Below are 57,671 nucleotides of genomic sequence, written 5' to 3'. Positions count from 1 at the left end.
GTCGGTACCGATCTTGTGCGCATTGCGCCGGTAATCCGACGGCGTTCGCCCACAGATCTTGAAGAACTGCCTGTTGAAATTGGCGATGTTGTTGAACCCGACTTCGAAGCAGATATCGGTGATCGGCCGGTAGGTCTGGGTCAGCAGCGAGCAGGCGGCATAGACGCGCGCCAGGATGACATAACGCGCGAAGGTATGACCTGTCTGACGCTTGAAGAACCGCGAGAACGCCTGAGGTTCCAGGCCGCAGCGCTTCGCCACGGATGCGAAGTCGATATCCTCGCTGTAGTTCTCCAGCACATAGCGCATGGCGACATCGAGTTCCGGCGGCAATTCCACCCGCGCGGAGGTTGGCGCGAGGCGCGACAGCTTGCGCCGCTCCTTGGGATTTTGCGCCAGCGTGATCATCAATTGCAGGAAAAGCACGACGCGTTCGGCCCCATGGGCGGCCCCCATCTGGGCGAGCAGCCGCTGCCCCGCGAGCGCCGTGGCGCCGGTGAATTCCACCCCGAACACCGCGTCCTCGAAAAGCGGCTTTATGGTTCCGAGTTCCGGGCAAAAGGCGGTGACGCGATCGGCCCATTCAGGGCTGAACTGAATGAGCATGTCGCGGTTGCGGATGAGCTTGCCCGGTTCTATGTCGCTGACCCAATTGTGCGGCACATTGGGGCCGGTCAACACTAGGCATCCCGGCGCGAACTCCCCGATATGATCGCCGACCATCATCACGCCGGATGTCGTCCGCGTCAGGTGCAGCTCGTATTCCGGATGATAATGCCATTTGGCGCCGAAATATGGATAGTCATGCATGTTCCAGCGGAAGGATTCCGCAGGCGGACAAATGATCATTTCGAAGTCCGGAACGATCTTCAGATCGGCCTTCATTGAATGACTCCTCTTCCCCAGTGAGGCGGTAGCCGCCTCGCTCACTCTGATCCGCAGTCTCCCGAGTCTTCTCTCATGGGGCTCCTCTTCCCCACGACATCAATGCATAAGAATTTTCAAATTTCAAATCGGCAGTCCCGGCCCGGAATCCGCGCGGTTTGACGGACACGCACAGGCATGCGCTCGGCGATGATTCAATTCCTCCCGGTCCCGATGCATTTTCGGGCTTATATGTTGCTTGACAAGACAAATTAATATTCTTTACAAATAAGTCAATGACAAACTGCTTAAGTGCTTAGCAGCAGCATGAGGAGGGCCACCAGGCGCAAGGATTTCGCTCATTTCAAGAAGCGCGAAGCCGAGGCCTATCGATCGGTTCGCACAACTATCAGACCAATTTCACGATAACCGACATTTAAATTTGCTGCAGTGCGGTAATTTTGTTGCGCATAACAACATAACTATTCCGCCAGCGCGGAAGGAGGAAAAACATGGGCCGATTGGGAATACATTCATTCGTCTGGACGGGCGGCGCCACCCAGGCGATGCTCGAGGATGCGATGGAAAAATCCGCGGCCTGCGGATACCGGCAGATCGAGTTCGCCTATCTCCGGCCCGAGAAATTCAACCTCGACCAACTGGCGAAAAGGGCATCCGCCCTCGATCTCCAGATCGCGGTGACCATGGGACTGCCATTGAACGCCGACGTGTCGAACGACGATACCGACGTGATGAAGGCGGGCGAAAAGCTGCTGGCGGACGCTGTGAAGGCCGTGCGCGATATCGGAGGCACCAAGCTCGGCGGCATCCTCTATTCCGCCCATACCAAATATTCCAGGATGCCGACGGATCGCGGCCGGGAGAACAGCATCGGGGCGATCGCGAGGACCGCGGATATCGCCAAGGCCGCCGGTGTCGATCTCGTGCTGGAAATCGTCAATCGGTTCGAGACCAACCTGCTCAACACCACCGCGCAGGGTCTGGATTTCATCAAAGCCACTGGCTCCGACCATGTGACGCTGCATCTCGACACGTTCCACATGAACATCGAGGAGGCCAATCCCGCCGCCGCGATCCGGCTGGCCGGGGACAAGATCGGCTACTTCCATATCGGCGAGAGCAATCGAGGCTATCTCGGCGACGGCGTGATCGATTTCGACCGGATCTTCGATGCCCTTCTCGACATCGGCTACGAGAAGGACATCACCTTCGAATCCTTTTCGAGCGCCGTGGTGGATGAGGGCCTATCGCTGGCCTGCGCCATCTGGCGCGATACCTGGACTGATAATATGCCGGTCGCGAAACATGCCAAGGCGTTCATCGACCTCAAGATCGAAGAGGCAATCCGCCGGCGCGCCACAAATGTCCGTCCTTAGCGCGAACATGCGGGGAAAGTCGGTGCCGTGCGATATCAGCATTTTACCGACTTTCAGTCTTGTGCCATCAGTTTTCCGTCCGGCCATGCATTTGGGGAGATCTTTGCGTGAATGAGACGGTGTTGATCACCAGTTCGCCGCGCGGCATCAGGCAACGAAACGAAGTAGCGGCCTTGAAGGCGCTACATCAGTTCGGCCGGCTGAGCCGTGCCGACCTGGCGCGCAAGCTCGGGCTTAACCGCTCGTCCTCCGGCCACATCATCGCCGGATTGACGGCGGATGGGCTGGTCCGCGAGGTCAATGAGAATCATTATGTGCGGGCCAACCCGACCCATGCGGGACGGCCCGGCATCATGCTCGAACTCGTTCCCGAAGCGGTCTTCTTCGTCGGCGTCGAGATCGGCGTCGAGCATATCAGCACGGTCGAGATCGACCTCGGGACCAATATCATCTCGACCAGTGTCGAGCCCTTCGATGGTGCGTCCGCTGGCGTCACCAAGGCCGTCGAGCGCGCGGTGCAGATGGCGTTCGAGGCGATCCCCGCCTCCCGGCGCGATCGTTGCGAGGGCCTCGGGATCGCAACGCCGGCGCAGATGGACAAGCACGGCTTCGTCCGGCTGGCACCCCTGCTCGGCTGGGAAAACGAACCGCTTGTGGAACGCGTGCGGGATGTGCTGCCCGTCTCCGTTCCAGTGGCGGCGGAAAACGATGCGAACGCCTTCGCCATCGGGGCCACATATGGCCGCAACGAACTGCATGCCGGCGTCACGCTGTTTCTCGTCATGGAAAGCGGCGTCGGTGGCGGCATCATCGTCAATGGCAGCCTGTTTCGCGGCGCGAATGGGTTGGCCGGTGAGGTCGGTCATCTCAGGATCGATGGCGTCTCGCAGCCGGACCGGAACCTGGAACAGGTGCTCGGCCTCGAAAACATCATGCATGGCTATCGCAACATATCCGGCAAGGCCGAGCCGACGTTCCAGACATTCCTGGCAGATGTGCGCGACCGTGTGCCCGGCGCGGTGACGATCGCCGAGGAATGGGCAAGGGCGCTGGCGATCGGCCTCATCCAGGCCTGTCGGGTGATCGATGCGGACCGGATCGTTCTGGGCGGATCGGTGGCGGCACTCTATCCGCTGATGGCGGCCCGCGTCGCCCACCACATCCGGTCGACGCAGGAGGCGAGCTTTCCGATGCCTGATATTGTGATGAACGACAATGAAACGATCGGCCCGGCTTTCGGCGCGGCCTGCATTCTCCACCAACGTTATCTGTCGATGGAGAGCCAGCGCTTCGCCGAGGATGCGGGATAAGCCGTTCATAGCTCCGATAAATCAAGAGAATGCATTCATGACCAGCACATCACTCGCGCCGAACCGGCTCGGCCCCACCATCACCATCGGGGAAATCCTGGTGGAGATCATGGCGGTCCATCGCGGCGATGGCTTTATGGAGCCGATCGAGCTGACGGGGCCCTATCCGAGCGGTGCACCCGCTATCTTCATCGATCAATGCGCCAAGATCGGCGGATCGGCCGGTATTATCGCCTCCGTGGGCAATGACGACTTCGGCCGGATCAATGTGGAGCGGCTGCGCGCCGATGGCGCCGATGTCTCCGCCGTCTCGGTCAGCGCCGACTATCCCACCGGCAGCGCCTTCGTGCGCTATCGCGAGGATGGCTCGCGCGATTTCGTCTACAACATCGCCAAATCCTCCGCAGCCCAACTCAGCCTGACCGGCGAAGCCAAGGCGCTCATAGCCCGCGCTGGGCATCTGCATGTCATGGGGACAGCGTTTTCGATCCCCGGCGCCTGGGACATCATGGATCACGCCATCGGCGTCATCAAGAACCGGGGCGGCAGCGTCTCGTTCGATCCCAACCTGCGCAAGGAACTGCTCGGCCAGGGCGATATGCTGGCGCGCTTTGCGAGGCTGGTGGAGATCGCCGACCTGATCCTGCCCTCCGGCGATGAGCTGTTCGTCGCGGCCCGCGTCGATGGCGAGGCGGCGGCGATACAGGCGCTGTTTTCCCACAGCGCGACCGAGATCGCACTGAAGCGCGGCGAACGGGGATCGACGTTCTACGGCTCCGACAGCACGCGCCTGGATTGCCCGGCCTTCAAAGTGGAGGAGATCGACCCGACCGGCGCGGGAGATTGCTTCGGCGGCGCCTATGTCGCGTGCCGTCGGCTCGACATGCCAGCCGACAAGGCCCTGGAATATGCCAACGCGGCCGGTGCCCGGAATGTAACAGCCAAGGGTCCGATGGAGGGCGCCGGGAGCCGGCGACAACTCGACGACTTCATCGCCAATACGCCGAGGGCAGCGCTGTGACGTCATTCCTGAGACAGCTGGCGCAGGCACGCCGCGACGGCAGGCCGGTCGGCATCACCTCGGTCTGCTCGGCCCATCCGCTGGTGATGCGCGCGGCCGCCCGTAATGCGGCGCGCTATTCGGATGTCCTGCTGATCGAGGCGACCTGCAATCAGGTCAACCAGTTCGGCGGCTATACCGGCATGCTGCCAGCCGATTTCGTGCAGCTTGTTCGGCGCATTGCAGCGGAGGAAAATCTGCCAACTGACAAGATCATCCTCGGCGGCGACCATCTCGGACCTAATCCATGGCGATCTGAACCAGCCGCTTCGGCCATGGCGAAAGCCGAGGACATGGTGATGGCTTATGTCGATGCCGGTTTCCGCAAGATCCATCTGGACGCATCGATGGGATGCGCCGGCGAGCCGGCCGCCCTCGACGACGCAACGACCGCAGAGCGGGCTTTGCGCTTGGCTAAAGTGGCGGAACAGGCCGCACGAAACACTGGCGGCGAGATGCCGGTCTATATCATCGGCACCGAAGTGCCACCGCCCGGCGGCGCTCATCATGTGATCACCGAACTCGAGCCGACCAGCGTCGCGGCCGCGCAGCAGACCATTAACGTGCATCGCGATCTTTTCCGGCAGGCCGGAATGGAAGATGCTTTCTCCCGTGTGATCGGCCTCGTCGTCCAGCCGGGCGTCGAATTCGGCAACGCGAACGTGGTCATCTATGACCCCTCGAAAGCGCGCGGGCTGACGCAATTGCTCGATCGGGAACAAGGCCTTATCTACGAGGCACATTCGACCGATTACCAGGGACGGACAGCGCTCAGACATCTTGTGGAGGATGGCTTCCCTATTCTCAAGGTCGGGCCCGAATTGACCTTCGTGCTACGGGAATCACTTTATGGCTTGGATCTCATCGCCAGCGATCTCATCGGGGACTATCCGCCGCGCGCACTCTTCGCGGCCATGGAAAAGCTGATGCTGGAAAAGCCCGGTTTCTGGCAGGGGCACTATCACGGTTCGGCGCAAGAACAGCGCGTGCAGCGGCAATATTCCTACTCCGACCGCATCCGTTACTACTGGAACCAGCCTCAGGCCGAGACAGCGGTCCAGCAATTGATCGATGCCCTGCAAGGCAGAACCGTCCCGCCAACGCTTTTCCGCCAGTATCTTCCGGCCTTCGAAAGCTGGTCCGGTAAGCCGCTCGATCCAGCTTCCCTGCTTGTTGCCGCCGTTCAGCGCAGTCTCGACGACTACCGCGCCGCCTGTACAAGCGACTAACTCGAACGGTAGCGCGCCACTCGAACAAGAGGAATCCTGCGCGAGAACTTAAATCGCTCAAGTTGTATCTATCGGCCTAACGCTTCCGAAAACGTCAGTCTGTATTTTAGGCATGTCGGATGGAGTCGGGCATGCTTCTGGAATTGCAAAACGTCATCTTGAGGATGATCGCCCGAGGCGATGCGCTTGAGGTGACGCTGAGCAGACTATGCCAGGAAGCCGAAGCGCTGGTGCCCGGGATCATTTGTTCGATCCTGACACTGGATGGCGAGGGCCGCCTGCATCCGGCCGCCGGACCCAGCCTGCCGGCCCATTATTCCAATGCACTCGACAATCTGCCCATCGGCCCGGACGTTGGCTCCTGCGGGACAGCCGCCTTTCTTGGCCGGCCGGTAAGCGTCACGGACATAGACCGCGATCCGCTATGGGCGAATTTCAAGGCACTGGCTCTGCCGCTGGGACTCCGGGCCTGCTGGTCGAGCCCCATCTTCAGCAACGATAGCAGGGTCATTGGCACATTCGCCTTCTACTTCCGGGAGACGCGCGGTCCTACATCGCTCGAAGAGAGTATCGTCGAGACCTGCCTGCCGCTTTGCATGATCGCACTCGAACGCCAGGAGCGATTGCTGGCGCATAGCAGCCTGGCTTTCACCGATGTCCTGACCGGGCTTCCCAACCGCACCAGGTTCGAAAACGATCTCAGTGCCTGCCAGGACGATGACTGGGGCCTTCTGCTGGTCGATATCGACAATCTCAAGACCGTCAACGATACGTTCGGGCACAATGTGGGGGATGCACTTATCGCCGCCGTTGCAGCGAGGCTCTCCGCGGCGGTCAAACCGTTCGAGACTTACCGGCTCGGCGGCGACGAATTCGCGGTGATCGTCAGTTCCGCTTCTGCCGAAAAGGCTGTCTCGCTTGCCGAAAGCATCCTTGCTTCCGCCGGCGAACCTTCCATCTGCAACGGTCATACGGTCTTCTCATCGGTGACGATCGGCGCGGCCGAACGAAACCATCCCGGCCAGACGCCGGAGACGGTACGCCAGAATGCCGACCTTGCACTCTACCACGCCAAGGAGACGCAGCGGGGCGGCTTCGTCCATCACGAGGAGACCCTTGGCACTGCGATCTCAGCGCGCTTCGACGCGATCCGCAATGTTGCACTTGCCTTGGACGAGGATCGCATACGTGCCTATTATCAGCCCGTCGTGCGCCTCGACAGCGCCGAGATCATCGGCGTTGAAGCGCTCTGCCGGATGATCGGCCGGGATGGCTCGATCATCTCGGCCTCACAATTCCATGAAGCCACGAAGGACGCGCGCGTCGCCTCCGCATTGACACGCTCGATGCTCAAGCAGGTTGCGAGAGATGTCGGCGCATGGCTCGGCCGCGGCATCGCTTTTCAGCATGTCGGAATCAACATTTCCGCCGCCGATTTCCGCGCCGGCGGATTATCCGATCTTCTCTCCGAAGCGTTTGGCGCTGCCGGCGTGCCGCTCGGCCACGCGATTCTGGAAGTCACGGAATCCGTCTATATCAGCCAGCGCGACAAGACTGTCGCCAATGAGATCAAGGCGCTCCGCGCGCGAGGCCTCAAGGTCGCTCTGGATGATTTCGGGACGGGATTTGCCTCCCTGACCCACTTGCTCACGGTTCCAGTGGATATCATCAAGATCGACAAATCATTCGTCGATCGCCTGGGTCCGGGTGACGCCGGCGGATGTATTATCGAGGGCATTCTGCACATCGCCAAGGGTCTCGGGATCCGGGTCGTCGCCGAGGGCATCGAGACAGCGGACCAGGCCGAACGCCTGAAGGCGATGGGATGCGTGCTGGGTCAAGGTTATCTCTATTCGAAGGCAGTGTCGGCGGAAGACATGACCGGCCTGCTCCTCGAAGGCAGCCAGGAAAAGGACACGGCGGAGATGAACGAAGCGCTGTTCCAACTGAAACGGGTTTCGACCGCGCGCGGTGCGTGAGCTCCGATCAGGCGAATTCCCGGCTCATCCGAACCAGATCGTCCCACAGGCTTTCGGCAAAACCCCTTAACACCATGAGTTCGATGGCATCCGGCGCGAGGCGGGTAAGGTGGACGGATATGTGGCCGACCAAGGTCATGGCCGATTCCCCAACGGCAACCCGGTCGAGATCGACGCCTGTGCCCTTCGCCAGCACATCGACGATCCGGGTTCCCTTGAGGCCGACACGCACCCGGCCGTGGCTCTGGTCGACGAGGAATGCATGCTGGGCAAGCTTCGCGGCCATTGCCTGAAACTCGTCATGGGTCATCGGGGAGTCGCCGACGATGAACCATTGGCCGGGGCCCGCCGATCGCAGGCCATGTGGACCGGTGCCCGCGAATTCCGTGAGGATCTGGCGCAGGTCGTCGCCAGCCGGCTTGCCGAGCACTTGGATCACCCGGCCTTCCGGCAATGGCTGAAGCGTGACGGCGCCCGCGCTCGAAGCGAATGCCTCGTGGACTGCGGGGCGGTGGACGAGTTGGAAATCAGCCATGCAGCTTCTCATTCGCTGGATCGACAAAGACCGGATCGCACAGGCGTGCCGGCGTGAATTCATTCAAAAGCCCGTTCCACACGACAACTTCCTCGCCATGGCGGGCGGGACCGCGCTTGACCAGAGCCAAGCCGATGGTGGCACCGACATGCGGGGAATAGGCGCTGGAGGAAACGTAGCCCTGGTCATTCTCGAGTGTTGCGGCCGCATCCTTGGCAAGGATATGCGAGCCGGTGCGGAACGATGTCTTCGGGTCGAGCGGCACAACGCCGACGAGGCTCGGCCGGTCGTCGGCCAATAAGCCTTCGCGGTTCAGCATAGCCTTACCGATGAAATCCGGTTTCACTGCCGAGACCATCTTCGCAAAGCCGAGGTCGGCGGGGACGACTGTGCCGTTGATCTCGTTATGCGTGACATGGCCCTTCTCGATGCGCATGACGCCGAGTGCTTCGACACCATAGGGCTGGATGCCGTGCGGCTCACCAGCCTCCATCAGAGCATCGAAGACGCTCTCGCCGTAGCCGGCCGCTACTGCAAGCTCGAAGGCCAGTTCGCCGGAGAAGGAGATACGGAACAGCCGCCCGTGCAGCCGGCCGCCGAACAGCGATACTTCGCGTGCGCCGAGGAAGGGGAAAGCCGCATCGGATATGTCGTCATCGACGATCGCCTGCAGGATTTTCCGCGATTTCGGGCCGACGATCGACATCTGCGCCCACTGGTCTGTCACCGAGGCGAGGCGGACATCAAGATCCGGCCAGAGAGCCTGCGCGCAGAACTCCAGATGCGTCATGACACCGGCCGCATAGGCGGTTGTCGTGGTCATGAAGAACCTGTTTTCCTCCAGCCGGCTTGTCGTGCCGTCGTCATAGATGAAGCCGTCTTCGCGCAGCATCAGCCCGTAGCGCGCCTTGCCGACGGGGAGCTTCAGGAAGGCATTGGAATAGACGCGATTGAGGAATTCCGCCGCGTCCTTGCCGCAGACCTCGATCTTGCCGAGCATCGAAACATCGCAGAGGCCGGCATTCCTGCGGACGTTGAGCACCTCACGATCGACGCTCTCGCGCCAGTGGGTTTCGCCGCCGCGCGGGAACCATGAGGAGCGATACCAGAGGCCGGTTTCGACGAAGATCGCGCCGTGCTTGGCGGCCCAATCGTGCAGTGGCGATTTGCGCACCGGCTGGAAATGCTGGCCGGCATGGGCACCCGTCAGGGCACCAAACGAGATCGGCGTGTAGAATGGCCGGAACGTGGTGGTGCCGACATCGGCAGGGGAAACGCCGCGCGCGTCGGCGAGCAGGCCGATGGCGTTGACGTTGGACAATTTGCCCTGGTCGGTCGCCATGCCATTGGTCGTGTAGCGCTTGGCAAGCTCGACATGGCCGTAGCCTTCCCGCACCGCCAGATCGAGATCCTTGCGGTGGACATCGTTCTGGTAATCGACGAAGGCCTTGCCCTTGATGCCTGGAATGGACCAGAGCGGCTTGCCGGCGGGGGCGGCTATGTCGCCTTCGACGGCTCCGATGGACAGGGGCTCCGCCTTGAAGCCGAGAGCATTGGCGAGCGCCGCGCCGCGTTCGGCGCCGCTAGTGAGGCAATCGCCAAGGCTCGCCGTTCCCCGTGCCGCACCTGCGATCTCTATTCCCTTCAGGCCGGAGGGTGCCAGAAAGGCGGCGTCCGCATCCGACCATTGCGGCTTGCCGCCGCGATGGCAGGCGAGGTTGATGATCGGGCTGAAGCCGCCCGACATCGCCAGCGCATCGACGGAGAGGGTTTCAGTCTTGCCGCCTGCCGATATGGCGATCGACTTGAGTGATTTGCCGCCGTTGGCATCAGTGACGACACCGCCTCGGATCAATCGCGCCTTGCCTTGATACGCGAATGAAGCATCCGCTCGGCTGTCGATGATCGCCGCGACAGTCAGGCCGACATTCTCCATGTCACGGGCGAGCGCGTAGCCGGCATCATTGGTGGTGAAGATCGCCGTGCTTTTGCCCGGCGCCACGCCGTAGCGGTTGAGATAGCAGCGCATCGCGCCCGTCATCATCACGCCTGGAATGTCATTGCCGCCGAACACTAGCGGGCGTTCCTCGGCGCCGGTGGCCAGCAGTGCCTGTTTTGCGGCAATGCGCCAGAGGCGCTCGACCGGACGATTGGGATCGGGATTGCGGACATGTTTCTGCACGCGTTCGATGGCGCCGAAGACGTTGCCGTCATACCAGCCGAAGGCGGTGGTGCGGGTCATGACGCGGACATTCGGCAGCGATTGTAGTTCCGCCACGACCTGGGCCGCGAATGCCGGCGCATCCTCTCCGCCGATTGTCGCGGTCTCCTGCAACAGCGAGCCGCCGGCAAGCGTGTGTTCGTCAACGATGATGACGCGCGCACCGACACGGCCGGCGGTCAGCGCTGCTGCAAGGCCTGTTGGCCCGGCGCCGATCACCAGCAGGTCGCAATGCGCCCAGCACTTTTCATAGTGATCCGGATCGGCCTCATAGGTTGCCTTGCCGAGGCCCGCGGCCTTGCGGATGAAGGGCTCGTAGAGCTTTTCCCACAGGCCCGCGGGCCACATGAAGGTCTTGTAGTAGAAGCCGGCGCTGAGAAACGGCGACAGCAGGCTGTTGACCGCGCCGATGTCGAAATCGAGCGACGGCCAGCGGTTCTGGCTCCGCGCTTCGAGCCCTGCATAGAGCTCCTGCATCGTGGCGCGGGTATTGGCTTCCGTCCGGCCGCCCGAGCCGATGGTCATCAGCGCGTTGGGCTCGGCCGCGCCTGCCGTCAGGATGCCGCGCGGGCGATGGTATTTGAAGCTGCGGCCGACCAGCTGGCGGCCATTGGCAAGCAGCGCCGATGCCAGGCTATCTCCGGCGAGGCCTTGGAACGACGCGCCGTCGAAGGTGAAGGAAAGCGGCGTCCGGCGGTCAACCAGACCGCCTTTTGGCAAGCGGTAAGAGGTCATGCGCGCGCCTCCGGGCTTGTACCGAACGCGACGTCGCGGCTGGCTTCGATCTCATGGGTCGCGGTATCGCGCGTCACGACCAGCCACCGCCGGCAGCCGGATGTATGGTGCCAGAATTCCTCATACCTACCGCGCGGATTGTCGCGCAGATAGACGTAATCCATCCATACCTGCTCGCCCGCGTCGGGCGCCGGGCGCGGAAGCGCCGCGCCCTTGACGGTGAATTCTTCTTTCGGACGTGACCCGCAATGCGGGCAGGGAACCAGACTTGCCATTTCTTGAAATGTCCTTGGCGAGCAATATCAGTGAAGGTTGGGCTGGGCGCCCTGGCCCTTTTCGTCGATCGGGTAGCCGCGCGCGAAGCGATCGAGGCGGAAGGCCTTGGCGGTTTCGTGCGGCGTGCCGTTCGCCAGAAGATGGGCGAAGCAGAAGCCGGAGGCCGGCGTTGCCTTGAAGCCGCCATAGCACCAGCCGGCATTGAGATAGAGATTATCGATATGGGTGCGATCGATGATCGGCGTACCATCCATGCTCATATCCATGATGCCGCCCCAGGAGCGCAGTACGCGAATGCGCGAGATCGACGGGATCATCGCCTTGCCGGCTTCGGCGACATGCTCGACCGTCGCCAGATTGCCGCGCTGGGCATAGGAATTATAGCCGTCGATATCGCCGCCGAACACTAGGCCGCCCTTGTCGGACTGCGAGACATAGAAATGCCCGGCGCCGAAGGTCACCACGCCATCGATGAAGGGTTTCAGCCCCTCGGAGACGAAGGCCTGCAGGACATGGCTCTCGAGCGGCAGTTTCAGGTCCGCCATTTCGGCGACGCGCGACGAATTGCCTGCGGCGGCGAGGGCCAGCTTGCCGCAGCCGATGAAGCCTCTCGATGTCTCGACGCCGGTGACTTTACCGTTCTCACGGCGGATGCCGGTCACTTCGCAGTTCTGGATGATATCGACGCCTCGGCTATCGGCGCCGCGCGCGTAGCCCCAGGCGACGGCATCATGGCGCACCGTGCCGCCGCGTCGCTGCAGCAGGCCGCCCTTGATCGGGAAGCGGGCATTGTCGTAGTCGAAAAAGGGCAGCATCGCCTGTACCGCCGCCCGATCGAGCAGTTCCGCATCGACACCGTGCAGCCGCATGGCGTTGCCGCGCCTGACATAGGCATCGCGCTGGGCATCGGAATGGAAAAGATTGAGCACGCCGCGCTGGGAGACCATGGCGTTGAAATTGAAATCCTGCTCCAACCCTTCCCACAGCTTCATCGACAATTCGTAGAATGGATTGTTGCCGGGCAGCAGGTAGTTCGAGCGGATGATCGTCGTGTTGCGGCCGACATTGCCTGAGCCGATATAGCCCTTTTCGAGCACCGCGACATTGGTGATGCCGAAACGGCTGGCGAGATAGTATGCCGTCGCAAGACCGTGGCCGCCACCGCCGACGATGACCACGTCATAATGCGGCTTGGGCTGGGGGTCGCGCCATGCCGGCGCCCAATGCTTGTTGCCCCTGAGGCCGTTGAGCAGAATGGAGAGTGCCGAATAGCGCATGGAAGTCCCGCCTTGGTTCATTCGCCATAAGGCATAGCCCGAGTCGGCGTTGGCTCATTGCGAAATTGAGCCGGAATGATATAGAAATGGGCCATGATCGGCACAGACAGCAAAAATACGCAGACATTCGGCTTCGTGCTGCTGCCGAATTTCGCGCTGATGTCCTATGCATCGGCGTCCGAGCCCCTGCGCGCCGCCAATCTGCTGGCCGGCCGCGAACTTTATCGGATCGTGCCGCTCTCGCTGGGTGGGCTTCCCGTCCGAAGCTCCGGGGGCGTGACGATCGAGTGCGAGGACATCGCTTCGCGCGGCAGTGACATGCACACCGTCTTCGTCTGCGCGGGCGGTGGGCCGACGGATTGGACAACCGGGGAAAGTCTCTACGCTCCGCTGCGGCGGCTCTCGCGTCTCGGCGTGAGAATCGGCGGCATTTCGAGCGGTACCTTCGTCCTGGCGGCGGCCGGGCTGCTCGAGAATCGGGATTTCACCATCCATTGGGAGCACGCGCCGGCTTTCCGGGAAGCCTTTCCGCAACTGCGATTGCGCCAGGCGCGGTACGTGCTCGATGGTGACCGCGTGACCTGCGGCGGCGGCGTCGCGCCGCTCGACATGATGCATGCCCTGATCTCGGAGCGCATGGGCTCGCATTTCGCACGCCGGGTCAGCGACTGGTACCTGCACACGGCGATTGCCGAGCCAACCGCCCCGCAGCGCGGCTCCGCCGCCGAGCGATTCGGCACCCACCACCCGGCGCTGCTGGCCGCGCTGGAAAAGATGGAGGCGACCGTCGAACAGCCGCTCGATCGGTCGGCGATGGCGCGTTTCGTCGGCGTCAGCCCGCGCCATCTTGACCGGCTTTTCAGCGAGCAACTGGGACGTGGCTTTCTCGATAAATATCGCGAGATACGGCTTGAGCATGGCAGGCGGTTGGTGGAGCAGAGCCCGCTGTCGATTTCGGAAATCGCGATGGCGACGGGCTTTTCAAGCCCGGGTCACTTTTCCACGGCTTACAAAACACTTTTTGCGAGAACGCCGAGCCAGGAGCGGGTCTCGCGCGACATCTCGTGAAACCTTAGAGCAGCTGCTCATATTGATCTCCGATCCGGACCACGTTGAAATCACGCGCCCTCTCGTTGAGAAGCTTAGCCGGAGTCGGGTGCTCCAGCATCCCAGCGATGGCGATTGCCAGCGCACTGGCATCGCCGACCGGCACAAGTGGTCCGAATCGACCGTCCGCTAGAATCTCGCGCGGGCCGTGTGGCGCGTCGGTCGAGACGACAGGTACGCCTGATGCCATGGCTTCGATGAGGACATTGCCGAAGCCCTCACTCAGCGAGGACAAGACCACAAGATCGGCTGCGGCATAGCAGGTCATGGGATCGGCGACATAGCCGGCAAAGAGCACGCGGTCGGCGATGCCGAGTTTCAACGCGTAGGTTTTCAATTCCGCATCCAGCGGGCCTTCGCCGAAGATTGCCAGCCGCCAATGCCGGTCGGCGCCCAGCAAGGCGCAAGCGTCGAACAGGGTCTTGTGATCCTTGACCGGAACCAACCGGCCGACCGACGCCAGGACCGGACCATCCCCCATGGCGGCAAGCTGCTCATGCCATGGATAGGAGACCGTTGTTTTGGCACGAGGCGGAAGCGGGTTGTTGATGACCACAATCCGGGACTCGGGAAACCCGCGCTCGGCAAGATCCCGGCCGATACCCTGCGATACGGCGATCGCTCTTGTTGCACGCGAAGCCACCAGTTTCGAGAGCCAGATTGCCAGACGCGCGCCGATACCACTCGATGGTAGCGACTTTGCTGCGTGGAAACTCGGGAAAAATTTTGCTCGACTGCGGGAAATCAGCAGCGCGATTGCGATGATCAGGTTGGCGAATTCGGGGGCGCTGAATACGACATCGGGCTTGAGATGACGCAGGATTTGCGCGGTGCGCCAAAGCCCCCGCAGCGTCGCCGCCTTGCCGTAGCTTTCGCCCCGAATGGTCAAGCCGAGATCGAGGAGTTTCACGCGTGGCGAAAGGAGTGCCGCATTGGGACCCTCGGCATTCCAGGTGAACAGCGTCACGTCATGCCCGCGCGCGGCAAGCTCGTTGGCCATCAGCACGAAGACACGCTCGGCGCCGCCGCCCCGAAGGCTCGCGCTGTGGAAGACGATACGCTTGGTGTTCACGCCACTATCTGTATGCGGCACTGCTCATCTGGCCCGGTTGCCTCAGATCGCGCGACATTCCGCGGATCACGGCGAGCATCATGCCCAGCATGAAGCCGGCAAACAAGCCGAGCGCGATCATCAATGTGGCCGGCGGCGGCCAGGAGCGCGAGGATGGCGGCACCGCCGTCGAGATCACGCGCACATCGGTCGTGTTGATCTGCTCGCGCTCGGTGATCTGGCGGGCGCGCGACATGAAGCTCTCGTAGATCGTCGATTTCGCCGACGCATCGCGCTCCAGTTCGCGCAGCGCGACCTGGGATTCGTTATCGCTGAAGACGTTGCCCTTGAGCGAATCCATCTGGGTGGTCAGGGCGGTGAGCGAAGCCTGGCTCTTGTCCAGCGTCGTCTTGGCGTTTTCGATTGTGCGGGTGAGCTCCACCTTGAGCTGGGAATTGGCGCCATCCAGTTCGGCCTGCAGCCGCATGATCGCCGGATAGCGCGGGCCGAAGGTCATGGACTGGGCGTCGATCTGGCGCTGCAGGTTATTGGCCTTTTCGCGAAGTGCGACGATGGTCGCCGATGCGACCGAGTCGGACAAATCGGCATTGCTGCTTGCTGCCAGCAGCGAGTCATAGGTGGATTGGGCGGCGATCACGCGCGATTGCGCCGCGATGATCTGGGTATTGAGCTGGGTCATGGTCTGCGAGCTGACGAGTTGGCCATCGCTGGCCGAGAGTTTGTGCGCGCGCTTGTAGGCCTCGACCTTCTCCTCGGCCGCCGTCGCATCCGCTTTCAACTGGCCCAGCCGCTCCTCAAGCGATTTGGCGGCGCGATTGGCGCCCTCGGCATCGGCCTTGGCAAGCTCGTTCTGGAACGCATTGACCATGGATTGCGAGATTTCGATCGCCTTGCCGGCCGATTCCGCTGAGACCAGAAGGGTGGAAACGAAAGATGTTTCGTCGGCTTTCGAATCGACCCGTTTCTGAAGATTTTCCAGCGCCGCCAGCCTGGGATCGGGCTTGGCGACTTCCTTCTTCAGGCCGAGCAGCGCAGATACGCTGAAGCGCGGCGTCGGATCGTAGAATTCCGGGTCGCTTGCGAGATCGAGTTCATCCACAACCTGCGCCAGCACGTTGCGCGATGTCAGCACGCGCAGCTTGCTGCGGGTGTTGAGCACCTGGCCATCGACCTGCCCCGGTTGCGAATAGAGATCGTTGGAGACGACCTGAAGGCTGGCGGGGTTGATCAGGATATCCGTGCCGACCGTGTAGCGCGGCGTTGCCATCATGGCATAGACCACGCCGCCGATCGCGCCGACGACCGCCAGGACCACGGCCAGCATCAGCCCCGAGCGCAGCCAGACGAACAGGCGGCGGAAATCCAGTTCGAGGAAATCGCCGATCTTCTCGATCGTCACCGTCTCCTCGGCTTCGCGCATCTCCTGTTCGCGTACTGGCCTGACCTGACTGCCGATGCGTGGACTCGCATCGTAATCGCTCCGGCTGAACGGGCGGGCCGACGGGTTCGCGCCAGACGATTTTGAGGTATCGGAAAACAGGGACATTATGGTTAAGGCCTCGTAAACTCCTTGGGAGCGTTAACTTCTTATATACCAAGCCCCGGCACTCGCTCGCAAAACAGATGTTCTTGGTTAATCTTTCTCCGTAACGACATTTGCTTTTCAATGCTTTTACATCGGCGATTCTTGATAAATCTCGAACGAAAATACAATATATTCAAAGCGCTTGCATGTGTCGTGCTAGGCACCGAAGCCGGCCACTTTTGATGGGAAACTCTAGCAGAAACCGATTCTCATTCGGCTCTTCTATGAAAACATTACGAAAATTCGGAATCCGGTTTCTATTGATGAGGGCGTAGTCAGAACAAGCGAAGCCCCCTGCCTCGATTTGATACAAAGTGCTTCTGCCGAATGTTTCACTATAAGACACTACGACTTGAAATATAGACGCTTGCTGAGCGAGCCGGACCAAATTAACCCGATTTTCCGACATTCCTTGTCCGGCCGGCAGTCTGCGCTCTATCTGGTGCGATAACCCATCGTTCCGGCCTTGGGTATCTGAGACATGCACCGGTGAGAGATGAGCTATTCGGCTGCCAGCCCTGGACGATCGGCGCCCGCGAACCGTGAGGGTTTGCAGGTCGTCTCGATGCTGCTTTTCCTGGCGGTGGCTTTCACCTTCCTGATCCGCTTCAACATCTCGCCGCAGATCATGAACAGGATCGTCAATTATACCGATGACGGCGGATCGTTCATCGAGAAGCTGCATGTCGGCACCTATGCTATGTTCCTGCTGCTGCCGCTGGCGTTTTTCGCCCGGCCGTTCACCTTGCGCGGCGAAGAGATCGGCAAGTTCAGGGTGCTTCTTCGCTTTTCCATCCTGATGGCGGCCCTGGTGCCTTATCTGTTCCTCACCGGACGCGCCGGCTCGTCCGGCTTCATTATCGATACCTATCTGGTCGCGAGTGCAGCCGGTCTGATCATGCTGACCTTCGACGATAGCGCGCGCCATGCTCTGGGCGACATCGTGCTTGGCATGCTGATATTGAGTGCGGTGATCGGCATCATGGAAGCCCTGACCCACATTCGTGTTCTGCCCTATGACCTGAACGAGTTGCAGTTCCGGCCGATCGGGCTTGCCAACCATCCGCTGGCGCTCGGTTCGCTTTGCGCCACGGCAATCGGTTTCGTGGTGCTGGCGCGCTGGCCGGTCTGGATGCGGCTTCTCGCGGTGTTCATCCTGTTCGTCGGCTGCGCCGCGTCGGGGGCGCGGTTCGCGCTTCTGCTCGGCGGTGTCGAGGTCATGGCGCTGGTGCTGTTCACGCGCTGGCAGGGGCTGACGCTACGGCGTGCATTCAAGGCCAAGCTCGTGGTGTTCATCATAACCGTGGTGCTCGCCGCGGCCCTGATCACGGCCATGTATGCCGGCGGCCTGCTGAACCGCTTCGGCGGGTCGCTGTTCGATGAGAACTTCATGGCCCGCGTGACGATCTACAGGGTGTTCGACTATGTCAGCTGGGGCGACATCATGTTCGGCATCAACGTCAAGGAGTTGCTCGAGATCGTCAACCAGAAGCTCCACCTGCCCTATATCGAAAGCGCGCCGGTGGTCATCACGCTTCTGTTCGGCCTGCCGATCGCGCTGTTCTTCGCATGGCTGCTCGTTTGGATGCTGTTCAGGATGCTGCGCGGCGCGCCTGGTGCCGTCTGGATCGGCACCATCACCTATGTGCTGACGGCGCTGTCGAACAATGCTCTGTCCTCGAAAAACCCCGAGATCGCGATTCTGCTGGTCCTGCTCGCGGCCTATGGCGGGCGCACGAGACTTCAGTCCGATGCGGCGTGATCACTCAACCGGCGCTGTCGATGACTTCGAGCCGACCAGCGCGGTTAAGCGTGTGGATGCCCATGCGTGCCCAGGCAGGGCCGGCCGCGATGGGCCGGACCGGACCAAAAACAACATCGTCGGCATCGATACGCACGAGATCCATCAGCCCCAATCCGCCGCCATAGGCGCGCGAGCCATCTTGTACCGGCAGCACGATCCTGTCGCCCTGGCGGATGAAAGCGCCGCCCGGCCGGGCAGCGGAGTGGTCGATCGCGATGGGATTGAGCGCATGCGGCACCCACGGTCCGCGCAAGGACGGGGCGGAATGGACCGCCATCGTGTCGGACGCACTGCCATGGCCGAAACGCTCGGTGCCGAACAGCCAGAAACGTCCGCCGGATTGGAGCAAGGTCGCATCGTTGAAATCGCGATCCTCCATCAGCACGGTGTCGCGTACCCATCGATCGGGAAAGTTCTCGGCGCGATAGAGCACCAGTTCGCGGGCGGCACTGCTCTCCGGCAGCATGAATATCTCACCATCCATCGCGAAGACCTGCGGATAGGAGAGATGATGGGGCTCTTCCAGCACGACGCGCGGCACACTGAGCCTGCCATCCGGGCCGAGTTCGGCGACCGAAATCGTGCCATGGCCCTTGGCATATTCGAATTCCTCGACGAAGAGAAAATGGCGGCCGCCATGTTCGATGACAAAAGGGTCGGCATAGAAGCGCTGGCCGTCATCCGGGAGCACGGTGAATGGCGCTCCATCGAGACGGCCGGTCTCGGCGATACCGGGTCCGTCGATCAGCCGATAGGCGACCTGCCAGTAGAAAGGTCGCTGTCCGAGCGCAAGCTTTCGCGCAGCACGTTGCGCGAGACCCTTGACCATATGTGGCACATAGGATTGCAGAAAGCCGACACGACGCGGTTCCGCCTTCGTGCCGTCCTCAAGGGGCGTGAGACGACCCCCAAAATAGCGGACGACGCTCTGGGCGACGAGAGACATCGCTCCCGCCAGCAGATCATTGCCAAGGCGCGAAAGCCAGAGCCGATCGCCGAGCATGGGCCGCGCGCGGCCGAAGACCGCGCCGTCGAGCCAGGTTTCCACCTGCGCCTCTCCACTTGCGAGCAGCGCGGCTATACCTTCGGCCAGGTTCCGGCGACCGCAAAACCGGATCGTCAATACATTCCCGCGTTGAGACACTTTTGGTTCGTTCGTGAGGTCAATTATCAGGTCGGCGGGCGCATCCGGTCCAAGTGGCAAAGGTTCGGCACGGCTCGCCAGGCTCTGTCCGAACCGCCGACTTTCCAGCTTCAGCACCCGATCCAGCGTGTTGGCCGCTGCCGACGCACCTTCGGCGTGCCGAACCGAGACCGTGTGACCAAGTGTTTTCAGTCGCGCCAGCAGAGCGTGTTCCCAGCGGCGCGACATCTTGGAATAACTAAAGATCAGAATATTACTCAAGTTTCTTTCAATCCAGTTCCGTGCCAGAAACGTAATGGCTTCTTCTCATTATAGTACATCCCCACTCCCATATTAATCATAACCGAGGGATTAAATGCACTCCGGCATCTAATGCTTAACACGCTACCGCCCATGGCTTAGTTAATGAGTTCATAAAGTAATTTTGCCAAGTGTCCCAAAATGAACGTTATGTCTCATTCCGATCTTCCGGCCAAGCGCAGGTTACTGATCGTGTTCGGTACCCGGCCGGAGGCGCTCAAGTGCTTTCCGGTTGCGCGCGCCGCACTTGATCATTCCGGATTTCTGACCCGGATCTGCGTCACCGGGCAGCATCGCGAATTGCTGGACCAGGTGATCCAGTTGACGAGCCTGCCGGTGCATTACGACCTCAATATCATGCAGCCGGGCCAGACGCTGTTCGACGTCACAGCCCGCGTGCTGACCGGCATGGCCGAAGTGCTCGATGAATTCAAGCCCGATATCGTGATGGTGCAGGGCGACACCACCACGGCGATGGCTGCAGCACTTGCGGCCTTCTACAAGCGCATATCCGTGGCGCATGTCGAGGCCGGGCTGCGCAGTCACAATATCAATTCGCCCTTTCCCGAGGAGTTGAACCGCAAGGTCGCCGCCAATATCGCGACCTGGCATTTCGCACCCACCGCGCTTGCCCGCGACAACCTCGTCGCTGAGGGAACGGATCCCGCCAACATATTCGTCACCGGCAACACGGTCATCGATACGCTGCTGCATTTCTCGGCGACGATCGACGCCGATGCGATGATGAATGCCGAACTGTCGTCGCGCTTTCCCTACCTCGATCCATCCAAGAAGATGATCCTGGTCACCGGCCACCGGCGGGAGAATTTCGATGGCGGCATCGACCGCATCTGTCATGCGCTCAGGGTGCTGGCCGCGCGCGGCGACGTGCAGATCATCTTTCCGGTCCATCCCAATCCCAATGTGCGTGGCGTGGTCGATGCCGAGCTCGGCAACGTTCCGAACATCCATCTCATCACGCCGCAGGAATACCTGCCCTTCGTCTATCTGATGAAGCAAAGCTACCTCGTGCTGACCGATAGCGGCGGCGTGCAGGAAGAGGTGCCGTCGCTCGGCAAGCCAGTGCTTGTCATGCGCGACAATACCGAACGCCCGGAAGGTGTCGCCGCCGGCACGGCCCGCCTCGTCGGCACCGATATCGACAAGATCCTTTCCAATGCCAATGCCCTGCTCGACGACCAGCTCGCCTATCGCGGCATGGCCGGCCGACACAATCCCTACGGGGACGGCAGGGCGAGTACCCGCATCATCGAGGAGTTGCTGCGTCATGACTAATATCCGCACCGTGTCCGTGATCGGCATGGGCTATATCGGCCTGCCGACCTGTGCCATCTTCGCCAGCCGGGGCTTCGATGTGATCGGTGTCGACGTCAACGTAGCTGTCGTCGACAAGGTCAATCACGGCCAGATCCATATCGTCGAGCCGGATCTCGACGGACTGATCCAGAAGGTGGTTGCGAACGGCAGATTGAAGGCTTTCACCAGGCCGCAGCCGGCCGATGTCTTCATCATCACCGTGCCGACGCCGATCACCGAGGACAAGAAGCCCGATATCGATTACGTCATATCAGCCGCGCGCAGCATTGCCCCGATGCTGAAGGTGGGCGACCTGGTGATGCTGGAATCGACTTCGCCCGTCGGTACGACCCGAGCGATCACCAGGTTGCTCGCCGAACTGCGCCCCGAACTCAGGTTCCCGGATACCTATGGCGAGGAGGCCGATATTCTGGTCGCCTATTCGCCCGAACGCGTGCTGCCGGGCAAGATCCTCACCGAACTGGTCAACAATGACCGCTCGATCGGCGGCCTGTCGCAAAAGTCGTCCGAGCGGGCTGCAGAACTCTATTCCAGCTTCGTCACCGGCAAATTGTTCGTCACCCAGCCGGAAATCGCCGAACTGGTCAAGCTGACGGAAAATGCATTCCGCGACGTCAATATCGCGTTTGCCAACGAGCTTGCGGCGGTATGCCAGGAATTGTCGCTGAATGTTTGGGAAGTGATCGAGCTTGCCAACCGGCATCCTCGCGTCAACATCCTGCAGCCAGGCCCGGGCGTCGGCGGCCATTGCATCGCTGTCGATCCGCATTTCATCATCGATGCGGCGCCCAACAGCACGAGGCTGATCCGCGCGGCGCGGACGATCAACAGCGAACGTCCACATGCGGTGGTCCGGGATATCGAGGCACTGCTTGACAAGCGCCGCAACCAGACCGTCGCCTGCCTGGGCCTGAGCTTCAAGCCTGACATCGACGACATGCGCGAGAGCCCGGCTGTCGAGGTCGTCAAGCTGCTGGCGGAAAAGCCGGATTTGAGTATCATCGTCGCTGAGCCCAATGCCCGCACGCTGCCGCACGAACTGGAGGGCAAGGGCGTCGTCATGATGGATGCGCTCTCGGCGATCGATTGTGCCGATATCGTCGTCCTCCTGGTCGACCACCGGCAGTTCAAGCTGATCGACGCGGAGGCGCTCAAGAGCAAGGCGCTTGTCGACACACGCGGTCTATGGACGTGGCGCAAGGCCCGTAAGCCGGATGCGCGCATGCAGGAGGAAAGGCCGGTGACGGTCACATCGATGCCGAAGATCGTGGGGCGCGTGGCGTGAACGGAAGCCAATCCGGATGGGCGCAGCATCGGCTGCTGGCGTCACGACGGCTCGAATTCATGGGCGCGCCGATGCATGCCCTGACCATGACGGAAACACTCGGCATAGCCGAGGAGGCGATGGCCTTCCGGCGGCCGCTGCTCCACACCGTCATCAATGTCGCCAAGCTGGTGAACATGGGCAAGAATCCGGAACTCTATGAGGATGTCACCGGTGCCGATGTGATCAGCGTCGATGGCATGGGCGTTCTGTGGGGTGCCCGGCTTTGCGGCGTCAAAGTGCCCGAGCGTGTGGCCGGCGTCGACATCATGATCAATCTCTTCGACCTTTGCGCAGCGCGCGGTTTTCGCCCGTATCTGTTGGGTGCGGAGCAACAGGTGCTCGACAATGTCGCCCTGCGGCTGCGCCGGGATCATCCGTCGCTGGTCGTTGCCGGGATGCACGATGGCTATTTCGATACGGCGGACGAGGATGCGATCGTCGCGGCGATCAACGCCACGGACGCCGATTGCCTGTTCGTGGCGATGCCGACGCCGCGCAAGGAGCGGTTTCTCAAACGCTACCGCGATGTGCTGGTTCCGAATTTCGTCATGGGCGTCGGCGGTAGCTTCGATGTCTATGGCGGCAAGGTGGCGCGGGCCCCGCAACTGGTGCAGGCACTCGGAGCGGAATGGCTGTTTCGCGTCGCGCAGGAACCGAGCCGGCTCTGGCCGCGCTATTATGAAACCAATATCGCCTATGCCAGCCTGCTATGGCGGGAGCTTCGCAGCCGCCCGATACGCCGATAGCTTCGTGCGTCAGCCTCTTATTCTGGCGAGCACCCTGGTGACGATCCGTGTTGTCGCCTCGCGGTGAAACCTGGCGTTCAATGCAAGGAAAACCAGACCGCCGATGGCTCCTCCCGCGAAGAGCCTGACCACGGAATGCGCGTCGCCAAGAATCCAGGTCACGAGCCACGCGGCGAGACCGGTACTGGTCGAGATGACGAGTGACAGGCCGATATCATGCCAAGGCACCGGCACCGGCGTCAGTCTTTCGCTGATGATGAAGCAGGCGATGAGCGCGGATACCGACCCGCCGGCCAGCGCCAGTGCCGCGCCAAACTCGGCCATGGTAGGGATCAGGATCATGGAGAGAGCAATCGCCGCCACCGAGCCGATGGCATTGGCGATGATCAGCAGCCATTGCCGCTTGTGCGCATGCACCACGCTGCCATAGACGAAACTGGTCAGGTTGGCGCAGAGGACGCTGAAGGCGATGACCGGGAAGAGCCGGGCGGTCTGGTCATGATAATCCGCCGGCAAAGCAAGCCCGGTGATGTCCGCACTTAGCGCGACGAGCAAGGCCGCAACGGGCAGGCAGAGCCGGAACATCAATGCCATCAGTCCGGTCAGGAATTCTCCGGCAGCGGCCGGTCCCTCGCTATCGAAGCGGCTGACCACTTCAGGGAAGCCGCCCATATTGATGGCATTGGCGACCATATCGATCGGCTGCCGCGCCAGCGCATAGGCCGCGGCGAAAATCGCCACTGCGCCGGCATCGTGATAGAGCTTGAGGATCAGCCGCTCGGCGCTGTTGAGACCAAAACCGACGAGCGCCATGATGACCAGCGGCACGCCGATCACTGCGAATTCCCTCGCCGTGAAACGCGGCGGACCAGCCACGAGATGGCCGAAAGCCATGGCGCTCGCGACCACGCCGGCGAGCAATACGCCCAGGCTCGAACCGAGCGACATGCCGAGAAACGAATTCGGGAAGACGATAATCGCCGCTATCGGCAGCGCCAATTGCAGCACCGCGCGCAGGAATTCGAGCGTGGAATAGGCGGAATGGCGCTGCTGCATCTGCAACACGGTGAGTGCGAACCGGCTCACCGCGCCCGCGACGAGATAGGCGCAGACAGCAATCGCGAATTCATTCCAGCGCTCGGGCACGACGGCCATCGCCGCGATCACCGATATTCCGAGCGCCAGCGTCGTCGTGCCGAGAAGAAGCCTGCCCGCGATCATCACGCTGCCGCGACTGATCTCGCCCTTGCCGCCAAGCCTCAGAAGCGCAATCCGCAGCCAGTTGGTGACGGCGATATCGGTCATTTCACCTGTTGTGACGACGAGCGTGAACAGGCCGTATTCCGTCTGGTCGATCAGCCGCGTGGCGATGACGAGCAGGAGCAGCGCCGAGACGCGCGTCAGCAGGATCGCCGGGGCATAGATGAGCGTCGAACGCAGTAGCAAGGGATCGTCCTTGAAGTGTCCCTTTTTGAAATAGCTTCAGACCGCCGCGATGCCTAGCGATATTTCCAAAGATCGAAGGATTCGAGTTCGTTACGGGCGCTGTAAAGCTTAACGGCAGCTTTGCTTTGCCGCACAATCGGCCCCATGATATCCAGCATATGATGACAAATGGTGTACCCTTGGCAAAACCGCTCCATGTTCTGGTCTCGATTCCGTCCGGACCCACCGGGCAAGGCGGTATCGACCGTATCATGGCATCGCTCAAGAAAGAGCTCGATCGGGAGAAGCGCGCCGATATCGATGCCCGTTTCCTGATCAGTCGCGGTTCGGGACATGTGGCACTTTCGGGCCTCTATGTGATTGGATTCTGCTTGAGGATGCTGGCTGCGCGCATTACCGGCCGCGCCGATGTCGTGCACATCAACATATCGAGCTATGGCAGCACGTATCGCAAGCTGCTGATCGCGGCATTCGCGCGGTTGCTCGGCATTCCCTACATATTGCACCTGCATGGCTCGGAATACCGGCTGTTCTGGAACAGCGACACCAGCTTTCTGAGCGGGCGGATCCGCTCGATGTTCGAGCGTGCCGCCCGCGTGGTGGTTCTCGGCCGGACATGGCGCGACTTCATCGCCGGCCGTGCACCGGGTGCGACGGAGCACATTGCAATCGTGCCGAATGCGACCGAAACACCATCGCTTGCGCATGTCGGCGGGGGGGATACCGTCCATATCCTGTTTCTCGGACGTGTCGGAGAGCGCAAGGGCGTACCGCAACTGATCGACGCATTGCATGACATGCACGATCATCCGGGCTGGCGGGCGACGATCGCCGGCGATGGTGATGTCGAGGCGTCGAAATCCAGATCGGCGGCGCTGGGTCTTGGCGATCGCATCGCATTTCCCGGTTGGGTCGGGCCTGCGACCGTCGCATCACTGATCGCTTCGGCCGACATTCTGGTCCTGCCGTCTTTCGCGGAGAACCTGCCGGTCTCGGTCATCGAAGGCATGGCCGCCGGGCTCGCCGTGGTCGCTACGCCGGTCGGTGCGGTCGAGGATATCATCAAGGACGGAGAGACCGGGCTTCTTGTCCCGCCAGGCGATGTTCCGGCTCTCACCGACGCGCTCCTGCGGCTCGTCAACGATCCGGCTTTGAGGGCGCGTCTCGGTTCGGCCGCGCAGGCAGTGCATCGCGAATGCCTGGAACTCGCGCCATTCGCGGAGACGATCTGCAACATATGGAAGGCTGCGGCCGGATAGGGGTCTCGGGGGAGACGGACGCATGAAACTCATGGACATATTGCGCGGTGCCTATGTGCGCAGCCCACGCTTTGTGCGCAATCTGCTCGCTCCAGCGGTGGCGCTGGTGCCGACCAGCTTCAAATTCGGCCGCACATATCGGCTGTGGCGCCAACGCATTTCCCGCGCAGCCGCTGATCCGCGGGTTGCCGATACGGAACATCAGGCGGTGCTGCGCGCGTTGTTGGCGAAGGCGCATGCCGGCAGCCCGTTCTATCGCGAGACGATCGACAAGACGTTCGGGCCGAAATTCGATGCAGCCGGCATCGATCTCGCCGATCTCAGGAGGCTGCCGGTGCTCGGCAAGGCAGAGCTTCGTGCAGCCGGCGATGATGCGCTTGCCGTGCCGCATTGGCAGGTCGATCCAGGCGAGACCGCCGGCTCGAATGCCGAGAAACCACTCAGTTTCTATCTCGACAAGGATCGCAGCGGCCGCGAAATGGCATTCGTTTACGACGCCTGGAGCCGCATCGGTTATGGCGAAGGCGACGCCCGTGCCTCCTTCCGTGGGTTCAGCCTGCAGGACGACGGTGCGCGCATACACGAATGGGACCCAGCGCTCCGCGAACTGCGGCTGTCGGTGTTTCCATTGACCGTAGAGGACGCCGCCACCTATCTGGACCTGATCGACGCGCGCGGCATCCAGTATTTCTACGGCTATCCCTCCGCCATCGAGCTCTTCTGTCGTCACATGCGAAGGCTCGGCCGGATACCCAGATTGCCTATCAAGGGAATCCTGCCGATTTCGGAACCGATCTTCGATCATCAGCGCGCCTTCATTCGTGACGTGCTGGGCAATCCATTCTTCGCCTGTTTCTATGGGCTCAGCGAGAAAGTGCTGTTTGCCGCCGAAGTGCCCGGCGAGGACGGCGTCTACGAATTCAATCCGCTCTATGGTCTTGCAGAGCTGGTGGATGAGAAGGGCGATCCGGTGACCGAGCCCGGACGGGAGGGGCGCCTGATCGGAACAGGGTTCCTGTCGACCGGAATGCCTTTCATCCGCTACGATACCGGCGACTTTGCCCGCCTGGTCGCGATGCCGACGCCAGCGAACGGACAGAGGCTTCGCGTCCGCCATCTCGCGCCGCGACGCAAGCCGCAATATCTGATCGCCGTGGATGGGGAACGCGTGGTGGCGACCGCGCTCACCTCGCAGGACGAGCGCTTTTTCAAGGGTATTGCCGAGTTCCAGCTGTATCAGGACGCGCCGGGCAAGGTGCTAATCCGATATATTCCCGCCCCGGACGGAAACTCCGACGATATCGCGCGGTTCGTAAATGATCTGCAGGTCCGGTCGCAAGACCGCCTATTCTACACGGCCGAACCGGTCGGCCGGATCGCAACTGGCCGGGATGGCAAACGCGCTTTCATCGATCAGCGGCTGGACATGACACGCTACTGATCGCCGCCCTGCAGTCCCAGCGTCTTCAGCAAACCTCGATCCGGCACGGCCGGGCCCCTGGGCTCGATCACCGACATGCCATGCGGATTGGAATATTCCCAGATCGACCATGGAATCCGGAACCGCTCCGCCTCCCGCCGGACCGCCCCGATATAGCGCAGCCGGTCGGTATTATTGGCGCCGGAGCGTCCGTCAGCGGACATCAGCATGGCACCGAATTCGCCCATGAACAGACGCTCCGTGGGAATGTCATGTTTTTTTGCCCAGGCGACCGCCTCGCCCATCCGCGCCTGCAATTGTGGCAGACCCCAGTTCTCGATGAAATATTTTTCGATATCGCCGCTGATCAAGGCCATGTTCAGCACCTGCTGGGCTTCATCCAGGCCGGCCGTCGTCATGCGGAACGTGAGCTGGGCAACCACGGCCTCGGGCGCGCCCCGGGCCGCCGGCCAAGGCAGGCCGGAACTGAAGCCCTTGGGATCATCAAGCCGCTGATGCGTGAAGCTATGAGGCTCATACATGTGGAAGCTGTAATAGATATTCGGATCGTCGAACGCCGGATCGATATCGGTGAGGCCCGTGATGCTGCCGCCGCAGCCCCCGGTGACGACGATCGGTAGGTCGCGGCTCACGGAACGGATATCGGCTACCGTGCCCGATATGATCCTCTGCCAATCGTCGGTGCCGCTCGCATCGCAGGGATAGTGAGCCGGCTCATTATATGGTTCGAGCGCCACCCTGCCGGTGCTGGTATTCGCCAGCATCGCGGCCACATCCTTCACCATGGCGCGATATTGGGCGATGCCTTCGCTATCGGCAGGGCCATTGACCAGATCGATGCCATAGGCCGGCACTTGACTTACACTATGAAGATCCAGCACCACTTTGAGATCGGCGGCCGTGACGTGTTTTATGGCCCGCTCCAGAACCTTGAGCGCCTGCTTGCGGCGCTTCCCTTTGCTGGCGAGCAGCGGGCCCGGATCGACGCTCAGACGGATGAAATCGAAACCCATGGAGCGAATACGCGCAAATTGATCGCCGGGTGGCCAATCCCGAAGCGGGCGACCGCCTGAAAGCCACGCCTCCACCGGGCGATAGGGCGGCCAGCGATAGGTCCCGTCGTCAGCGAGCGGCGACCAGTTGAGCCATTCGTGAACGCCGACGCCGCGCGAAAGCTTGAGCGCAGCCGCTTCACCCGACGCGGCCATGGCAAGCAGCACGGCACACGCGCAAAGCAGTCTCTTCATCGCCGTTCTCCCATTGGCCGTCTGCCCGTTAACCGCAGTAACGAAAAATCCGGCCAGAGTTCAACGGTTTTACGCCGGCATAGTATAACAGGAATGAAATTCCGGCGGGACCGCGATGAAACTAGGGTGGTACATAGCGCGCTTGCGCAGCATGGGGCCGGCGGAACTGCTGCACCGGCTCGATGAGAAGCGCCGCAAGATCGTCTCGCGCGGACGGGATGAAGGCTGGGAACGCTATCCCGCTTCCGCACTGCGCCCCGTCTTTCCAGGTCTCCGCGCGGTCGTGAACGCAGCGAGGCCGGCGGCACGGGCCGCGATTGCCGACGCTGCCGTGAAAACATTGGCGGGACACTTCGCCGCCCTTGGTCAGGAATGGCCGAAACGCGATCCCGCGAACCTGTTTCCACCTGATCTATGGCGGCTGGACCCGGTCACAGGGCGATTCTGGCCCGGACCCGAGACCTATGCCTTCGACATCGACTTTCGCCACGATGGCAGTCTCGGCGACGTGAAATATGTCTGGGAGATCAACAGGCTGCAATTTCTGCCGCCGCTCGCCGCGCACCTGCTGCTGGAGGGCGATGACCGCAGCCGCATCGCAATCGAGGCGGCGATCGACAGTTGGCACGGCGCCAATCCACCCTTCCGTGCCGCCGGCTGGGCGTCCGGCATCGAAGTGGCACTCCGGGCGATCAGCCTGATGGTCATGCTCGATCTCGTGGCCGATCGTCTGAATGAGAAGACAATTCAACAAGCGGGCGAAATCCTCGCGGCGAGCGCCCATTGGCTGCCGCGCTTTCCATCGCTGCATTCCTCGGCCAACAATCACCGGGTCGCGGAACTCGCTGGGGAATATCTCCTGGGTGTTGCGTTAGGAACCGATGGCCGCTCTGCCAGAGACGACCTTGTCGCGGAAGTGCGGAAACAGATTCTTGCCGATGGCTCGGGTGCCGAGCAGAGCCCCACCTATGCCGCCTTCACAGCCGAAATGATTCTTCTCTCGGCTCTCGCGGCACGAATGGCGGATGAACCGTTCCCGCTGGCGGCTTATGAGCGCCTCTCTGCCTTTGCCGATTTCGTCGACTGGCTCGGCCCGGAAACCGGCTTCGGCGACGATGACGAGGGGCGCGTGCTCACATCAGGCAACGAGCCGCACTATGCCCAATCCGTTGGCTCGGCCATTCGCGGCTTTCTCAGACAACCGCGAAACCCTGCGGTTCCAGACGATTTTCGTTCCTTGTTCTTCGGATGGCCTTCAGCACCCGCCGACCCGCCGCGTGGCCTGAAAACCTTTGCCGAGGGTGGGCTTTCCGTCTGGCACGGAGAGATTGGGGGGCAACAGATCGACCTGACCTTCGATCATGGACCGCTCGGCTATCTCTCGATCGCAGCACACGGCCATGCCGATGCGCTTTCGCTGACGCTCACTATCGATGGACGGCCGGTGCTGGTCGATCCCGGCACCTATCTCTATGGCTCCGGCGGTATCTGGCGCGACTGGTTCCGCTCCACACCGGCGCACAACACGCTGAATATTGCGGGCGAAAGCCAGAGTATCATGTCGGGCAAATTCAATTGGTCGCACAAGGCCACCACGACACTTGTCGCGAGCGACCCGCCCCCGAATTGGAATCTTCGTGGCAGGCATGACGGCTATCAGCGCCGCTTCGGCGTGGTGCATGAGCGCATGGTTACGCTTGGTGCTGAAAGCATCGACGTGACCGATCGGCTGCTGGGTGGCACACAAGTGTGCGAAATCGTGTTCCAGCTTGCCCCGGAACTGGCCACCCGTCACGAGGGTGCCGTGGTGACGATATATGACGATGACCGGCCCTTGCTGAAAATCGTACTCCCCAGCGATGAAATAACGATCTCGCGCGGCGGCAGTGGCCCGGAAGTTGGTTGGATTTCGCCACGGTTCGGCATCAAAATTCCGGCTAATCGTGTGGTTTGGCACGGCAATGTCGGTAAAGAGGGCGTGATCACCCGGTTCTTGCCTACAGAGCGGATGGAATAGCCTCGAAATCCTCCTCAAGCAGCCGATGCTGCGCCGCAACATTCCGTCTTCCGGCGTTAAACACGTTTTGATATTCAGCAACTTCCGCCGCTACCCATCCGATATAAATGGCGTGGGGCATGTCGATATCCGTTGCGCTTGGTTCGAGCGCGAGAGACACAATTGAAGATCACCTGAGGCCGCGATGCGCGACCGGGGAGCCAGAGTACCATGCTTGCCGAATTCGTGACCGCCGTGTCGCATAAAATCGCGAATGTCGACCTGATGACGCCGGGCGTCATCCTGCTGACGGCCTTCGTATGCGCGGTGATCGCCTATTGGCGCGCGGTTGAGCACAAGTCGCTGGCCGACTTCTTCGAATTCGCGCTGCCGAAGGAGGTGATCATGCATCCCTCGGCGCGCGCCGACCTGCTGTTCTGGATCGCCAAAAGGCTGATTATGCCCTTCCTGCTCATTCCGGCGGGCATCACCTTCATCGCCGCCGTCGGCTATGTTACAAACCAGTCGATAAGCTGGGTGTTCGGCCTGACCGGACCGTTGCTGGGCGGACCCGCCGGCCCGGTGACGATCGTCCTGTTCACCGCCTCAATGCTGCTCGCCTATGATCTTTCCTATTATCTCTATCACTACGCACAGCATCGCTTCCCCTTCCTCTGGGAACTGCACAAGGTCCATCATTCGGCCGAGGTGCTTGTCGGGATCACCAAGGACCGGGTGCATCCGCTCGACGACCTGATGAACCGTGCATGGGATGGCGTCATTGTCGGCCTGTGCTTCGGGCTGTGGAGCCTGGTCGCGCTTGATCTGGTGGAAATCACCCTCTTCGGCGTCAATGTCTATGTCGTACGAAATCTCCTGATGATGGATTTCGTTCGTCATACCCATTACAAGATCTCGTTCGGCCCGCTCAATCACCTCATCATCTGCCCGCACTGGCACCAGTTGCATCACAGCGTCGATCCGCGCCACTACGACAAGAATTTCGGACTTCTGTTTGCATTCTGGGACCGGCTTTTCGGGACGCTGTGCGTGCCGCGTCCGGACGAGGATTTCAAGTTCGGCCTCACGGACCATGATGTTCGCAGCTACCAGTCGCTGTTCGGCCTCTATGTCATGCCGCTCATGAGGATGTGGGGTCATGTGGCCAAGCTGTTCGGCAAGCGGCAAGACGAGGTTGTCCAGACAGAAAACGGCGGCCAGCCATGAACCACGCCTTGCCGATCGGCACAGCGGGCGCCGAGCAGTTGGAGATCGTCCGGACATCCGAACGGCTAAGAGAAATCGGGCCGGCCTGGACCGAGCTCTGGACGAACGTCGATGGCTTGATTTTCCAGAGCCATGACTGGATATCGGCATGGTGGGAGACCGCGTCCGTCCAGGCGCCGCGCAGCCTTAGGATCGGCCTCGTATGGAATGGCGACCGGCTCGCCGCCGTCGTGCCGCTGGCGATCGGCCGCCGCAAGGGCCTGCGCTTCCTGGAATGGGCGGCCGTCAGCGTATCGGACTATGGCGGCATCCTCATGGCGCCGGATTGCCGGCCTGCTGCGCTGTTACGAATCTGGTCGCGGCTGTCGGCGTCCGGCGGCTTCGATCTCGCCTTCCTCAATCGCATGCGGCCGCATATCAATGCGCTCGGCCTGTTTGCATCGGATATACGGGGCGGCATCAGGCTTCGGCCCAATCACCGCACAGAGGTCAGCCATCGCATTAGTGGCACCTGGCCCAACGGCGCGGCATGGTATGATGGCCTGTCGAAGAAGACGCGGAAGAACTACCGACATGGCTGCAACACGCTCGAGAAGTCCGGCAAACTGCAATTCCGTCTTCTCGCGCCGGACGAGGCGGTGGAGCCGGTGCTCGACCGGATTGCTGATCTCAAGCGCAAGTGGCTGGTCGAGCGCGATCGCCGGTCCTCTTTGTTCGACCAGGAGAAGCTGACACTCCATAATCTTGTCGCAGCGCTGGCGCGCCGGGGTGTGCTGCGTCTTTTCGTGCTGGAATGCGACGGCGTCGTGATCGCCGCCTCGGTGAACTTCGTCCAGAAGGGCACGTTGATGTGCTGGGTAACGACCTATGACCCTGATTTCGGCGCGGCGTCGCCGGGCACGATCCTGATCATGGATTACACCCGCTGGTCTTTCGACAATGGATTGAAGACGGTGGATTTCCTCTGCGGCGGCGAGGCTTTCAAGGAACGTTTCGCAACCGAATCCGTGACGCTCAATTCGGTCATCGGGACGCGTACGCTGCGGGGGATGCTGGCGGAACGGATGGACCGCATCAGGCGCGCCCTCCGCAGGGATGGTATCCGGTCAAACGCGGAAAGCCTCCCGGAGGAGGCTTGACGAGGCTTCGGTCAGCCGGGACATCAGGAGATCAAGGAATGGGTGACATTCCATGGGCAATCCTCGACAGTAGTACCCTTTGCGCCGGCAGATAACAGATCCGTGCAGGGAACGATTGCCTGGCAGCGCTGTTCTACCTCTTCCCAATCAAGGAGGATCTCCCCATGCCCCGTGGAGACAAATCCAAATATATCGACACGCAGGAACGCGGCTCGCCGGCCTAACCCAACAAGCCAGGGAGGCCATCATGCGCGATTATGTTTCCGTCCGCCGGCGGATGATCGAAACCCATCTTCGACGTCGCGGCATCAAGGATGAGGCAGTGCTGCGCGCCATGCAGGAAGTGCCGCGCGAATTCTTCGTCGAACCCGGATTCGAGGAATTCGCTTATGAGGATTCTCCGCTTCCGATCAAGGAAAGCCAGACCATTTCCCAGCCCTATATCGTGGCCCTCATGCTTGAGCAGGCCGGCATTTTGCCTGCAGACACAGTTTTGGAAGTGGGAACGGGTTCGGGATACGCCGCCGCCGTGATCAGCCGCATTGCCGATCAGGTCTTTACCATCGAGCGCCACGACAGCCTCGCCAAGCGAGCCAAACAGCGCTTCGAGGAACTCGGATACGACAACATCCAGGTGAGGACTGGCGATGGCACGCTTGGATGGGCAACGGCTGGTCCCTTCAACGCCATCCTTGTCGCCGCGGCAGGTGCCGAAATTCCGGTCGCGCTGACCGATCAACTCGACGTCAGCGGGCGGCTGATCCTGCCGGTCGGCGACGCAAGCGGCCAGCGCCTCATCAAGATCACCCGCTCGAGCGCCACGACGTTCCAGGAAGAGGACTTGGGCGCGGTCATTTTCGTTCCGCTGGTGGGAGGAGATAAGAGATCAATAATGCTTCAGGCAAGGCGGTTGCGATCGACAAGACACTGACATTGCCGAAGCTCATAGCTTCCCGGGCGGAAGCTTTGCCTGAGCTGGACGATCCGGGTTTCGCGGCCGCCTTCGATCGCTTTGCCGACAGGCGCATCATCCTGTTGGGCGAAGCCTCCCACGGCACGTCGGAATTCTATCGCGCACGCGATGCCATTACCCGCCGGCTGATCGAGCGACACGGCTTCAACATCGTCGGTCCGGATCGACATCATAGGGAACATCTGCGGAAATCGGCGATTGGTCTCCGAAGGAGACCGCTCATGGTCCGCAAGCTGAAATCCGGCGAGTATCGCCTCTATTTTCGAAAGGTCGATCCAAAGACTCACGTGGCTTCTGCCCGGAATGCGGCTCGCCGCTCTTCCTGCAATATGACGACGACGACCTTATCAGGCTGACGGCCGGCTCGCTGGATCATCCGGAACGGAGAACGCCCGCTGGACATTATGGCTCCGAAAGCAGGCTTGCCTGGGCAGATGTCGGTCCCGGGCTTCCGGAGGAAGAAACCCGAGAGAAATTCTGACAAAACACTTCTTCCATTATAAGGGTTGAATAGCCGGAGCACGATGATGACCCGATTGAAGAAAATGGCGATCATCGCTTCTGCGATCGTGGTGGTGATCCTGATCCTTGCAGTTCTCCAGCACGAGGTTTGAAGTGAGCCGATTTTGGCCGGAGAGTCGATCAGCTCTGGCCCTGTTCGCGGGGCTCGCAATCCTGTCGAGTGAGGACAAGCTCCTTGCTGGGGGATCCGGTGCTGCCTTCGTGATCTTCGCGATCCTGCTTGTGGCGATCGTGACGGTCTCGGTTCGCGTGGCGCGTCACGCCGAGGCGCTGGCGCAGAGAATCGGCGACCCCTACGGTACGATGATCCTAACCTTGTCCGCGGTCCTCATCGAGGTCGTCATACTGGCGATCATCATGAGTTCCGAGAACTCGCCAACCCTTGTTCGCGATACGATTTATGCTGCGGTCATGCTCGATATCAACGGCATCATCGGGCTTTCAGCACTCATCGGCGGCCTGAAGCATGGCGAACAACCCTACAATGACGATTCGGGGCGCACTTACAGCGTCATGATCATGACGGCGATGGGCCTATCGATGATCGTGCCCGAGTTTGTGCCGCAGGCCAGATTGCACCTCTATTCGATCTTCACGATCTTTGCGATGCTGACCCTGTATGCCCTCTTCGTGCGCATGCAGGTCGGGCGCCATTCCGGCTTCTTCCGATATAGCTACGCCTTGGCCAAACAACAGGCTGACAGTGACGGAAAGAGGCGGCCGCCACCGTTTGTCTTTTCGATCGCAATGATCGTCGTCGGCATCGCGATTATCGGCTTCCTTGCGGAGGTGATGTCTACGTTTCTAAATGCCGGCATTCGGGCGACCGGGATTTCCCCAGCCCTCGTTGCCATTGTTGTCGCGGCGATCTCGGCGGCGCCGGAAATTCTGACGGCTCTCAGGGCAGCTTTGAAAAACCGCATGCAGGCCGTCATCAACATTGCGATGGGCGCTTCGCTTTCCACTGTCATCCTGACTGTGCCGGCGATGGAGGCGCTGGCGATGTACACCGGCCAACCTCTCCTAATGGCGATGACGCCGCTGCAGACCGTGATGGTGGCGCTTACGCTCATCGTCGCGGCGATAAATCTCAACGATGGAGAAACAAACGCCATCGAAGGGATGACCCATTTCGTGCTCTTCGGCGCGTTCATCATACTCACGATCTTGGCGACATAGTTCGGAAGGTTCCTGACAGCCAAGTCTGCACTTGTGGTTTTCCTGGCTCCCACACCCTTCCATCCAAGATACAAGCTGTTGGCACCAGCGCCACGGCGTTGTCGAACTTTTTGATTTACATCGCGTTCCATCCCGACATCTGTAGGAGAGATCGATGGCGGCGCATGAGGAAACCGAACAATTCGACCCAATCCTGACGCCACGCAAGGGAATGCCAAGTCCACGGCTAGAGCACTTCAGGGTTGCCTGATCTCCCTCACGACAAGGCGACTATCGGCCGTAATGTTCGGCCAGAGCTTCGATATCCTGCTCCGTCAGGCTTCGCACTGCCCGGTACATGAGTTCGCGATAAGCTGTGCCGCCACGCGCGCCAGCGACAAAGAGCTTGAGCTGATTTCGGATGTAATTTCGACTCAAGCCGGAAAGCTTCGGAAAGGCCGGATTGAGCCCGGGCTTGTCGTGGCAGGTCGAGCAAGCCGGGATCTTGCGGGCGGCATCTCCCGAGACAACGAGTGCAGGCGGCTGCGCCGTGCGACGATCCTCCATCGGACGGTCAGCATAGACTTTCGCCAGTCCCGCAATGTCGGTGTCGTCCAGCGCGGCGACCGCTGTTTGCATGATGCCGCTTGAACGCCGCCCGTCTCGGAAAGCTTCCAGGCTTTCGACGAGATACGTTTCCGACTGACCATTGAGCCTTGGGATCAAGCTGCTGCCGTCCAAGCGCATCGACGCATGGCAAGCGTCGCAACCTTCCACACGCTCGTCCGGTTCGGCAGCGCTCGTCGGCTCCCGCGCGCCGCGAAGGCGATGGTAGGCTTTAGCATCGATCTCCGGGTAGCGCCGCAGGAAGGCAACCATTGCCCAGACCTCGTCATCCCGGTTCGCCGTCGGCCAGGCAGGCATGCCGGTATAGCGCACGCCATGTCTGACAATCTGGAATAGTTCCGCGTCCGACCATTCCCGGACCACGCCCTTGAGATCGGGTGGCGGCGGCAGCATGGCGAGCACGGCCGGCGAGCGGCCGCGTTCCGGCGATCCGTGGCAATCGGCGCAGGCGGCTTCATAATGGCCAGCGGCGAGAGGCAGGTAGGCCGGATTGCCAAGATCGGGCACTTCGACGCCGATGGCGGAGGTGCGAACAGAAGAACGCATCACGAAGTGCAGGAACCAGTCGGTCGCGCGCCAATGGCCGGAACTTGCGCGGATATCGATCACGCCAAGCCACGCGATCACGATGCCGCCGATCAGGATGGAGGCGAGTGCCGCGACGAGGTGTTTCCATCCTATCGTCATCCTGCCTGCTCCCCTGTTTCATTGGAGTCGGCGAGCAAGCGATACAGCAGGGCGACGCCGCCGGCGAGATAGGAGATGGCACCGACGAGTAGCATTGCGACACCGCCGACCTGCTGATCCACCGCAGCGCTGATAGGCACGCTGAAGCAGATCACCTGTCCCGTGGCATAGAGCGGTCGCGGCGACATTGCTAACAGGACCCCCAGCAGCGTCATGTGCATGGATGTGAAGAGCAGTCCTCCGGCACCGGCAAGACGAGACGCCGAGAGACAGCTCAGCCAAAGGAGCAGACCGGCGGCGAGGAAAGTTGCCTGCTCCAGATTTGCGGCAACGGGTGACTGGTCGGCGAGAAGCCGAATTTGCGGCAGGTGCCAAAACCAGACCGCGATCAGTTCGATGAACGACGCGGTGAGCGGCGTGATCCATGTCAGTGCTGGAAAGAAATCCAGCCGCGTTCCATGCAGCCCGATGGCAGTCAATGGCGCAGCGATGGCGACGACGGCCATGTGGGCGACCATGTGGACGGCGAAAGAGCGTTCACCACCGGCTGCCAGAAGCCAGGCGGCGAGCAGTACAAGGATACCGGCGGCGAGGCTTGCTCTCGTCATCGTTGGCATCCTTCGATGAAGATCAGCGGCAGTGCGCCATAGAGCACCGCCGTGAAGCTGAGGCCGGAGAGAAGCAGCGTCGCAAAGCCCTGGAAAAGCGTGCGCGCATGGTGCGTCGGTTCGTCGTGCGGGGGATCGTGGACACCGAAACCCCATTGCCGCCATGCGAGCCAGGCGGCCATGACGATGACAGCCAGCGCGACAATCGTGACCGTTGCCAGCACGATGCGCAATGTGTCGAAGCTGAATCCTGCGACGCCTGCCTTGGCGCAATAGACCGAGAAAGCGCCGTAGCTTGCCAAGAAATGCAGCGCCCAGACCACCGGGGCGGTGAACAGCGTCCAGAGCGATTCGATTTCCTTCGGTATCAGCCGCATCACCGCATCTCCGGAAAGAGGCCTATGACGACAAAGGTCGAAAGGGCGGTAACGGCCATGAAGTGCCAGTAGAGCACGACATTGTGGAGATCCATGTCGTAGCGCGCCGACAGCCGGCCGGCGAAACTGCGCGCGAGGCAATAGGCCTGCATGATGGCGCCGACAGCCGCGTGGAGCACAGTCCAGAGCACCAGCACCCAGACAATAGCGGGATAGACATGAGCCGTCGGGTCCATGCCGTGTGACCATGGCCCATAAAGGCCGGCGAGCGAGCCGCCGAGGGTCAGCAAGAGCGCCGCAAAGAGCACAAGCCGGGTCCAGCCGATCTCACCCGCTGCATTCAGCCGCCGCGCGACAAGCATCTGGGCCCAGGCCAGGAGCAACAGTACCAGCGCCACGAGGGGCCAGAACATGCCCGGTCCGGCCAAACCGCCGGTGAAATCGTCATGTATCGTCCAATAAAAGAAATAGCCGAACAGCAGGCTGCCGAAGGCGGTGCCGTCGCCGACCATGGTGATGAACATTGCCCACCAGCCCACGGAAGCCGGACCGGAGGCATAGAGCGGCAGCTTCAATCCGAGGCCGACATCCTTCTCCTCGTGGTCGGGGATTTCGTTGGTGCCATTCCAGAGCCAAAGCAGGATAGCCGCGAGCGTGATCACGCCGGAGACGATCGCGGTGATCCACCAGTGGAATGTGAGCGCGATGAACACGCCACCGAGCGAAAGCGCCGAGACGATGGTGAGATAGGACGTGCCCGCGACACGGAGGAGCAGTTGAGGCTCGGCGTCGAGCACCGACGTCACGAGCGTCTCGCGCTGGCCTTCCCTCGCATCGGGCAGATAGAAGCGGCCGGCTTTGATGTCCTCCATCAGGTTGGGCTGATCCCACAGCGGATAGCGGCTCTTTATGACAGGCACTGAGCGGACACCCCAATTTTCCTCGGGCTCGCTGATCCATTCGAGCGTGCCTGAATTCCAGGGATTGACCTCGCTCTTCGGCCGCCGATGCTTCGGCCAGAGGACATCGATGACGATGATGGCGACGCCGCTGGCGAAGATGAATGCGCCTGTTGTCGAGATCAGGTTCAGCCAATCCCAGCCCACCTCTTCCGGATAGGTGAAGATGCGTCGCGGCATGCCGCGCAGACCAGTGATGTGCATCGGGAAAAAGGCGATGTTGAAGCCCGCAAACATCAGCCAGAACGCGACCTTGCCCCATGTTTCGTGAAGGTGCTTCGCGTTGATCAGCGGGAAATAGTAATAGAGGCCGGCGACGACGGGAAACAGGACGCCGCCTATCATCACGTAGTGCATATGGGCGACGACGAAATAGGTGTCGTGCGCCTGCCAGTCAAAGGGCACCAGGGCGACCATAACGCCGGTCAGGCCGCCGATAACGAAGATCGCGAGCCCCCCTGCGCCGAACAGCATCGGCACGGAGAGGATCACGCGCCCGGCCAGCATGGTGGCGATGAAGACGAAGATCTGTACGCCTGTGGGGATCGCCACGGCCTCCGATGCCGCCGAGAAAAACGCGAGCGAGATCTGCGGCAGGCCGGTGGTGAACATGTGATGCACCCAGAGCCCGAAGCTCAGGAAACCGGTGCCGACAGCGGCCAGCACGATCCAGGTGTAGCCGACGATCGGCCGCTGTGAGAAGGTCGGCACGATCATCGCCATCAATGCGATCGCCGGCAGAAAGATGATGTAGACCTCGGGGTGGCCGAAGATCCAGAAGAGATGCTGCCAGAGCAGGGGATCGCCGCCGCGCGCCGCATCGAAGAACGGCCAGTCGAACATCCGCTCCATTTCGAACAGGATGTCGCCGGCGATCAGCGGCGGAAAGGCAAACAGGATCATGCCGGCGACGATCAGCAGGTACCAGGCAAAGAGCGGCATCAGATTGATGCGCATGCCCGGCGCGCGGCATTTCATGATGCCGACGATAAGTTCGACGGCCGCGGCAATGGATGCCACCTCGATGAAGGAGAGGCCGAGCAGCCAGATATCCGCGCCGATGCCGGAATATTGCTTGTCGGTGGCGAGCGGCGGATACATGAACCAGCCGGTATTCGGCGCGGCGTTGAAGAAGATCGAACCGCAGACGAAGACGCCGCCGAGCACGAAACTCCAGAAGCCGAAAGCGGAAAGGCGCGGAAACGGCAGTTCGCGGGCGCCGAGCATCGACGGCAGGAGGAAGATCGCCACCGCCTCGAAGATCGGCACGGCAAAGAGGAACATCATCACCGTGCCATGCAGCGTGAAGGCCTGGTTGAAGAGGTCAGCCGACAGGAAATCGTTCCTTGGCACGGCGAGTTGAACCCGCATCAGAAGCGCCAGCACGCCGCCGAAGAGCATGAAGATCATGGCCGCAGCACCATACCAAAGGCCAATCTGGGTATTGTTGACCGATGTCCAGTAGCGCCAGCCGGTGGGGCTGGCCCACACCGCCCGCAGCCGCTCTTCCTGCTCTCGGCGCTCGTTCTCCGGCAGGGCGTCGGCGATCTCGATGGTCATTCGAGGCCTCCGAGCCAGGCGGCAAGCGTTCTGATTTCGGCTTCGGGCAGCATGTCGAAGGCGGGCATCGTCGCGCCGGGCTTGATGGCTGAGGGATCGCGGATAAAGCGCGCAATATTCTCGGGCGTGTTTTCAAGCGCGCCCGCCCCGACCGTCGCCCGTTCGCCGAGAAACGTCAAATCCGGACCAATCCGGCCCACCGCTTCTGTCCCGGCAACTGCATGACAGGCGGGGCAGCCGTGCTTGACGAAGAGTACGGCGCCATCGCTCGATGGCAGCGTGGCGCGGCTTGTCCGTCCGGCGATCCATCTGTCGTAGTCCCGGCGCTCCATCACCACAGCCGTCACCAACATCAGCGCATGCGATGTGCCGCAGAATTCGGCGCATGGTCCGCGATAGATTCCGGCTCGCGTCGGCGTCAGGGTCAACTGATTGGTGCGGCCCGGGATCATGTCCATCTTGCCGCCCAAGGCTGGAATCCAGAAGGAATGGATGACGTCGCGGGCCAACAGCGAGAACGTGGTCGGCTCGCCGAGGGGCAGGCGCAGCTCATTGGCGGTTTCGAAGAGCAACTCGCCCTCGGAATCGCGGTAGCGGATACGCCACCAATATTGCTCCCCTGAAATCTCTATGCGCGGTGCAGCCTCCTGCCCACCGAGCCAGGGCCTGACATTGGGCATGAGCCACAGCGTGTAAGCCAGCAGAAGCAGAAGCACCGCGGAGGGGAATACCGCGCCTCCCCAGAGGATCAGGGCCTGCGAGCCCTCCTGTGGATGCTGCTTCCGCCCTTCGCGAAATGCATGGATCATCAGCCCGATGACAATCAGCCAGATGATGGCGGCGCCCGCAGCCATCGTGAGAAAGAGGACATAGACAGATTGGGCTTCCTCGCCGGCGGGGTTCAGCGCCGACTGCTGGTCGGCGCAGCCCGATAGGAGAACGACGATGATGCCCGGGTAGATCGTGCGGATCGTCTTGCCGGCGCCCAAAGCAATTCCCCAAAGATACCCAGGAACGACCTAAACGCCGAATCTCGTTGCCCGGTTCCACCGCCGCGTCATCGGGATGGCCGGCAAGAATCGCCTTGCACAAGCGGTTCCTCCAAGGTCTCTATGACGAACAGAGCGCCTCGGCCGTCTCGACCACCATTTCTCGCGACATCTTCATGAATGCGTCTATTGACGGAAGCGACCTCCGCTCCTTGAGGCAGGCCGCGAAAGAACGCGTGAACGGTCTGTGTTGAGCAATCGAAAGTGTGCGGAGCCTGTCGTCGCGCGAAAATTCGAAGTCGGAGACGATGCCGAGTCCCAATCCGGCGGCCGTCGCTTCGAGCACGGAATCGCGCGGCAGTTCCATGACGATGTTCGGTCGAATGTTGTTTGTCGCGAGCACCTCTTCCAGTGCTCGGCGGGTCATCGATCCCTTTTCACGCATGATGATCCGTTGGCCGTCCAGTTCCTCGATGTTGAGCTGCGTCCGATGTGCCCACGGATGTGTAACCGGCACGGCGATAACCACTTCATGCTTGCCGAGACAGACCAGATCCAGACGCGGATCATTATAATCGCTGCCGATGATGCCGACATCCACCTCGTAGTTGAGAAGCTTCTGGTAGATGGAGTCGGAATTCGCGCTTTCCAGCGTCACATGCATCAGCGGATAGCGGTCGATATATTTCGACAGTTGTTTCATCACGAAAAACGGCCCGACCGTGCCGATATGGAGCCGGCCAGCGAACTGGTTGCCAACGGTATTCAGCAACGAATGCGCCCGCTCCTCGAGCGAGAATATCTGCCGCGCCACCGCGAGCAACGCCTCGCCGGCATCGGTGAGGGTAAGATCGTTCGGCCCCCGCACGAAGAGCTGCAGATTATAGGTCTCCTCCAGCGCCTTGACCTGCGTGGTCACTGTCGGCTGGCCAATACAAAGCAAGTCGGCGGCCTTGGTGAAACTCAACTCGCGCGCCACGGCATAGAACGACCGAAGCTGATTGAAATTGACATACGTGATCTTGCTTCTTGTTATCGTTTCGCCTCCCGGCACGGCTTCTCCTCCATGTCAGCCATCTCCTTCAGTACGCCGGCAATGATCGAGTCCGGCAAAAGAAGATCCTTTAGAATTGTATAATGATTCAGTCCAGCGAGGACGCGCGACTCCCCATCACGGCCCGCGGACCTCAGACGGCTGGCAAATCCCGCAGCCTGATCGAGAAAGCCAGATGTTTCCTCGGCTCCGACCAATATGCGATAGCGGGCCGGCGGCAAGTCGCAGTCGACGGGGCTCAGCCTCGCGGCACGGTGGATCGTCAGGCCAAGCGCCTGATCGAGGCTGGTGCCGACCAGTGGCCGGACATCGAATATTCCGCTGACCGGTGCCATGCCGGCAAAGGGAATGGCGGAGACAGTCGGATGAGGCCGGGTGTGAAGGCCCGCCCAGACCGCGAGATGGCCGCCCGCGGAATGGCCGGTGGTCAACCACGACGACGGCGGTCCGGTGTGCTCGCTGACAGCATCGACTATCGCCGGAATGCTGGCGGTCGCCGCTTCGGTAATCTGTTCTAGCCGCACCTCCGGTGCCAGCGGATAGTTCGGAAGGGCGACAGAAAATCCTTTTGCAAGAAGCGAATTGGCAACGAAGCTGAAGCGCCGTTTGTCGAGACTCTGCCAATAGCCGCCGTGAAAAAAGATTGCCAAAGGCGCGTGTCTTCCGCCCGGGAACAGGTCGAATGCCATCCGGGGATGTGTCCCATATGGCAGATCGAGCAGACATTTGACTGCCCTGCGCGTCCGTTCGCTCTCCCGATCATAGAGGGCGTAGACATCGTGGCGCTCCGGATGCCGGTCGCGGAAGACGTAGTCGGGTTCGTCGGATCGTGCCACGCTGATTGCCTTATTCGAACATCACGACGCTGCGAACCGAACGGCCGGATCGCATGAGTTCGAAGCCTTCGTTGACCTGGGCGAGCGTGAGTCGGTGAGTAATCTGCCTGTCGACGTCGATCTCGCCCGCCATGAAGCGATCGATGAGCGCAGGCAATTCGCTTCGGCCTTTCACGCCGCCGAAATAGCTGCCGAGAATCGATTTTCCGTAACGCACCTGGACCGGCGGGAACGACAGTTCGCTACCGGCCGGCTCGACACCAAGCAAGACACTCTTGCCCCAGGCCGGAACACAACAGTCCAGCGACTGCCGCATGACCTTGAGCACGCCCGTGCATTCGAAGGCAACATCGACGCCGCCGCCCGTCAGGTCGCGGATGGCGATGACCGGATCGGGGACATCTTCGCCCGGAACAAGAAAGTCAGTCATGCCGTAACTCCGGGCGAGTTCGGTCTTGCTGCGGCTGATGTCGATGCCGATGATGCGTGCCGCGCCAGCGATCCGCGCCCCTTGAATGATGTTGACACCAATCCCGCCGAGCCCGAAGACCGCGACATTGTCTCCCGGCCTGATATGGGTGAGTGCCGCGCCGACGCCCGTGGTGACGCCGCAGCCGAACAAGCAGACCTTGTCGAGCGGCGCATCCTTGCGGATCTTCGCGAGCGCGATTTCCGGCACCACCGTGTAGCGTGACAGCGTCGAAGTTCCCATGAAATGGTGAACCGGCTCCTGCCCGCGCCTGAAGCGCGACGAACCATCAGGCATCACGCCGTGGTCACGCGTCGGCTTGATGGTCCAACAGAGATTGGTACGCTTCGAGCGGCACATGCTGCATTCGCCGCATTCGGGACCATAGAGCGGGATGACGTGGTCGCCGCGCGCAAGCGTCGCGACGCCGGCGCCGACCTCGACCACTCGGCCTGCACCTTCGTGGCCCGGTATCAGCGGATAGACGCTGCTCGCATTGATCCCCTCAAGGGCCGTCAGGTCGGTGTGACAGAGGCCGCTCGCGACGATCTCGACGAGCACCTCGCCCGCCTGCGGCCCCTCCACCGTGACGTCATCGATTTCGAGCAATTGGTTGGGCGCCACGCATATGGCTGCGGGGGACAGGATCATCGCAAGCTCCCTTCAGGCCGCGGCTTCGTGAATGGGCACAAGGCCCGCGGCACGCAGGTCTTCGCGGCTGGCACGGCCGTTGCGCATCAGGTTCCGCGCCTTGCGGAACGCCTTGCCGGCATCGATGCCGAAGAGGCCCCGCATCATCCCGTCGACGACAAAGCAGGCGAGATAGCCGCTTTCGCCAGCGACGCCCTGTTCGTAAACATCCGCTTCCGGCTCGAGCAGTCCTGCAATCTGGTAACGGTGATCGAACTGGTCGGTCCAGAAATAGGGGACGGAGGCCTCGTTCGGCGGTTGACCGCAGATCGCGCTCGCCGCATTGGCCGCCATCTCCTCGGCATTCATCCAGGATTCGAGCCGCCAGCGCCGGTCGTAGCGCGCATTCCGCTGCGAAGCGGCGTCGCCGATGGCATAGACATGTGGGTCGCTGGTGCGACAATATTCATCGACCTCGATGCCATTGTCGACCATCAATCCGGCCGAGCGGGCGAGCGTATCGTTCGGCGAGCCGCCGATGCCGACGAGAACGAGATCGGGATGAACCATCTCGCCGCCGTGCAACCTCATGGAAATCCGCCGCAGCGTCTGGATGATCTCCTCGAAGCCTTGATCGCACAGGATGCGAACACCAGCAGCCCGATGGCGGGCCGTGATCAGATCCGCGATCCGTGCCGGCATGACGCGCCCGAGCGGTCGCGACGCGGCCTCGATGACCGTCACCTCGGCGCCAAGCTTGCTGGCGCTTGCAGCCACTTCAAGACCAATGAAGCCGGCACCGACGATCAGCAGTTTCACACCCGGCTTGATCGCGCCCCGCAGCGCACGTGCCTGTTCCAGCTTGTGCAGATAACAGACGCGCGAGCCCAGCACATCGAGCATCGGCAGCCGGCGCGGCGTGAGCCCCGTGGCAAGCACCAGCTTGCCGTAGCCGATCTGCCTGTTGTCGCCGAGCCGTACCTTCCTGTTCCTGAGGTCGATCGACTGCACGACCTGTCCGGCAATATGCTCGATGTTCAATCCCGCCAGCATGTCGAGATCGATCACGAATGATGGACGAGGCTCAACGCTGTCGACCAGCATGGCCTTTGACAACGGAGGCCTCTCGTAGGGAAGGCAGGGCTCGTCGCCGACGAGGATGATGCCGCCCTGCCAGCCGAAATGCCTGAGCCGTTCGGCGCAGCGGCCACCGGCGTGCCCGGCGCCGACGATCACGATGGGTAGGTCCACGCTGCTCATGCCGCAGGTCTCGCCTCGCGGCGTAACCGCATGACTTCCCCGAGGATCTCGCGATGGACCTGGATATAGCCCTTGCTGACATGCTTGAGATGCGGCTCGACATGATCGTGCAGGCGGCCCAGTGCATGGAAGGGAACGGACGAGGCAAGATGATGCTCGGCGTGGAAGGGCATGTTCCAGTAGAGCTGGCGGAGGACCGGATTGACCAGGGTCGTCCGCGTATTGGCAAGCAGATCCGGGCTTTCGTCGGCACCGGTATGTTCGGCCATGCGGATCGCACGCAGAACCGGTTCGCCGATCACCCGTGGGATGAACCAATAGGTGAGTGCGATCATGCTGCCGAAATAGATCGAGGCGGCGGCAATGGCGATATAGAGCAAGACGAGCAGCCTGATCTCAAGCGAGACCTGGCCCCGGACCGAGTCCGGCAGGAAGGTCTGCTCTTCCTCGGTGTAGCGCCCGGTCGAACCGCGAACCAGCGTGCCAACCAGCTTGGGCCAGAACGAGGCACCGAGGATCATCGAGAAATACTCCCTCAGACTCGTCGGGAACGGCACGATGTCAGGGTCACGCTCGTCATGCTGGGTGTAAGTGTGGTGCGCAGCGTGCCGGTACTTGAAATAGAGGAAGGGCCGCATCGTGATCGCGCCGATCGTAAAGCCGACCAGATGATTGAGCCAGCGGGACCGGAAGGCCGTGCCATGCGAGCATTCGTGCAAGGGCGCAAACATCAGTACGATGACAGTGCCGTAGAGCAGCATCGCGGGAATCTGCAGCCAGAGGTTTCCCGAGGAGAGGTAGATAAGCGAGGCGGTGACTGCCAGCGCGAGGATATGGACCGCCAGGTTATAGAGTCCCGGCCCGTTTGTCCGCACGCGCAATTCCTTGAGCTTGACACGCGAAACGACTTCCGGACCGGTGAGCGGCCATATGTTGCTGCCGACGCCGCCTATGCCGGCATAGCTTGCCGAATTATTGCCTTCCATGGCGTTCTCCACCTCAAAGTTGTGACCGTCGCAACTCTAGCGACTGCCCCGGCGTTGGAAAAATTCATTGTTCCGATAGGGTCATTGCTGGCGCGAGGTGATGTTCAAAAGAGAGGGCCGGGCGGGCCCCGGGGAGGAAATCCCGCCCGGCACTGCGGCTTCGCTCACGCGAAGAACCGCTGCGTTATGGCTTCGGCCGAAAATTCGGATCGTTGGAACTCTCCGGTGATCCTGCCGCGGCTCATAACGATGATGCGGTCGCAGACGTGCAGCATTTCCTGCAGCTCCGTGGTCATCAGGATCAGCGCCCGGCCTTCTTCTGCCAAAGTCTGCAGGGCATCCCAGATCTCGGCCTTTGCGCCAACGTCCACACCGCGAGTGGGATCCTCGGCAATGACGATCCCGCTCTTTCTTGCTATCCATTTGCCGATGACGATTTTCTGCTGATTGCCGCCCGACAATTGGGAGGCCTTCTGCGCAATCGTGCTGACCTTGATCGAAAGCAGCTTGACGAGGTCCGATGCCAGTCGGCGGACCCGTCCATGACGCAGCACTCCCCATTTGCCCACGACCCCGAGCATCGTCATCGACGCATTGTCCGCGACATTCATTCCGAGGACCAGGCCTTCGTGCTTGCGGTCCGCCGGCATATAGGCAACGCCCAGCCGGATGGCATCATGCGGCGATCTCAGCCTGACCATCGAATTGTCGATGACGATCCGGCCCTCGTCGGTCGAGATTGCGCCGAACAGTGCCTGTGCCAGGGCTTCGCGATTGCAGCCGAGCAAACCGGCGACACCCAGTATCTCGCCTTTCCTGAGCTCGAAGGAAATTTCCCTGAACTTCCCCGTTTTGGCGAGCCGATCGACCTTGAGCCTGACTTCGCCCTGAGCACGAGGGCGATAGACGCTTTGCAGATCGGCCTTCGCCTTTCCGACCATGTGAGACACGAGCAGCGGCTCGGTCACACCGGTCGCGTCAAGCGTCGTCACGACCCTGCCATCCCTGAGCACGGTGATGCGGTCGGAGATCTCGAGCACCTCGTTGAGGCGATGGGAAACATAGACGATCCCGAGCCCTTTGGATTTCAGCATCTTCACCACACTGAGCAGGTGGGCGACCTGGTCGTCGTTCAGCGATGCGGTCGGTTCGTCGAGAACGATCACTTTCGGATCGGTGGCCAGTGCGCGGCAGATTTCGACGATCTGCTGTTCGTTGAGACTGAGCGTCCTGAGTTCCCGGTTGGGGTCGATGCGCACGCCGATGGTTTCGAGCAACTCGCTCGCCTTGCGGTTCATCGTCGCCCGATCGATCCGGCCGAAACTGCTTCTCGGCTCGCGGCCCAGGAACATGTTCTGTGCCACGCTGAGATTGGGGCAGAGCACGAGTTCCTGGTGCACCATCGCCAGCCGGTGCTCGATCGCGATCGTCGGCGTGGCAAGTGTCACCTGCTCGCCGCCGATCAGGATATGGCCCTCGTTGGGCTGTTGCAGACCGTTCATGCAGGAGAGCAGCGTCGATTTGCCCGCGCCGTTCTCACCGACAAGTGCGTGAACTTCACCGGCCTTCAAATCGAAGGACACATCGGCGAGAGCCCGGACTCCGGGAAAGGTCTTGCTGATATTGCGAAGTTCGAGGAGCGGCGTCTGGTTTTCCATGGCGCCCTCAATTCACCGAGTATTTTTCGAGCAGGCCCCGATGCCGGTCCATCGATGGCATGAGGCTCTGATAGATCGCCCGCCATTCCTCGAAGAAATCCACATAGCGGCGGTTGGCGGCGGGGTCGGGGTCGATCGTCTCCTTGATCCGGATGATGTCGGCGAGCGGCGTGACCGGATCGGGATAGATCCCGGCCGCGACGGCTGCGAGCACCGCGTCCCCGATCGGGGCCGCCTCGCCGATATCGGGAACCTTGAGCGGCCGGTTGACGACATTTGCGGTGATCTGGTTCCAGAACCGGCTCTTGGTCGGGCCACCATTGAGGACGAGCGTGTCGATCCTGGCGCCGGCCTCTTCCGCGATGCGGAAGTTGGAGAGCAGGTCGAACGCCACGCCCTCGATCAGCGAACGAATCATCGTCGCACGCGTGGTCGTCGGCTGCACGCCGAAGAAGACGCCGGTCGCGTTGCTATTCCAGTTGGGCGCCAGCGAATTGCCGAGATAGGGCAGATAGAGCAGGCCGTTCGAGCAAGCCGGCACGTGCTTTGCCTGCTCGGTGAAGAGATCGAACACATTCTGGCCCATGCGCTCGGCAAGACGGAATTCGGAGTCACCGAACTGATCGCGGAACCACTTGAGCGAAGCGCCCGTAAACGCCATGGGTGCGTCGAACATGGTCAGACCCGGCAGGACATGCGGCCATTTCAGGATGCGGTATTCTTCCAGCACCTGCTCGGTCGGGATCATGATCCCGAGATTCGATCCCGTGCCCATGGAATAGAAGGCTTCGCCAGCCTTGGTGACGCCGACGCCGAGGGCGGCGGAACTGATGTCCGTGCCGCCGGCCGCGACGATCGTGCCAGGGCGCAGACCGGTCTCCTCGGCCGCCTTGGTGGTGATCTCGCCGACGACCTCGTGCGATCTGTAAAGCCTGGGGAACTTCTCGATCGGAATGCCGATCGCGTTGGCGACCGCCGGGCTCCAGGCTTCCTTCTGGTATTCGTAGGCATAGGCGAGGCCGGCATCGCCCGTGTTCATCGTGAAATTGCCGCACATGCGATAGGTGCAATAGCCCGCGGGCGACAGGAACTTATGCGTTGCGGCAAAGACATGCGGCTCATGCTTGGCGATCCACAGCGCCTTGGGATCGATGAACCACGGCGCGACACGATTGCCGTTGTTGCGGTTGATCTCCTTCTCGCCGATCGTGTTGCGGATATCCGTGCATTCTTCCTCGGAACGTGAATCCATCCAGATCATCGCCGGGCGGAGCGGCTTGCCCTTGTCGTTGACGGGAAGCGTGACGCCGACGAGGCCCGAAATCGCAACGCCGGCGATCTGGTCGGCGAAATTGCCCTGTTCGAGACATTGCCGGATCGAGGAGGTAACAGCCTGCCAATAATTGTCGGCCTCCTGCTCCGCCCAGCCCGGCCGTGGATGAAAGAGCGGGTGCTCCTGCGATCCGAACGCCATGATCTTTCCGGTCTGCGTGTCGAGCACGCAGGCTTTCACATTCGTGGTCCCGATATCGATTCCGATTGTAAGATGTCCAGCCAAGCGAGTTCCTCCCCATGCCAGTCGATTGAGTGATTACGTCTTGCGTTGAAAGCGGCTCAGGCTCACGGCGAGGATCAGCACGGCTCCGATCGTGAGATTCTGATACCAGGTCGGGACGCCCCACATGGCGAGCAGGTTCAGCCCCGCCGAGAAGGCGACCGCCGCCAGAAGCACACGCCACAGAGATCCGGTCCCTCCGGCAAGCGCCACGCCTCCGATGACGGCGATGGCGATCGCCGTCAGCTCATAGCCTTGCGCCAGCGCCGCCTCGACGGATTTGAGCCGGGCGGTAAAAACCAATCCCCCCATCGTCGCGAATAGCCCGCTCAGCGCGAATGCCGCGACGATATACCTGTTGGTCTTGATACCGGAATAGAGAGTGGCAGTCTCGTTGCCGCCGATCGCGTAGAGCCGGTTGCCCGCCACGGTTCTGGAAAGAAAACTCTGTGCGAGCGATACGAGGAACAAGAGCAGCACGAAGCTGACCGGTATGCCAAGCCAGAGCGCGTCGCTCAGCCAATTGAAGAATGCGCCCTTCAGATAGAAGGGTGCCCCGTTGGTGGCTAGATAGCTCAGGCCGCGCAAGGCCGTCAGCGACACCAGCGTCATGATGAAGGACGCCACCTTGAAATAGGCGACACCGATCCCGTTGATGACACCGACGGCGATCCCGGTCAGTAGCGAGATGGCGATGAAAGGCAGCGGCGAGCCCGCGAATGTGTTGCCCTTGACAATCCACCTCAGGCCCAGTTCGCGGCCGAGCCAGGCGGTGATGACGACGCCGATGATGATCGAGAAGACCATGTTGGCGGCCACCGAGAGGTCGATCCTGCCGGTGATCAGGACGACGGCCATGCCGCTGGCGAGCAATCCGACGAGGGCTGCGTTGCGCAGCAGATTCTGGATGTTGAGCGCCGAGAGATAGTGAGGCGATGTCGCGGCCCCAACAATCAGGATCGCCAGGATGATCCACAGGATCGGTTCTTTGGCGACGTTTCCGACCCAGGGCGGTCGAACGGCCGGCACAGGCGTGGTTTCGGCGATGATCATTTCACGAACCTCCGGTTCTTCATGCCCGGCATGACGACGACGAGGATGACGAGCGCGGTGACGACCTGCTGCATGTAGAAGCTGACGCCCATCTGGTTGAGCAGGTTGTTGATCACACCGATGATCAGGGTTGCGGTGAGCGTGCCGAACACCGAGCCGGTGCCGCCGGCAAGTGCGGCGCCGCCAAGCACCGTCACCGCCAGTACCTTGAGCTCCAGGCCCGGAAAGGCGGCGGGATTGATATAGCCGAGCCGGGCGCTCTCGATGAGGCCGGTGAGTGCGGCGCAGAGGCCGCAGAATGCGAAGACCGCGATCTTCACGCGGTCGATCCGGATGCCGGACAAAAGTGCGGCGCGCGCATTGCCGCCCGTGGCGTAGAGCTTGCGCCCGAAGGTCGAGCTTCTCGTGATGAAAACGCAGATGAGCGCCAGAACCGCCAGCAGGATGATCGGCACCGGCACACCGAGAAGGGCGCCGCGTCCGAACCACATATATTCCGCGATCTTTTCCGGATAGGTCGCCTGGCCGGCGGAGAAGATGTTTGCAAGGGCACCTGCAATGCCCAGCATCGCGAGCGTCGAGATCAGCGAGGAAATGCCGACTTTCGCCACGAGTACGCCATTGGCGATCCCAAGACAGAGCCCGCATAGCAAGGTTGCTCCGAGGATCAGCACCGGCGATCCGGTAGGCAGCAACAGCCCGCCGATAACGGTTGAGAGCACAGCGACACCGGCCACGGAGAGGTCGATCTCGCCGGTTATTACGACCATCGTCATGCCGAAGGCGAGGATGCCTATTCCGGCCACGGCGGTGAAGATGACGCGAAGGTTCTCCGACGACAGGAAGCCGGGATAGAGAACCTGGCCCGCGGCGACCAGCGCGATCAGTACCGCGACACGGCTGAGATCGCCGATCTCGGGCAGAAATCGCGTCTGCGCCTGCCACCCGGCTGTTTTGAACGAAGGCTTCTCTTCGATGATGGTCATGTGACGGGTCCGCCGGAATAACTTATGGTCTAGCGCCGCAGCCGGTGAACAGGCTGCGGCGCGCTTCGTGGGAACTCTGTCCCTTTAGTTGACGGCCGGACCATAGGCATAGGGCCACTCGTCCGGCGTCATGGTCTCGACGCCTTCGATGGTCATCTTGGTCTTGGTGATCATCGGCAGGTTCGGGGTCATGATGAGTTTCGGCGGAGCCTCGTTGAGACCTTCCTTGGCACCGATATGCTTGATGACCGCGCGGATGCCGATATCGCCGATCAGCGGCGTATAGGGCGACACCATGTCGATATTCCCGTCGATGATCTCCTTCAGGACTTCCTTCGCGTCGTCGTTGGCGAGGATCACGATCTTCTTGCTGCCCGGCGCTGAATTCAGGCGCTTTGCCTCACGAATAGCATCGAGTGCGCCCATCGCTTCCTCGCCGCCTGTATTGAAGCTCACGGCGATATCGCTATAGGCCTGGAGCGCATCCGCGGTCGACTGGAACGCCAAGGTGCGCTGGCTGTTGGTGTGATAGTTGCCCTGGATGTTGAAGCCATCGACATTGCCGATCGCTTCGAGGAAGGCACCGGTGCGGATCGAGTCGGCGGTGCTGCCGAGATCCTTGCGGTTGAGGACGATATTGCCCTCCTTCATCACTTCCTTGAGATAGAGACCTTCCTGCAGTCCGTTGGCGTAGAAATTGCCGAGGACTTCGGAACTGATCTTCTCGGACGAGGTGCGGCGGTCGACGCTGACGACCGGAATACCGGCGTCGATCGCGCGATCGACCGGCGGGCCCATCGGCGCTTCGCGCGACGGCCAGAGCACGATGCCATCATATTGCTTGGCGACCCAGGTATCGATGACCTGTCCCATCTTGTTGTCGTCGAACTCAGCGTCGATGACCTCGATCTGGATGTTCGGATGGCGGGCAGCCTCCCACGCGGCGGTATCGGCGAGGCTGATCAGCCAGGGATGGTTGAAGCCATGGAAGACGAAGCCGATCTTGTAGGTCTTCTTGGGATCGAGCACCGCCCCTTCGGGCAGCGGAATGTAGTCGGTGAACGGTGCCTTGATCTCGAGCTTGCTGTAAGGACCGGTGAACGTCGCGCCCATGCCCGGCTTCCATACGAAGCCCTCGGCCAGTCCGCCGACCGGATAGGCATCGAGATAGTCGCGGAATCCGTCTTTTTCGAACAGTTCACCGACACTTTTGTTGGAGATGCCCTCCTGCGCACTCTTCGAATAGGATGCGATCAGGCCATTCAGCACATCATGAACGCCCTCGGCATGTGCCTGAACGGTCAGACAGCCCTGGGCAGCCGCAAATGCAACGAGGCTCATTGCGCCGCCAATGACGGCGCGCCGTGTAATTCTCAACATGGTTTCCTCCCTAAACTGGACGATATTGTCCCATCTGATCGCGCCGCTCCTCCGGGCGCGCCAGCATTCCTCCGTACGGCCGGTCACTCGACCAGCACGTACACCTGCCCATTCTCGACCTTGGTCTTGAAAGTTTTCAGATTCTTCGTGACGGGCGGCGAAAGCGCGGCACCCGTGCGTATGTTGAACAGCCCCTGATGCAGCGGACATTCGATGGTCTCGCCGTCGATATATCCCTCGGACATGAAGGCATGCTCGTGCGTGCAGATTCCCGCGGTGGCAAAAAACGTTCCGGACAGATTATAGACGGCAATGCACTGTCCATTGTGATTGAACCGCATCGCATCCTCCAATGCGAGCGCCCCGGCCTCCACTGCCATGACCCATTCCGACGCGGTTACGTTGGAGCTCTCCTCACCCATGGTATTCTTTCGATTTTGTTTGTTTCATTGCCGATTAGGTTCGTTCTGATCTTAGTTATGCCTCCCGGGTGCTCAAATTCATTCTTTAGATAGGGTCATTGGCACTCCTGGTTCGCCGACCTGCCGCCGGTGGTTCAGCTGGCAGGGGCCGGTCAGAAGGCTGACCCGCGACGGTGTTGAGAGCCGAACTTCAGACCCCCGTCGTTCAAATCGGCTGGTGCGATGACCTTACTTTGCAAAGTTTGGGTTGACCGTTCTTGTTCGCAAGGCGACACTCCAAGCCGCGGGCGGACAGGAGGGAATAATGGACGAACCAGAACTCTGGCGACATATGTCAGGCGCACCGAAAGACGGCAATCGCATCCTCGTAACGATCCGCCAGTCCGAGCAGGGGCCAGCGGAAGTCGATCTCGCCTATTGGTCGAATGGTGATCAGTTCGGCGGAGAAGGATGGCGCTCCTCGGATTCCTCGCCGGGTCGCATTGTTGAATACGCGGAGCCGGAATTGAAGTGCTGGATGCCGATGCCTTCAGCCAACCTGGCTCGCACCTCATTTCCCTCGCCCTGGGAGGGCAAAGACGCCCCAGAGCTCGATGGATCCGGGATTTGAGAGCCTCGCGGGGGAGCTTGATGTCTTCTTTCTGAAGCTGGCGAGTGCGCTAAGCCCGCGCCCGTTTCGGCAACAAAAAAGCCGCCACATTTCTGTGACGGCTTTGATTTGGTTGCGGGGGCAGGATTTGAACCTGCGGCCTTCAGGTTATGAGCCTGACGAGCTACCGGGCTGCTCCACCCCGCGTAATTTTGAGCTGCCGAGCATTGCCCGGTCTTCTTTGTTTTGCCGGTCCTCGAAGTCTTTGGCTTCTGCGGGTCGGCGGGGGCTGCTCCACCCCGCGTAAGTCTTCGGACATTGGGTCCGGCTTATCTATGATCTTACAACGACAATGGGCCGCTTTGAGGGCGGCCCGTAGTATGTCCGGTCGTTGCCGGTTGTGATCGTTTGCTGAGAATGATTAGTTTTGCGTTTTGCAGACCTGGCAGCGACCTACTCTCCCGTGCCTTAAGACAAAGTACCATCGGCGCTGGGGCGTTTCACGGCCGTGTTCGGAATGGGAACGGGTGCGGCCACCCCGCCAGAACCACCAGGTCGGCAAAGCGCAAAGCTAATCATGAGAAGCTGGCGAGATCGCGGGCTTGATAAAGCTCCGCATCATCTCTTTGTTTATTTGAATGAATGCAGTGTTTTCACAATGTTTCTCAACAGCCTGCGATGGAATTACCCATACAGGCCGGTAGGCCGTCGCCACGCGTGTGGCGGAGCCCGTCCGGAGCGCTCTTTCGCGCGTCAGGACAAAGAAAGCAGATGATGTTCACCGGAGAAGGCAAAGCCTTCGCCGGAAGATGAACATTATCAATGAGAACGATGAAGTCTATCGAGCTATTAGTAACGGTAAGCTTCACATGTTGCCATGCTTCCACACCCGTCCTATCAACGTGGTCGTCTTCCACGGCTCTCAGGGAACACTCGTTTTCAGGTTGGTTTCCCGCTTAGATGCCTTCAGCGGTTATCCATTCCGTATATAGCTACTCTGCTATGCCCTTGGCAGGACAACAGATCCACCAGAGATACGTCCATCCCGGTCCTCTCGTACTAGGGACAGATCCTGTCAATATTCCTACACCCACGGCAGATAGGGACCGAACTGTCTCACGACGTTCTGAACCCAACTCACGTACCGCTTTAAATGGCGAACAGCCATACCCTTGGGACCTGCTCCAGCCCCAGGATGCGATGAGTCGACATCGAGGTGCCAAACAACCCCGTCGATATGGACTCTTGGGGGTCATCAGCCTGTTATCCCCGGCGTACCTTTTATCCGTTGAGCGATGGCCCTTCCACGCGGGACCACCGGATCACTATGACCGACTTTCGTCTCTGCTCGACTTGTCAGTCTCGCAGTCAGGCGGGCTTATGCCATTGCACTCGACGAACGATTTCCGACCGTTCTGAGCCCACCATCGCGCGCCTCCGTTACTCTTTCGGAGGCGACCGCCCCAGTCAAACTACCCACCATACACTGTCCCGGACCCGGATGACGGACCGCGGTTAGACATCCACGAAGATAAGGGTGGTATTTCAAGGATGGCTCCACGAGAGCTGGCGCCCTCGCTTCAAAGCCTACCACCTATCCTACACATGCCTTGGCGAATGCCAGTGTAAAGCTATAGTAAAGGTGCACGGGGTCTTTCCGTCTGACCGCAGGAACCCCGCATCTTCACGGGGAATTCAATTTCACTGAGTCTATGTTGGAGACAGCGGGGAAGTCGTTACGCCATTCGTGCAGGTCGGAACTTACCCGACAAGGAATTTCGCTACCTTAGGACCGTTATAGTTACGGCCGCCGTTTACTGGGGCTTCGATTCAAAGCTTGCACCTCTCCTCTTAACCTTCCAGCACCGGGCAGGCGTCAGACCCTATACGTCGTATTGCTACTTCGCAGAGCCCTGTGTTTTTGATAAACAGTCGCTACCCCCTGGTCTGTGCCACCCTACTGCACTTGCGTACAATAGGGTCACGCTTCTTCCGAAGTTACGCGTGCAATTTGCCGAGTTCCTTCAACATAGTTCTCTCAAGCGCCTTGGTATGCTCTACCTGACCACCTGTGTCGGTTTCGGGTACGGTCTATACGGTGGAGCTATTTCCTGGAACCGCTTCCCTGCCCAATCAATCCAATAAGACTGAACAAGTTACGCAATCCGTCACTACCACCAGGCCCACGAATATTAACGTGGTTCCCATCGACTACGCATTTCTGCCTCGCCTTAGGGGCCGGCTAACCCTGCTCAGATTAACTTTAAGCAGGAACCCTTGGTCTTTCGGCGAGGGAGTCTCTCACTCCCTTTATCGTTACTCATGTCAACATTCGCACTTCCGATACCTCCAGAGGCCCTCACGGGTCCTCCTTCACAGGCTTACGGAACGCTCCGCTACCACGTACACTTGCGTGCACATCCTCAGCTTCGGTGCATGGCTTTAGCCCCGTTACATTTTCGGCGCAAAACCCCTTAATTAGACCAGTGAGCTGTTACGCTTTCTTTAAATGATGGCTGCTTCTAAGCCAACATCCTGGTTGTTTTGGGAGTCTCACATCCTTTCCCACTTAGCCATGACTTGGGGACCTTAGCTGGAGGTTAGGGTTGTTGCCCTTTTCACGACGGACGTTAGCACCCGCCGTGTGTCTGCCGATTAGTACTCCCCGGTATTCGGAGTTTGGTTAGGATCAGTAAGACGGTGAGTCCCCATAGCCCATCCAGTGCTCTACCCCCGGGGGTATTCGATCGACGCTCTACCTAAATAGATTTCGCGGAGAACCAGCTATCTCCAGGTTTGATTGGCCTTTCACCCCTAACCACAAGTCATCCCAATCTATTGCAACAGATGCGGGTTCGGTCCTCCAGTTGGTGTTACCCAACCTTCAACCTGCTCATGGCTAGATCACCTGGTTTCGGGTCTAATGCAACAAACTAAATCGCGCTATTAACACTCGCTTTCGCTGCGCCTACACCTACCGGCTTAAGCTTGCTTGTTACACTAAGTCGTTGACCCATTATACAAAAGGTACGCAGTCACCCTTGCGGGCTTCCACTGTTTGTAGGCAACCGGTTTCAGGTTCTATTTCACTCCCCTTGTCGGGGTGCTTTTCACCTTTCCCTCACGGTACTTGTTCGCTATCGGTCATGCACGAGTACTTAGGCTTGGAGAGTGGTCTCCCCATGTTCAGACAGGATTTCACGTGTCCCGCCCTACTCAAGGACAATGAGTGTTCTACATGTACGGGGCTATCACCCGCTAAGGCCGGACTT

At 60.9% G+C, this 57,671-nt stretch carries 43 protein-coding genes, 1 tRNA gene, 2 rRNA genes and 2 pseudogenes (2 of these 48 cut by a window edge); 19 read left to right on the top strand and 29 right to left on the bottom strand.

Annotation, left to right across the window (positions count from 1 at the left end):
• Positions 1 to 885: the 5' portion of an AraC family transcriptional regulator gene (locus IHQ71_RS26255; RefSeq protein WP_258159337.1), read on the bottom strand. The gene continues 69 nt to the left of window position 1, outside the view; 885 of the gene's 954 nt are visible here — the first part of the coding sequence; its start codon is at positions 883 to 885; the stop codon falls past the left edge of the window.
• A 491-nt stretch (positions 886 to 1,376) separates the two neighbouring features.
• Between IHQ71_RS26255 and IHQ71_RS26250 the strand changes: the two genes are divergently transcribed.
• The 5 genes from IHQ71_RS26250 (at position 1,377) to IHQ71_RS26230 (ending at position 7,839) form a co-directional block, all read left to right on the top strand.
• Positions 1,377 to 2,261, top strand: a complete 885-nt coding sequence (locus IHQ71_RS26250; protein ID WP_258159336.1) for a sugar phosphate isomerase/epimerase — start codon at positions 1,377 to 1,379, stop codon at positions 2,259 to 2,261.
• 107 nt (positions 2,262 to 2,368) lie between these two features.
• Positions 2,369 to 3,571 (top strand): ROK family transcriptional regulator, encoded by a 1,203-nt coding sequence (locus tag IHQ71_RS26245; protein ID WP_258159335.1) that lies wholly within the window; start codon positions 2,369 to 2,371, stop codon positions 3,569 to 3,571.
• Positions 3,572 to 3,608: 37 nt separating this feature from the next.
• Positions 3,609 to 4,592 carry a sugar kinase gene (locus IHQ71_RS26240; protein WP_258159334.1) on the top strand — a complete coding sequence of 328 codons (984 nt, stop codon included), beginning with the start codon at positions 3,609 to 3,611 and terminating at the stop codon, positions 4,590 to 4,592.
• Positions 4,589 to 5,860, top strand: a complete 1,272-nt coding sequence (locus IHQ71_RS26235) for a D-tagatose-bisphosphate aldolase, class II, non-catalytic subunit (RefSeq protein WP_258159333.1) — start codon at positions 4,589 to 4,591, stop codon at positions 5,858 to 5,860. Before IHQ71_RS26240 ends, IHQ71_RS26235 begins: the two co-directional genes overlap by 4 nt.
• Positions 5,861 to 5,991: 131 nt before the next feature.
• A complete protein-coding gene (locus IHQ71_RS26230; RefSeq protein ID WP_258159332.1) occupies positions 5,992 to 7,839 on the top strand; it encodes a bifunctional diguanylate cyclase/phosphodiesterase in 1,848 nt (615 codons plus the stop codon).
• A gap of 7 nt (positions 7,840 to 7,846) precedes the next feature.
• Here the strand turns inward: IHQ71_RS26230 and IHQ71_RS26225 are convergent, their stop codons facing one another.
• From IHQ71_RS26225 to IHQ71_RS26210, 4 genes are read right to left on the bottom strand one after another with little or no spacing between them, the layout of a single operon-like run.
• The gene (locus IHQ71_RS26225; RefSeq protein WP_258159331.1) at positions 7,847 to 8,374 is read right to left on the bottom strand and encodes a sarcosine oxidase subunit gamma; all 528 of its coding nucleotides are present in this window, start codon (positions 8,372 to 8,374) and stop codon (positions 7,847 to 7,849) included.
• Entirely contained in the window at positions 8,367 to 11,330 is a 2,964-nt protein-coding gene (locus IHQ71_RS26220) for a sarcosine oxidase subunit alpha (RefSeq protein WP_258159330.1), read from the bottom strand. The genes IHQ71_RS26225 and IHQ71_RS26220 overlap by 8 nt, the downstream gene beginning before the upstream one ends.
• Positions 11,327 to 11,605 carry a sarcosine oxidase subunit delta gene (locus IHQ71_RS26215; RefSeq protein ID WP_258159329.1) on the bottom strand — a complete coding sequence of 93 codons (279 nt, stop codon included), beginning with the start codon at positions 11,603 to 11,605 and terminating at the stop codon, positions 11,327 to 11,329. The genes IHQ71_RS26220 and IHQ71_RS26215 overlap by 4 nt, the downstream gene beginning before the upstream one ends.
• Before the next feature lie 27 nt (positions 11,606 to 11,632).
• The gene (locus IHQ71_RS26210; RefSeq protein ID WP_258159328.1) at positions 11,633 to 12,883 is read right to left on the bottom strand and encodes a sarcosine oxidase subunit beta family protein; all 1,251 of its coding nucleotides are present in this window, start codon (positions 12,881 to 12,883) and stop codon (positions 11,633 to 11,635) included.
• A 93-nt stretch (positions 12,884 to 12,976) separates the two neighbouring features.
• On the opposite strand from IHQ71_RS26210, the gene IHQ71_RS26205 reads away from it, so the two are divergent.
• On the top strand, positions 12,977 to 13,951 hold the full coding sequence (locus IHQ71_RS26205; RefSeq protein ID WP_258159327.1) for a GlxA family transcriptional regulator: 975 nt from the start codon (positions 12,977 to 12,979) through the stop codon (positions 13,949 to 13,951).
• 4 nt (positions 13,952 to 13,955) lie between these two features.
• On the opposite strand, the gene IHQ71_RS26200 is transcribed toward IHQ71_RS26205, so the two are convergent.
• Both IHQ71_RS26200 and IHQ71_RS26195 read right to left on the bottom strand, forming a co-directional pair.
• Complete coding sequence (locus IHQ71_RS26200) at positions 13,956 to 15,062, bottom strand: glycosyltransferase (RefSeq protein WP_258159326.1); 1,107 nt, start codon at positions 15,060 to 15,062, stop codon at positions 13,956 to 13,958.
• 4 nt (positions 15,063 to 15,066) lie between these two features.
• Positions 15,067 to 16,482, bottom strand: a complete 1,416-nt coding sequence (locus IHQ71_RS26195) for a GumC family protein (RefSeq protein WP_258159325.1) — start codon at positions 16,480 to 16,482, stop codon at positions 15,067 to 15,069.
• Positions 16,483 to 17,212: 730 nt separating this feature from the next.
• Between IHQ71_RS26195 and IHQ71_RS26190 the strand changes: the two genes are divergently transcribed.
• Entirely contained in the window at positions 17,213 to 18,409 is a 1,197-nt protein-coding gene (locus IHQ71_RS26190; protein ID WP_258159324.1) for a VpsF family polysaccharide biosynthesis protein, read from the top strand.
• Positions 18,410 to 18,413: 4 nt separating this feature from the next.
• Here the strand turns inward: IHQ71_RS26190 and IHQ71_RS26185 are convergent, their stop codons facing one another.
• The gene (locus tag IHQ71_RS26185) at positions 18,414 to 19,856 is read right to left on the bottom strand and encodes a hypothetical protein (RefSeq protein WP_258159323.1); all 1,443 of its coding nucleotides are present in this window, start codon (positions 19,854 to 19,856) and stop codon (positions 18,414 to 18,416) included.
• Positions 19,857 to 20,036: 180 nt separating this feature from the next.
• Here IHQ71_RS26185 and wecB point away from each other — a divergent pair, with 180 nt between their 5' ends.
• From wecB to IHQ71_RS26170, 3 genes are read left to right on the top strand one after another with little or no spacing between them, the layout of a single operon-like run.
• Positions 20,037 to 21,191 (top strand): non-hydrolyzing UDP-N-acetylglucosamine 2-epimerase, encoded by a 1,155-nt coding sequence (wecB, locus tag IHQ71_RS26180; RefSeq protein ID WP_258159322.1) that lies wholly within the window; start codon positions 20,037 to 20,039, stop codon positions 21,189 to 21,191.
• Positions 21,184 to 22,518, top strand: coding sequence for a UDP-N-acetyl-D-mannosamine dehydrogenase (gene wecC / locus IHQ71_RS26175; protein ID WP_258159321.1), 1,335 nt, complete (start codon positions 21,184 to 21,186; stop codon positions 22,516 to 22,518). Before wecB ends, wecC begins: the two co-directional genes overlap by 8 nt.
• A complete protein-coding gene (locus IHQ71_RS26170) occupies positions 22,515 to 23,306 on the top strand; it encodes a WecB/TagA/CpsF family glycosyltransferase (protein ID WP_258159320.1) in 792 nt (263 codons plus the stop codon). The genes wecC and IHQ71_RS26170 overlap by 4 nt, the downstream gene beginning before the upstream one ends.
• Positions 23,307 to 23,315: 9 nt before the next feature.
• On the opposite strand, the gene IHQ71_RS26165 is transcribed toward IHQ71_RS26170, so the two are convergent.
• Complete coding sequence (locus IHQ71_RS26165; RefSeq protein WP_258159319.1) at positions 23,316 to 24,752, bottom strand: lipopolysaccharide biosynthesis protein; 1,437 nt, start codon at positions 24,750 to 24,752, stop codon at positions 23,316 to 23,318.
• A 179-nt stretch (positions 24,753 to 24,931) separates the two neighbouring features.
• On the opposite strand from IHQ71_RS26165, the gene IHQ71_RS26160 reads away from it, so the two are divergent.
• Complete coding sequence (locus IHQ71_RS26160) at positions 24,932 to 26,011, top strand: glycosyltransferase family 4 protein (RefSeq protein ID WP_258159318.1); 1,080 nt, start codon at positions 24,932 to 24,934, stop codon at positions 26,009 to 26,011.
• 22 nt (positions 26,012 to 26,033) lie between these two features.
• Positions 26,034 to 27,452, top strand: a complete 1,419-nt coding sequence (locus IHQ71_RS26155; protein ID WP_258159317.1) for a hypothetical protein — start codon at positions 26,034 to 26,036, stop codon at positions 27,450 to 27,452.
• Here IHQ71_RS26155 and IHQ71_RS26150 read toward each other — a convergent pair.
• Positions 27,446 to 28,699 (bottom strand): glycoside hydrolase family 5 protein, encoded by a 1,254-nt coding sequence (locus IHQ71_RS26150; protein ID WP_258159316.1) that lies wholly within the window; start codon positions 28,697 to 28,699, stop codon positions 27,446 to 27,448. The two genes, IHQ71_RS26155 and IHQ71_RS26150, sit on opposite strands and share 7 nt — an antisense overlap.
• 115 nt (positions 28,700 to 28,814) lie before the next feature.
• Between IHQ71_RS26150 and IHQ71_RS26145 the strand changes: the two genes are divergently transcribed.
• The 6 genes and pseudogenes from IHQ71_RS26145 to IHQ71_RS26115 all read left to right on the top strand — a co-directional run bounded on the left by IHQ71_RS26145 (position 28,815) and on the right by IHQ71_RS26115 (position 35,735).
• Complete coding sequence (locus IHQ71_RS26145; protein WP_258159315.1) at positions 28,815 to 30,716, top strand: heparinase II/III-family protein; 1,902 nt, start codon at positions 28,815 to 28,817, stop codon at positions 30,714 to 30,716.
• Positions 30,717 to 30,926: 210 nt separating this feature from the next.
• A complete protein-coding gene (locus IHQ71_RS26140) occupies positions 30,927 to 31,922 on the top strand; it encodes a sterol desaturase family protein (protein WP_258159314.1) in 996 nt (331 codons plus the stop codon).
• Entirely contained in the window at positions 31,919 to 33,061 is a 1,143-nt protein-coding gene (locus IHQ71_RS26135) for a GNAT family N-acetyltransferase (protein WP_258159313.1), read from the top strand. The genes IHQ71_RS26140 and IHQ71_RS26135 overlap by 4 nt, the downstream gene beginning before the upstream one ends.
• Positions 33,062 to 33,308: 247 nt before the next feature.
• A pseudogene (locus IHQ71_RS26130) lies at positions 33,309 to 34,189 on the top strand (protein-L-isoaspartate(D-aspartate) O-methyltransferase); the annotation flags it as partial.
• Between the two features lie 128 nt (positions 34,190 to 34,317).
• Positions 34,318 to 34,515, top strand: a pseudogene (locus IHQ71_RS26120) (GFA family protein); the annotation flags it as partial.
• Between the two features lie 167 nt (positions 34,516 to 34,682).
• Positions 34,683 to 35,735, top strand: coding sequence for a calcium:proton antiporter (locus IHQ71_RS26115; RefSeq protein ID WP_374990058.1), 1,053 nt, complete (start codon positions 34,683 to 34,685; stop codon positions 35,733 to 35,735).
• 270 nt (positions 35,736 to 36,005) lie between these two features.
• Here IHQ71_RS26115 and IHQ71_RS26110 read toward each other — a convergent pair whose 3' ends face one another.
• The 16 genes from IHQ71_RS26110 to IHQ71_RS26035 all read right to left on the bottom strand — a co-directional run bounded on the left by IHQ71_RS26110 (position 36,006) and on the right by IHQ71_RS26035 (position 53,810).
• On the bottom strand, positions 36,006 to 37,028 hold the full coding sequence (locus IHQ71_RS26110; protein WP_258159309.1) for a c-type cytochrome: 1,023 nt from the start codon (positions 37,026 to 37,028) through the stop codon (positions 36,006 to 36,008).
• Positions 37,025 to 37,636: a cytochrome c oxidase assembly protein gene (locus tag IHQ71_RS26105; protein ID WP_258159308.1), complete on the bottom strand. Its 612-nt coding sequence runs from the start codon at positions 37,634 to 37,636 to the stop codon at positions 37,025 to 37,027. The genes IHQ71_RS26110 and IHQ71_RS26105 overlap by 4 nt, the downstream gene beginning before the upstream one ends.
• On the bottom strand, positions 37,633 to 38,013 hold the full coding sequence (locus tag IHQ71_RS26100) for a hypothetical protein (protein ID WP_258159307.1): 381 nt from the start codon (positions 38,011 to 38,013) through the stop codon (positions 37,633 to 37,635). The genes IHQ71_RS26105 and IHQ71_RS26100 overlap by 4 nt, the downstream gene beginning before the upstream one ends.
• Entirely contained in the window at positions 38,013 to 40,532 is a 2,520-nt protein-coding gene (gene ctaD / locus IHQ71_RS26095; protein ID WP_258159306.1) for a cytochrome c oxidase subunit I, read from the bottom strand. The genes IHQ71_RS26100 and ctaD overlap by 1 nt, the downstream gene beginning before the upstream one ends.
• Positions 40,529 to 41,521 carry a cytochrome c oxidase subunit II gene (coxB, locus tag IHQ71_RS26090; RefSeq protein WP_258159305.1) on the bottom strand — a complete coding sequence of 331 codons (993 nt, stop codon included), beginning with the start codon at positions 41,519 to 41,521 and terminating at the stop codon, positions 40,529 to 40,531. Before coxB ends, ctaD begins: the two co-directional genes overlap by 4 nt.
• Before the next feature lie 121 nt (positions 41,522 to 41,642).
• The gene (locus IHQ71_RS26085) at positions 41,643 to 42,575 is read right to left on the bottom strand and encodes a LysR substrate-binding domain-containing protein (RefSeq protein WP_258159304.1); all 933 of its coding nucleotides are present in this window, start codon (positions 42,573 to 42,575) and stop codon (positions 41,643 to 41,645) included.
• Positions 42,554 to 43,264 carry an alpha/beta hydrolase gene (locus tag IHQ71_RS26080; RefSeq protein WP_258159303.1) on the bottom strand — a complete coding sequence of 237 codons (711 nt, stop codon included), beginning with the start codon at positions 43,262 to 43,264 and terminating at the stop codon, positions 42,554 to 42,556. Before IHQ71_RS26080 ends, IHQ71_RS26085 begins: the two co-directional genes overlap by 22 nt.
• A 157-nt stretch (positions 43,265 to 43,421) precedes the next feature.
• Entirely contained in the window at positions 43,422 to 44,528 is a 1,107-nt protein-coding gene (locus tag IHQ71_RS26075; RefSeq protein WP_374990057.1) for a zinc-binding dehydrogenase, read from the bottom strand.
• Positions 44,529 to 44,543: 15 nt separating this feature from the next.
• Positions 44,544 to 45,770, bottom strand: a complete 1,227-nt coding sequence (locus tag IHQ71_RS26070) for an NAD(P)/FAD-dependent oxidoreductase (RefSeq protein ID WP_258159301.1) — start codon at positions 45,768 to 45,770, stop codon at positions 44,544 to 44,546.
• A complete protein-coding gene (locus tag IHQ71_RS26065; RefSeq protein ID WP_258159300.1) occupies positions 45,767 to 46,756 on the bottom strand; it encodes a fatty acid desaturase in 990 nt (329 codons plus the stop codon). The genes IHQ71_RS26070 and IHQ71_RS26065 overlap by 4 nt, the downstream gene beginning before the upstream one ends.
• Positions 46,757 to 46,920: 164 nt before the next feature.
• On the bottom strand, positions 46,921 to 48,414 hold the full coding sequence (locus tag IHQ71_RS26060) for a sugar ABC transporter ATP-binding protein (RefSeq protein WP_258159299.1): 1,494 nt from the start codon (positions 48,412 to 48,414) through the stop codon (positions 46,921 to 46,923).
• A 7-nt stretch (positions 48,415 to 48,421) separates the two neighbouring features.
• The gene (locus tag IHQ71_RS26055) at positions 48,422 to 49,972 is read right to left on the bottom strand and encodes an FGGY-family carbohydrate kinase (RefSeq protein WP_258159298.1); all 1,551 of its coding nucleotides are present in this window, start codon (positions 49,970 to 49,972) and stop codon (positions 48,422 to 48,424) included.
• Positions 49,973 to 50,005: 33 nt separating this feature from the next.
• A complete protein-coding gene (locus IHQ71_RS26050) occupies positions 50,006 to 51,022 on the bottom strand; it encodes an ABC transporter permease (protein ID WP_258159297.1) in 1,017 nt (338 codons plus the stop codon).
• Positions 51,019 to 52,008: an ABC transporter permease gene (locus tag IHQ71_RS26045; RefSeq protein WP_258159296.1), complete on the bottom strand. Its 990-nt coding sequence runs from the start codon at positions 52,006 to 52,008 to the stop codon at positions 51,019 to 51,021. The genes IHQ71_RS26050 and IHQ71_RS26045 overlap by 4 nt, the downstream gene beginning before the upstream one ends.
• A gap of 84 nt (positions 52,009 to 52,092) precedes the next feature.
• The gene (locus tag IHQ71_RS26040) at positions 52,093 to 53,388 is read right to left on the bottom strand and encodes a sugar ABC transporter substrate-binding protein (RefSeq protein ID WP_258159295.1); all 1,296 of its coding nucleotides are present in this window, start codon (positions 53,386 to 53,388) and stop codon (positions 52,093 to 52,095) included.
• An 83-nt stretch (positions 53,389 to 53,471) separates the two neighbouring features.
• A complete protein-coding gene (locus IHQ71_RS26035; RefSeq protein WP_258159294.1) occupies positions 53,472 to 53,810 on the bottom strand; it encodes a non-heme iron oxygenase ferredoxin subunit in 339 nt (112 codons plus the stop codon).
• 304 nt (positions 53,811 to 54,114) lie between these two features.
• On the opposite strand from IHQ71_RS26035, the gene IHQ71_RS26030 reads away from it, so the two are divergent.
• Complete coding sequence (locus IHQ71_RS26030; protein WP_258159293.1) at positions 54,115 to 54,420, top strand: hypothetical protein; 306 nt, start codon at positions 54,115 to 54,117, stop codon at positions 54,418 to 54,420.
• Positions 54,421 to 54,529: 109 nt separating this feature from the next.
• On the opposite strand, the gene IHQ71_RS26025 is transcribed toward IHQ71_RS26030, so the two are convergent.
• The 3 genes from IHQ71_RS26025 to IHQ71_RS26015 form a co-directional block, all read right to left on the bottom strand.
• A tRNA-Met gene (locus tag IHQ71_RS26025) sits at positions 54,530 to 54,606 on the bottom strand.
• 233 nt (positions 54,607 to 54,839) lie between these two features.
• Positions 54,840 to 54,954, bottom strand: a 5S ribosomal RNA gene (rrf, locus tag IHQ71_RS26020).
• 273 nt (positions 54,955 to 55,227) lie between these two features.
• Positions 55,228 to 57,671 (bottom strand): 23S ribosomal RNA (locus IHQ71_RS26015); it runs 355 nt beyond the window's last position.

Source organism: Rhizobium sp. TH2 (assembly GCF_024707525.1).
Classification (GTDB): Bacteria; Pseudomonadota; Alphaproteobacteria; order Rhizobiales; family Rhizobiaceae; genus Rhizobium_E.
The sequence above is the reverse complement of the archived record's forward strand: the minus strand, read 5'-3'. Positions and strand labels throughout refer to the sequence as shown.

What these genes read in the sequence shown, in the direction of transcription:
- wecC (WP_258159321.1), top strand. Translation starts at nt 21,184, where the DNA reads ATGACTAATATCCGCACCGTGTCCGTGATCGGCATGGGCTATATCGGC.
- IHQ71_RS26050 (WP_258159297.1), bottom strand. Translation starts at nt 51,022, where the DNA reads ATGATCATCGCCGAAACCACGCCTGTGCCGGCCGTTCGACCGCCCTGG.
- IHQ71_RS26210 (WP_258159328.1), bottom strand. Translation starts at nt 12,883, where the DNA reads ATGCGCTATTCGGCACTCTCCATTCTGCTCAACGGCCTCAGGGGCAAC.
- wecB (WP_258159322.1), top strand. Translation starts at nt 20,037, where the DNA reads ATGAACGTTATGTCTCATTCCGATCTTCCGGCCAAGCGCAGGTTACTG.
- IHQ71_RS26215 (WP_258159329.1), bottom strand. Translation starts at nt 11,605, where the DNA reads ATGGCAAGTCTGGTTCCCTGCCCGCATTGCGGGTCACGTCCGAAAGAA.
- IHQ71_RS26225 (WP_258159331.1), bottom strand. Translation starts at nt 8,374, where the DNA reads ATGGCTGATTTCCAACTCGTCCACCGCCCCGCAGTCCACGAGGCATTC.
- IHQ71_RS26150 (WP_258159316.1), bottom strand. Translation starts at nt 28,699, where the DNA reads ATGAAGAGACTGCTTTGCGCGTGTGCCGTGCTGCTTGCCATGGCCGCG.
- IHQ71_RS26250 (WP_258159336.1), top strand. Translation starts at nt 1,377, where the DNA reads ATGGGCCGATTGGGAATACATTCATTCGTCTGGACGGGCGGCGCCACC.
- IHQ71_RS26030 (WP_258159293.1), top strand. Translation starts at nt 54,115, where the DNA reads ATGGACGAACCAGAACTCTGGCGACATATGTCAGGCGCACCGAAAGAC.
- IHQ71_RS26205 (WP_258159327.1), top strand. Translation starts at nt 12,977, where the DNA reads ATGATCGGCACAGACAGCAAAAATACGCAGACATTCGGCTTCGTGCTG.
- IHQ71_RS26060 (WP_258159299.1), bottom strand. Translation starts at nt 48,414, where the DNA reads ATGGAAAACCAGACGCCGCTCCTCGAACTTCGCAATATCAGCAAGACC.
- IHQ71_RS26230 (WP_258159332.1), top strand. Translation starts at nt 5,992, where the DNA reads ATGCTTCTGGAATTGCAAAACGTCATCTTGAGGATGATCGCCCGAGGC.
- IHQ71_RS26040 (WP_258159295.1), bottom strand. Translation starts at nt 53,388, where the DNA reads ATGTTGAGAATTACACGGCGCGCCGTCATTGGCGGCGCAATGAGCCTC.
- IHQ71_RS26035 (WP_258159294.1), bottom strand. Translation starts at nt 53,810, where the DNA reads ATGGGTGAGGAGAGCTCCAACGTAACCGCGTCGGAATGGGTCATGGCA.
- IHQ71_RS26190 (WP_258159324.1), top strand. Translation starts at nt 17,213, where the DNA reads ATGCTGCTTTTCCTGGCGGTGGCTTTCACCTTCCTGATCCGCTTCAAC.
- IHQ71_RS26105 (WP_258159308.1), bottom strand. Translation starts at nt 37,636, where the DNA reads ATGACGAGAGCAAGCCTCGCCGCCGGTATCCTTGTACTGCTCGCCGCC.
- IHQ71_RS26135 (WP_258159313.1), top strand. Translation starts at nt 31,919, where the DNA reads ATGAACCACGCCTTGCCGATCGGCACAGCGGGCGCCGAGCAGTTGGAG.
- IHQ71_RS26065 (WP_258159300.1), bottom strand. Translation starts at nt 46,756, where the DNA reads ATGGAAGGCAATAATTCGGCAAGCTATGCCGGCATAGGCGGCGTCGGC.
- IHQ71_RS26080 (WP_258159303.1), bottom strand. Translation starts at nt 43,264, where the DNA reads ATGGCATTCGACCTGTTCCCGGGCGGAAGACACGCGCCTTTGGCAATC.
- IHQ71_RS26240 (WP_258159334.1), top strand. Translation starts at nt 3,609, where the DNA reads ATGACCAGCACATCACTCGCGCCGAACCGGCTCGGCCCCACCATCACC.
- IHQ71_RS26220 (WP_258159330.1), bottom strand. Translation starts at nt 11,330, where the DNA reads ATGACCTCTTACCGCTTGCCAAAAGGCGGTCTGGTTGACCGCCGGACG.
- IHQ71_RS26145 (WP_258159315.1), top strand. Translation starts at nt 28,815, where the DNA reads ATGAAACTAGGGTGGTACATAGCGCGCTTGCGCAGCATGGGGCCGGCG.
- IHQ71_RS26110 (WP_258159309.1), bottom strand. Translation starts at nt 37,028, where the DNA reads ATGACGATAGGATGGAAACACCTCGTCGCGGCACTCGCCTCCATCCTG.
- IHQ71_RS26045 (WP_258159296.1), bottom strand. Translation starts at nt 52,008, where the DNA reads ATGACCATCATCGAAGAGAAGCCTTCGTTCAAAACAGCCGGGTGGCAG.
- ctaD (WP_258159306.1), bottom strand. Translation starts at nt 40,532, where the DNA reads ATGACCATCGAGATCGCCGACGCCCTGCCGGAGAACGAGCGCCGAGAG.
- IHQ71_RS26100 (WP_258159307.1), bottom strand. Translation starts at nt 38,013, where the DNA reads ATGCGGCTGATACCGAAGGAAATCGAATCGCTCTGGACGCTGTTCACC.
- IHQ71_RS26195 (WP_258159325.1), bottom strand. Translation starts at nt 16,482, where the DNA reads ATGCGCGAAGCCGAGGAGACGGTGACGATCGAGAAGATCGGCGATTTC.
- IHQ71_RS26140 (WP_258159314.1), top strand. Translation starts at nt 30,927, where the DNA reads ATGCTTGCCGAATTCGTGACCGCCGTGTCGCATAAAATCGCGAATGTC.
- IHQ71_RS26155 (WP_258159317.1), top strand. Translation starts at nt 26,034, where the DNA reads ATGAAACTCATGGACATATTGCGCGGTGCCTATGTGCGCAGCCCACGC.
- IHQ71_RS26070 (WP_258159301.1), bottom strand. Translation starts at nt 45,770, where the DNA reads ATGAGCAGCGTGGACCTACCCATCGTGATCGTCGGCGCCGGGCACGCC.